This window comes from Tabrizicola flagellatus, from assembly GCF_046295235.1.
GTDB classification, from domain to species: Bacteria; Pseudomonadota; Alphaproteobacteria; order Rhodobacterales; family Rhodobacteraceae; genus Tabrizicola; species Tabrizicola flagellata_A.
Genome location: NZ_JBKBLV010000014.1, coordinates 55,743 through 99,644 on the forward strand (window position 1 = coordinate 55,743; position 43,902 = coordinate 99,644).

Here is a 43,902-nt window from a genome sequence, read left to right on the forward strand (position 1 = left end):
GTGGACGATCTGGATGCCCGCGTTCGAGACCAGCACGTCCACGCCGCCGAAGGCCGCGACGACCCTGCCCACGCCGGCGTTCACCTGACCCTCGTCGGTCACATCCATAGCGACCCCGATGGCGCGGCCCGGGCCCTTCGCCGTCAGCTCGGCCGCAACGGCATCGGCGGCCTCCTGTTTCAGGTCGGCGATGGCCACAAGGCCGCCCGCGCGGACGTAGCGTTCGGCGATGGCCCGCCCGATGCCGCTGGCGGCCCCGGTGACGATGCAGGACTTGCCCTTGAGATCCATGGTCATTCTCCTTGCTGGCGGCCGCAGGGCGACCGCATTTCCGTGCGCGGGTCCGAAACCTGCAGGCCAGGGGATCGCGCGATGGCCGCGGTCATCGTACGCTTCCCAGATAGTCGTGGACGACCGACCCCAGGCCCAGCGTCAGGTCGGTCAGGATATGGACGGCCGAGACGACCTCGCGCACCGGCAGGTCGGCCACCGGGGCAAGGGCGTGGTGGAAGAGCTCCAGCCGCGCCGGGCCCTCCCAGGCGCCCTTGATCGTCACGTCCTCGCAGGCATAGCGCACCAGTTCGCAGATGCGGGGGCTGCAATCGACATGGGGGATGATCTTCAGCAGGAAGGCCGGCGCTTCGACCGCGGCCTTCGCCTTTGCCGCATCGAAGGGGCGGTGCTTGTAGCCCATGGTCGCATTGGCGATGCGCAGCGAGCCCACGTCCAGCGTGCCGACCAGGGCGTCCTTCTCGACCCTGAGGCGCGGCTGGGCCAGCTTCTTCGGAAAGCCCCAGATCTCGCGCCCGCCGGCGATGGGGCTTTCGTCGTCGAGATACATCGCATGGACATAGCCGCCCGCCTGCCCACGGAAGCGGACCGGGATCACCTGGCCGCTTTCGGTGTAGTCGCCGAAGCCGGTGCTGTCGGGCATGCGGATGAACTCGAACTTCACCAACGGCTCGGCAATTTCCAGGGGCGCGGGGACGACGGCGCGCAGGGCCTCGGGGTCGGTGCGGTAGGTGATGACCAGGAACTCGCGGTTGACGAAGCGGTAGGGGCCGGGCGGGAAGGCCGGGCTGGTCAGGGGCATGGCGAAGGCGCGGGCGCGCACGTCATCCTCGGTCATGGATCGGCTCCTTCGCTTCGGGATCGGCGGCATCAAAGACGTGCATCCCGGCCTCGGCCGGATCGTGCGAGGACAGTTTCGGATGCGACAGGCTGCGCGCGACATCCGCGACGCCGGCCGCCCAGTGTGCCCGCATCGCCTCGCGCGAGAAGTCGTAATCCTTGGCGCCCGTCTCGTAGGGCTTGGCGCGGTAGATCAGATGGATGAGCGTCAGGGGCGCGCGCGCCGGCGGGGCCAGGAGGCGGGCGACGGCCGGATCGGCCCTCAGCGCGGGGGGCAGCGCGGCCTCCTCGGCATGCAGGGCCCGCGCAAGGGCGTGTTCGGCGCGCATCCGGTCGGTCACGGCGCGGGTGCGGCTGGAAAATCGGATGTCCTTCTCGCGCGCCTCGACCGTCCAGATCGTGCGTGGCACCGGACCGCGGGCCGGGAAGAGATCCATCTGCCAGACCACGAGCGGACGATCGTCGGCGCGCGTCTCGATCACGCGGGCAAGGGGTGTGTTCATCACCAGGCCCCCGTCCCAGTAATATTCGCCCTCGATCTCGACCGGGGGGAAGCCCGGGGGCAGGGCGCCCGAGGCCATGATATGCTCGGGCCCGATGCGGCGTTCGGCGCTGTCGAACCAGACGAAATTGCCGCTGGCCACGTTCACCGACCCCACGACCAGCCGCACCGGCCCGGCGTTCAGGAGGTCGAAGTCCACCAGCTCCTCAAGCGTGTGGCGCAGCGGCGCGGTGTCGTAGAAACCCGCATGGCCTGGCAGGCCGGAGGCATCGAGCGCGGCCGGCCAGGGGCGCGGCGCGAAGAAGCCCGGCGCGCCCGCGGTCAGCGCGATCCCCGCGCCCAGAAACCGCAGCCCCGGCCAAGACGCGGCGCCGCTCACCCGTTCCCAGAAAGCCGTCAGCCGCTCGGCGCGGCGGTCTGGCGGGTTGCCGGCGATCAACGCCGCGTTGATCGCTCCGATCGAGATGCCGGCCACCAGATCGGGCAGGATGCCGGCTTCGGCCAGACGGCAGACGGCGCCCGCCTGATAGGCGCCAAGCGCACCGCCCCCCTGCAGGACGAAGGCGGTGCGGTGCCGGATGGTCCGTTTCATTCCTTCGTCCCCCCCTCGGCAGGGACGCGCAGGTCGAGCACCGTCCATTGCCCCTCGATGACCGGGCCGCCCATGGCTTCGGCTCGCATCCGGTCCAGCCTCCGGCGTGACGGCCCGGCAAGCAGCAGGGCCAAGGCGGCGGCGGCCAGAATCGGCAGGGCGATCAGGGCGGTGAGCCCGATCATCAGGATGCTCATCGACGTTCCGATGACGATCAACCCGGAATTGCGCAGGCGAGGCAGCATGTCGGTCTTCCCTTCAATGACAACAACCTGCCCGGCCCGCATTGCCATGCGCTGCCGGGCAGATTGAATCGCTGTAATCTTTGAAGCGCGCCCGCGGATCCGGGGGCGCGGTGCGGGGCGCGGGATTGCGGATCAGCCTTCCTGCTGCTCGCCGCTTTCGCCGTCCTCGTCGCCGTTCTGGTCCTGGTCGCCGACCATGACCTTCCCGGTCGCGGCATCCACCATCACCTCGGCCAGCTTGCCCGAGGCATCGGCGACCTTTAGCTCGATCCCCAGCGCGCTGTCCTCCTGCGCATATTCGGCCGAGAGCACCTTGCCGCCCTGCGCCTCGGCGCCCGAGATGGCCTGCAGAAGGCCGGTCTTCGCCCCCTGGATCGCGGCGAGTTCGTCTGCCTCGGAGGCATCGTTGTCGCCGTCCGATCCGGGCTTCTCGCTGTCCGGGGTGCTGGCAAGGATCGCGCCGGTCATCGGGTCGATGCGGTGATCGATCTCGGTCGTGCCGTTCTGCGTGGTCACGTCAAAATACGCCCCGTCCTTCTTCACCTCGAACTCGGCGCCGGTCACGATGCCCTGGTTCGCAGCCTCGGCGGCGCGGATGGCGTCGGCCAGCGTCAGCTTGGCGCCCGCCAGCGCCTGAACCGCGGCGGCCTCCTTGCCGCCGGTTTCGGCCCGGGCCATGGTGCTGACGGCACCACCGAGGGCAAGGCTGCCGGCAAGCGTGGCCGCAACAATGCGCGAGAACGGGGATTTCGGTTTCATCTGCATGGATCACTCCTTTGGCTGTCGGCAGCGACCGCCGCTGCCATGAGGCCAATCTGGCGATCCGCTCTCGCGGTGACCTGTCTTGAGAATTGAAACTCTGTTATGCGGCAAGAAACCGAAGGTCCGGACTCGTTTGCCGCATGCCGCATCCACGTTTCGTCGTCTTTCTCCTCGTCTTCCTTTGCACGACGGTCGGAGCCACGTTGTTCCTTCCCATCGAAGAGGCGACGATCCTTGGTTTCGACCTTGCTGCGGCTGTGTTCATTGCATTGGCTGTGCCGCTCTGGACGAAGGATGTCCCCGAAGGCGCCCGGGCTCGCGCGGCGCGTGACGACGGCGGGCGGGTTCTGCTGATCCTGACGGCGGCGGCTGCACTGGCGGCGATCCTGCTCGCGCTCGGGCGGATGGTCGAGGGGCGCAGCCACCTGACCACCGGCGATTTCGCCATCGTCGCGGGCACGCTGGTGCTGGCCTGGCTGTTCTCGAACCTGGTCTATGCCTTCCACTACGCGCATCTCTACTACGACCAGATCGAGGCGGGAGATGCGGGCGGGATCATCTTTCCCGAGGGCGGGGAACCGGTCTTCGCGGATTTCGTCTATTTTGCCTTCGTGATCGGCATGACCTGCCAGACGGCCGACCTGGATATTGCATCGCGGCCGATCCGGCGCGTGGTCACGCTGCACGGCCTCTTCGCCTTCTTCTTCAATCTCGGCGTTCTGGCCCTGACGATAAATGTGCTCTCGGGCGTCCTGTGACGCCCGAGAGCCAAGCCTGTTGCAACTGAGCGCCGAGGGCGATCAGGCGGGCTGTTCGCCGCGCTGGCCCAGGGTCACGGCCAGTTCGGTCGGCTTGCCGGCGCGCAGGAAGTCCAGTTTCACCTCGGCACCGGGCCGGGCCGTGGCGATCAGCCGCGTCAGGTCACGCGGGCTTTCGACCGCCTGGCCATCGACCGCCGTCACCACGTCGCCGCGCTTCAGCCCGGCCTTGGCCGCCGGAGTGTCGGCATTGACATCCGCGATCAGTGCCCCCTTGGCCGCATCAAGACCCAGCGCCGCCGCGATGTCGTCGGTGACCGGCTGGATCGAGACGCCGAGCCAGCCGCGCTCGACCTTCCCGTCGCCGGCCAGATCGGCGATCACCTGCTTTGCCGTCTCGGAAGGCACGGCGAAGCCGATCCCGACCGACCCGCCCGAGGGCGAGAAGATCGCGGTGTTGATCCCCACCACGCGGCCCTCGGCATCGAACAGCGGCCCGCCCGAGTTGCCGCGGTTGATGGCGGCGTCGGTCTGGATGTAGTTGTCGAACGGCCCCGAGTTGATGTCGCGCCCCAGCGCCGAGACGATGCCGGCCGTCACCGTGTTGCCGAGGCCGAAGGGGTTGCCGATCGCCACTACGTCCTGGCCCACGCGCAAGGCGCCGCTGTCGCCCCATTCGACGAAGGGCAGGTCATGGCCGGCCTCGACGCGGATCAGCGCAAGATCGGTGGCCGGATCGGTGCCCACCACCTTGGCGTCAAGGCTGGTGCCGTCGGAAAGCTTGACCGTCACCTTGTCGGCGCCATCGACGACATGGTTGTTGGTCACGATATCGCCCGAGGCCGAGATGACGAAGCCCGTGCCCACGCCCTGCATCTGCGGGGCCTCGCCCTGCGGGCCGCCGGGCTGGCCGGGCATCGGCATGCCGAAGCGGCGGGCGAAGTCCTCGAAGCCGGGCGGCAGGTCGGCAGGGTTGAAGTCGGCCGCCTCGGCCTTCTTCGTCACCTCGATGTAGACGACGGCGGGCGAGACGCGCGCGACGAGGTCGGCATAGCCGCCGGGCTGCACGGAATAGGCGTAGGCGGGGGTGAGGGTCGGCGCAAGCGCGCCCACGGCGGTCGCCCCCATCAGCGCGCCCAGCACCAGAGCGGGCCAGCGGCGGGAATTCGGTCGGGTCTGCATGTCGGTTTCTCCTGGATCATTTCCCCGGGGTGTTACGAAGCCGGGGTCTCGATGCTGCCAAGATCGGCGGGCTTCCTTGCAGCCAGACCTCGCGCGGATTGCAAATGCGCAATCTTCCTCGCGGCATGGTCACGCCGGCTCACAAGACGGAGATTGCGAAATTGTAATCTGACAGACAGCGCCCTGTCGGCTGCCGCCCGCATATCCGCTGCATCGAAACCGACAGACCAAGGAGACGAAGGATGATCCGGAAACTGAAGATGTGGGGCGCGCGCGGACTGTTCCTGTTCGCGGTGGCAGCGGCTCTCGGCTTTGGCGTCATCGCTGCGGCCATGGCGGCGGTGATCGGCGGACTTCTGGTGCTGGGGGTGCGCCTTGCGGAGGGTCTCGACCAGACCGGGCGCGCCGAGCGGCCCTCCGCGCCAGACGCGACCACCGACCAGCCAGCGTGAGCCATGAAACGGACCGGCCCGCCGTCCGCCTCTTGCGCGGCGGGTTCCGGTCGCAAGCCGTTTCGGGTTAGACAGGAAAGGCGCGTCGGGGGTGGCGCGTATCGCGCATGGACCGCAACATGAAGCTTCTGGTGATCGAGGACGACCGCACCACGGCCGACTATATCGTGAACGGCCTTCGGCAGGAGGGCCATGTCGTCGATCACCTCGCCGACGGGCGCGAGGCGCTGCCACAGGCGATGTCGGGCGGCTATGACGTGATGGTGGTGGACCGGATGCTGCCGGGCCTCGACGGCCTGTCGCTGGTCAAGGCACTGCGCGCGGCGAAAGTCCCGACGCCGGCGATCTTCCTGACGGCCGTGGGCGGGGTGGACGACCGGATCGAGGGCTTGCAGGCGGGCGGCGACGACTATCTGGTGAAACCGTTCGCCTTCGGCGAGCTTTCCGCCCGCATCCAGGCGCTGGCCCGCCGCCCGCAGGCGGCGGTGCAGGAAACCGTGCTGACCGCGGGCGACCTGACCATGGACCTGATCCGCCGCAAGGTGATCCGCGCGGGCGTCGAGATCGACCTTCTGCCCCGCGAATTCGCGCTGCTCGAGCATCTTCTGCGCCGCAAGGGCCGGGTGCAGACCCGCACCATGCTGCTGGAAGCGGTCTGGGATATCAGCTTCGATCCCCAGACCAATGTCGTGGAAACCCACATCAGCCGCCTGAGGTCGAAGATCGACAAGCCCTTCGACCGCGAGCTGCTGAAGACCGTCCGCGGCGCGGGCTACCGGATCGAGGGCTGACGCCGTGGCCGCGCCCGCCGCGATCGTCGCCGGGGTCGGACGGCTGGCCCGCTCGACCCCTGTGCGGCTGGCGCTGGGACTGGTGGCGCTGTTCTCGCTGGTCAGCATGGCGACCCTCGGCGTCGCCTATGTGCAGATCCGCGGCAACCTGGTCGAACAGATCTCGGCGACTCTGGATCAGCATGTCGCAGGCTTCCGCGTGACCAATGATCCCGCTGCGCTGGCCGCGCTGGTCACCGCCGAGGCCGCGGCGGCCGATCCCGAGCAACGGATCTTCGTCTTCATCGCTCCGGATGGCACCAGCGTCGGCAACGCCCGGGCCGAGGTCCGGGGCGACAAGGTGGGCCTGGCGCCGCTGAAGAATGGCCGCAAGCTGGGCACGGACGGCTACGAACACCGGATCGCCCCGATGGCAGGCGGGTTGCTGATCGTTGCGGAAAGTCTCGAGCCGACGAAGGAACTGCGCGAGACCTTTCTTGACCTCGTGGCCTTCAACCTGATCCCGACGATCCTGTTGTCGCTTGCCGCCGGCGTCTGGCTCGCGGCCGCCTCGGCCCGCCGCGTCGGCCGGATCGAGACCGCCCTCGGCCGCATGGCGGAAGGAGACCTGAGCGCCCGGGTGGACGGGCCTGACCGCGGCGACGACCTCTCCCGCATCGGGACCGGCATAGACCGCATGGCCGAGGCGCAGGAGACGGCGACCACCGCCCTGCGCCAGGTCTCGGCCGACATCGCACATGACCTCAAGACCCCGGTCCAGCGGCTGGCCCTCATGCTGTCGGACCTGCGCGACCGTCTGCCCGAGGAGGGGCCCGAGGCCGACCTCGCCGCCCGCGCCGCCGAGGAGGCCGACCGCGCCGTGGCCGTTTTCCAGTCGCTGCTGCAGATCGCCCAGATCGAAGGCGGCAGCCCGAAGGCGCGGTTCGGGTCCGTCGATCTGGCGGCGGTGGTCCGCACCTTCATCGAGATCTACGAACCCGCCGCCGAAGATTCCGGCCATGTCCTGCACCTCGAGCCCTTGCCCGAGGGCCCGGCGACGGTGACGGGCGACCGCAACCTGCTGGGCCAGGCGGTGGCAAACCTGATCGAGAACGCCCTGCGCCACACGCCCCCCGGCACGCTCATCCGGGTTTCGCTGACCCGCGAGCCGGGCCGCGTCGTCCTGACAGTCGCCGATACCGGCCCCGGTATCCCCGAGGCCGAACGCGACAAGGTGCGCCGTCGCCTCTACAGGCTGGAACGGTCGCGCACCACGCCCGGCCATGGCCTCGGCCTGTCGCTGGTCGAGGCCATCGCCCAGGCCCACGGCGCCGAGCTTGGCCTTTCCGACAACGCGCCCGGCCTGCGGGTCCGGCTGACCTTCACCGAAACGGCTGCCCGCGCAGCCCAGACCAGGGGATCACCATGACACGTCTTCGCAAGGTGCTGCGCCTCGTCGCCCTGGTCCTGGCCACGGTTGTCGCGCTTGGCGGCTATCTGGGCTGGCGGCAATGGACCGGAAACTTCGCCACGGTCGTCGCGGGCGAGGTCTACCGGTCGAACCAGCCCACGCCCGACCGGCTTGCGAGCTATGCGCGCGACCACCGCATCCGGACGGTGCTGAACCTGCGCGGGGCCTCCCCCGGAACCGACTGGTACGAGGCCGAACGAAAGGCCGCCGCCGATCTGGGACTCACGCTGATCGACCTGCCGCTCTCGGCCGGTCACGAACTGACCCGCGATCAGGCCGAAACCCTGCTGGCCACGCTGCGCGAAGCGCCCAAACCGCTTCTGATTCACTGCCGCTCCGGCTCGGACCGGACCGGGCTTGCGGCGGTGGTCTATCAGGCGATGGTGGCCGGGATCGACGAAGAGACGGCCGAGCAGCAGTTGTCGATCCGCTATGGCCATTTCTCGGTTCCGGTCCTGTCCGCCGCCTGGCCGATGGATGCAAGCTGGGAACAGATGGAGCAATGGTGGGGCATCGACGATCGTGCCGCTACACTGCCGGCGCCAGAAAGCGCCACTTGATTTGTAACCATCGTTACAGTATGAACGAGCCATGAATAACGAAGCCTGGCTCATCCTCTCCTACAAGGTCCCGCCCGAACCGACCGCGCGGCGCGTTGCGCTGTGGCGCAAGCTGAAGGGACTGGGTGCCGTCTATCTGCAGAACGGCGTCTGCCTCTTGCCCGAGACCGACGACCACCTTCGCCGGCTGAAGATCGTCGAGAACGACGTGACCGCGGCGGGGGGCGAGGCGGTCCTCCTTCGCGGGCTTCCGCTCGAGACGGGACAGTCGGCCAAGGTAACCGCCCGCTTCAAGGCCGACCGCGACGAGGCCTATGCCGAGTTCATCGACAAGTGCGACGACTTCGAGCGCGAGGTCGCCAAGGAAATCGCCGCCAGCCACTACACCTATGCCGAGCTCGAGGAGAACGACGTCGATCTCAAGAAGCTCCAGGGCTGGCTCGAGAAGATCCGCAAGCTCGACTTCTACGGCGCCCCCCGCGCCGCCGAGGCCGCCGACCGGCTGAAGCAGTGCGAGGCGGTACTGGACGACTATGCCCGCCGCGTATTCGACGCGCATGACGAGAACAAGTGAGGCTACCATGTCAAACCTGCATCGGCCGAACCTGCCCCTGTCCCGACCGACGACCGGACTTGCGGTCGGAAGCGTGACGCTGATCGACCGCTTCCACGCCCGGGACGACCGCCAGCGCCAGCGCGCCGGGCTGGCCGGGCTTGACGACGCGGGTCTGGCCGACCTCGGTCTGAGCCGCGCCGAGGCGCTGGCCGAAGCACGCCGGCACGACTGATGCTGTCGTACTCGCACGCCTGGCCCGCCGTGGCCTCGGCCTTCCTCGCCTCGATCGTCGAGGTGGTGGAGGCCTTCACCATCGTTCTCGTTGTCGCCACCCTGCGCGGCTGGCGGCCGGCGGTGTTCGGCACCGGGGCGGCCCTCGCTACGCTGGCCGCCATCGTGGCGCTGCTCGGGCCGCTCCTGGACCGCGTGCCGCTGCATCTGCTGCAACTGGTCGTCGGGGTGATGCTCTTGCTGTTCGGGGCGGGCTGGCTGCGCAAGGCGGCGCTTCGCGCCGGCGGCGTGATCCCGCTGCACGACGAGGCGGCGATCTTTGCCCGCGAACAGGCCGAACTGTCGGGCGAACTCGCCCGCTCGGGCCGCACGCAGGACTGGATCGCCGGCATCGCCGCCTACAAGGCGGTTCTGCTCGAGGGGCTCGAGGTCGTGTTCATCGTGGTCGCGGTGGGCGCCGGGCGCGGCCTCCTCGGCCCCGCGGCGATGGGCGCGGCGTTGGCCTGCGCGCTGGTTCTGGTGGCCGGCGCCATCGCGCACCGGCCGCTGGCCCGCGTGCCCGAGAACACGCTGAAGTTCGGTGTGGGCGTGATGCTGACGGCCTTCGGGGTATTCTGGGCGGGAGAGGGGCTTGGCATCGAATGGCCGGGCGGCGATCTGATGCTGCTTGCGCTGGCGGCGCTGTTCCTTGCCACCGGTCTTGCCGGGGCGGCTCTGGCGCGCAACACGAAGGGGGCAATGGCATGAACATCCTGAAGGACGTGAGCCGCGAACTCTGGTCGATGTTTGTTGCCGATGCCCGGCTGACCCTGGCGCTGCTGGCGCTGGTCGCAGCAACGGGGACGGGGATCCGGTTGTCGCTTCTTCCCCCGTTTGCGGCCGGCATCGTCTTGACGTTCGGGACTGTGACCGTCCTCCTTCTGGCGATCCGTCGCTTTGCACGGTCGATCCCTCGACGATAAGTCCTTGCGCCTCTTCAGGTTCGAGGTCGCGATGCGCCGGTGCCGGCGCGACAAGGCGCGTATCGGCCTGTTCCGCAGGGATTTGGAGGGGATGGGTCTTTTATCCAACCTTCTTTTGAGGATGCCGCTCGGTTTGCAAGGAATATCTTATCGGCGAGACGGGTGATCGAGTGCGGTCTTTTGTCAGGCCTGTTCGTCCGGCCGACTGGCGCCGGAGGCCGGGATGGTGATGCGCGGAGCGGGGCCACCTCTCCAAGAGCGAGCTTGAGGCTCGGAGAAGGTTTCTGGATTGCCCGATCCGGATCATGTCGATCATATGCCCATGCTGATCATGCCTTCCTCACAATTCGGTGGCCCGGTTGTCCGCTCGTCGCCCGGTCAGGCGCCGATCAGCATCGGGCCGCGATAGCTTTCGCCGCGCGTCAGCATCGCCCAGATGCCGCGCGCCATCTTGTTCGCCAGCGCCGTGGCTTCGACCGGCACCGGCTTGCGATCCAGCATCCGCGCCAGCCATGACCCCCTCGGCGATCCTCGCCGCGATGCCCAGCGGATCACGGCGGTCGCCCCGATGACCGGCAGCCGCAGGATATCGTGCTGCCCCATCTTCGAAGTTTTCTCCAGCTTCTGCTTGCCGCCGCTGGAGTGCTTCCGCAGGGCCAACCCGAGCCGGGATGCAAAATCACGTCCGCGCCGGGACTGCTCCAACGGCGGAGCGAAGGTCTCGACCGCGAGTGCGGTGATCGGACCGACACTCGGCGTCGTCTGGAACTGGCGCGGCAGGTCTGCTTCCTGCGACATGGCCGCCATCCGCCCTTTCATTGCATTGATCCGCGCGTTGACCAGGGCAATCTGCTCAGGGAACATGCGGCAGATGTCCCGGGCCAGTTCGGGCACGCCGCTGCCGGGATCGTCGACGACCTTGGCCAGGTGCGGCAGGTATCACCGCCGAAGCCGCGCCGAGACGAAGATGCATTGCGTCAAGCTGCTGGCTTAGCGCCTGTCCACGCGCAACTTCGATCGTCTGGTCGCCGAGTTCCAGGTTCACGTCGCCGTCCCGAACGGATCCACCGCGCTCGGCACGCCCATCACAGAGGTCGCAGGACAGGTCTGTCCACGGAAGGGGAACGTCCGGCCGACAGACGATTTGTGCAACAGAGCCCCGGGAACTGGCCAAATTGCTGGCCTAGGCGCGAGCCGGGGCAAAGGCGCTCGGAAGGCAATAGTCAAACAAGTGTTTTCTCTTTTTTGGGCTTGATGTGGGGTCCGTGAAATCGAGTTTCGAAAAACGCAATGAAATCAATGGTAAATGGCGGAAGCGGTGGGATTCGAACCCACGGTGGGGTTCCCCCCACGCTGGTTTTCAAGACCAGAGCCTTAAACCACTCGGCCACACTTCCTTGCGCCCCGCGGCTGGTTCGGGTCGTGGCGCGGGCATATCCTGCCCAGCTCGATTCTGAAAGGCCGTCAGTCACGCGCTCCAGCGGCGAATTCCGCTGATCGTGAGCGCAGCAGATCGCCTCCGCCCTTCCCACCGCTTGCGCAAGGCAGTATGCTGGCCACAAATTGCAGGCAGACCCTGTGGAAAAGCGGCGACACAAGCCTCGGGCAAAAGCGCCCGGACACGGGGAGACTTCATCGGTAAAGCGCGGCGCGCAGACCGCGCGCACTTGAGGGCGGAAGATGGCAAGAGCGGGGCTTCGGTTCACGATCATCGGTCTGGCGGCAGCGGGTCTGCTTGCGGGCTGCGTCGAAGGCGGCGGAGATGCCGGCGGTGGTGGCGGTGCGACCTTCGCCGCGGCGCCGGGCGGCAAGAAGGCCGGGACCCGGGATGTCGAGGCGCCCGAGGTCTTTCAGGCGACCGAAAAGGCGCTGTGGGACGGGCGGCCCTCGCTTGGCGGAATATGGGTCGCGGCGCCCGATGTGACGAACCCGGAACGCGCGCTGATCGTCAACCAGGCAACCGGGCAGTCGGTAACCGGGGCGCTGTTCCGGCGCGAGCGGGAAAATCCCGGCCCCCGGCTTCAACTGTCGTCCGATGCGGCCGAAGCGCTGGGAATCCTGGCGGGTCAGCCGACCGAGATCCGGGTGATTGCGCTGCGCAAGGAAGAGGTCAAGGCCGCGGCCGCGCCGGCACCTGCCTCGGTCGCGCCACCGACCCAAGATGCAAAACCGGGCGACGCCAAGCCGGGCGAGGCCGCTGCCATCGCCTCCGCCGCGCTTGCGGCTGTCGATGCCGGTAAATCGGCTGGCGCGGCTCCGGCCGCAGCGAAGCCGGGCGCTGCGCCGCCTGCCGCGGGCGAGGTCGCGGCGGATGCCACGGTCGCCGGCGCTACCGCGGCCGGTGCCGCCTTGGCTGCGGTGGACGAGACGCCGAAGCGCAAGACCTGGAAAGAGCGCCGGGCCGAGGCCAAGGCAGCGCGCGAGGCCAAGAGACGCGCCGCGGCCGAGGCCAAGGCCGCAGCCTCCGCCGCCGAGGCCGATGCCGCGATGGCGTCTGGTGGCGAGACTGCGGCCGGCGCGGCCCCGACGGCCACCGCCGCGACGGCGGCCGTAGCCCCGATCGAAGCCGCCCCGCTCGATGCCCGCAAGCCCGAGGTCGTGGCCGGCAAGCCCGAAGCGGCCGGCAAGCGCAAGGTCGTCGGCGCAGCCCCGGCCCCCGCGGCCAAGCCTGCGGCCCCCGCCGATACGGCGGCCGCTCCCGCAGTGGCCAGCGGTCCGGTCCGGCCGATCCAGGTTGCCTCGTTCTCGAAGGAGGACAATGCCAGGCGCGCTGCCGATGCTCTGGCCAAGATCGGCCTGACCGCGACGCCGCAGAAATCCGAAAAAGGCGGCCAGGCGGTCTGGGGCGTGGTCGTCCAGGGCGACGAGGCCGCGCTGAAGAAGATCAAGGCCGCCGGTTTCGCCGACGCCTATTTCCTGAAGTGAGCAGGGACCGCCCGCCATGCTGAACCGTCTGCGCCTTGTCCTGACCCTGATTGCCCTTGCGCTTGCCGCCTTGCCGGCGCGCGCCTTCGAGACCGCGGCGACCGCCGCCTGGGTCTATGACATGACGACGGGCACGGTGCTGATGGACAAGAACGCCGACCAGCCCGTGCCCCCGGCCTCGATGTCCAAGCTGATGACCATTAACATGCTGTTCGAGGCGCTGAAGGACGGGCGCGTCACGATGGACACGCCCTTCGCGGTCTCGTCGCGCGCCAAGGCCATGGGCGGCTCCACCATGTTCCTCCAGGAAACCGACCGCCCGACCGTCAACGAGCTGATCCACGGCATGATCGTGAACTCGGGCAACGATGCCTGCGTCGTGGTCGCCGAAGGGCTTGCCGGCACCGAAGAGGCCTTTGCCCGGCAGATGACCGAACGCGGCCGCGCGCTCGGGATGACGGCATCGACCTTCGCCAATGCGAGCGGCTGGCCCGATCCGAACCACCGCATGTCGATGCGCGACCTTGGCATCCTGGCCCGGCGACTGATTCAGGACTTTCCCGAATACTATCCGATCTTCGCCGAGACCGAGTTCAACTACAAGAACCGCGCGCCCGCCAACGCCCGCAACCGGAACCCCCTGCTGGAACTTGGCGTCGGCGCCGACGGGCTGAAGACCGGGCACACGCAGGAGGCCGGATACGGTCTGGTCGGATCGGCAAAGCAGGGCGACCGGCGCATCATCTTCGTCATCACCGGCCTGCCCAGCGAGAAGGCGCGCGCCGAAGAGGCCGAACGTATTGTCGGCTGGGCCTTCCGGCAATTCTCGGAAAAGACCATCGCCAAGTCCGGTGTCCGGGTCGCCGAGGCCGAGGTTCACATGGGCGCGGCCCCGACTGTCGGCCTCGTTCCGGCCGAGGACATCCGCCTTCTGGTGCCGGCTCTGGTGCAGGAAAGCCTGACCGCCGAGGTCGTCTACAACGGCCCGTTGATCGCCCCGATCGCCAAAGGGACGCCGGTCGCGGAACTGATCGTCCATGCCCCGGATCTTCCCGACCGCAAGGTGCCGCTGGTGGCCGAGGCCGATGTCGGCAGGGCCGGGTTCCTCGGGCGGCTGACCACGGCGGCCAGCGCGCTCTACGCCCGCTATCTCGGGGCGCCGGCCAGCTGAATGGCGGGGCTCTTCCTTTCTCTGGAAGGCATCGACGGCTCGGGCAAGTCCACCCAGGGGCGGCTTCTGGCCGAGACCCTCCGCCAGCGCGGACACACGGTCACTCTGACGCGCGAACCCGGCGGCAGCCCTGGCGCCGAGGAGATCCGCCGTCTGGTCCTCGAAGGCGCCACCGACCGCTGGTCGCCGGAAACCGAGATCCTGCTCTTCACCGCCGCGCGGCGCGACCATCTGGAAAAGACGATCCGTCCCGCACTGGCGCGCGGCGAGATCGTCATCACCGACCGCTTCGCCGATTCCACCCGGATCTTCCAGGGCATCACCCGGGGCGACCTGGCCCGGGTGGTCGACCGCCTGCACGCGCTGATGATCGGGGTCGAGCCTGACCTCACGCTCCTGTTCGACATCGACCCCGCCCTGGGCCTCGCGCGGGCCCAGGCCCGCGCCGGCGCCGAATTGCGCTTCGAGGACATGGGGCTGGCCTTCCAGCAGAAGGCCCGCGCCGGGTTCCTGGCCCTGGCTGGCCGCCATGCACGATTCCGCGTCATAGATGCAAACGGTGCCCCCGAGACCGTCGCCGCCCGTGTCGAGGCGGCCGTGGCCCCGCATCTGCCTCGGCCCTGACCACCGGATCCTGCCGGAATCCCGTGGATCATGTGCACAAAACTTGTGCAACTGGTGATGCTGCGGGCGCTATCCTTCCGGTAATGCTTTTCCCCTCGCGCGGCCTCTGCTCTAGTCGGGGCAAGACGTTCAGGGGGACGTGGTGAGCCAGTTCAACGAGATGTACCAGGGCACCGAGGTCAGGGCACCCTATGCGCGGTTGCAGGACTGGGTAGCGACGATGCCCGAAGAACTCCGCAGCCTGAAGCAGGCCGAGGCCGAGGCCCTGTTCCGCCGTATCGGCATTACCTTCGCGGTCTATGGCGAGGGCGGCGACCCGGACCGTCTGATCCCCTTCGACATGTTCCCGCGCGTCTTTTCCGGCACCGAATGGGCGCGGCTGGAGCGCGGGATCAAGCAGCGGGCCCGGGCGCTGAACGCCTTTCTCGTCGATGTCTATGGTCGCGGCGAGATCATCCGCGCCGGCCGCATTCCCGCCCATCTCGTCTATCGCAACGAGGCCTACGAAAAGGCCGTCGTCGGCTTCGTGCCGCCCAAGGGCGTCTATTCCCACATCGTCGGCGTCGATATCGTCCGCACCGGCCCCGACCAATTCTACGTCCTCGAGGACAACTGCCGCACGCCCTCGGGGGTCAGCTACATGCTGGAAAGCCGCGAGATCATGATGCGGATGTTCCCCGACCTCTTCCGCGAGAACCGTATCGAGCCGGTGGATACCTATTCCGAAAAGCTGCGCCGCACCCTGGCCAGCGTCGCGCCGGCCAAGTGCAAGGGCGAGCCGACGGTGGTGATCCTCACCCCCGGCCATTTCAACAGTGCCTATTACGAACATTCGCTCCTGGCCGACCTGATGGGGGTGGAACTGGTCGAGGGGCAGGACCTGTTCGTGGAAGGCGAATACGTCTGGATGCGCACGACCGAAGGCCCGCAGCGGGTGGACGTGATCTATCGCCGCATCGACGACGCCTTCCTCGACCCGCTGTGCTTCCGCCCCGACTCGATGCTCGGGATTCCCGGCCTGATGGATGTCTACCGCTCTGGCGGCGTGTCGATCTGTTCGGCGCCCGGGGCAGGGGTGGCCGACGACAAGGCGGTTTACACCTATGTGCCCGACATGGTGCGCTTCTACCTCGGCGAAGAGCCGATCCTGCAGAACGTGCCGACCTGGCAATGCGGCCGGGAAGAGGATCTGAAACACGTCCTCGCCAACTTGCCCGACCTCGTGGTGAAGGAGGTTCACGGTTCGGGCGGCTATGGCATGCTCGTCGGACCCAGGGCGTCGAAGGACGAGATCGAACGCTTCCGGGCGAAACTGGTCGAGGATCCCGCGAACTACATCGCCCAGCCGACGCTGGCGCTGTCCACCGTGCCCACCTTCGTCGAAGAGGGCGTGGCCCCGCGCCATGTCGATCTGCGTCCCTATTGCCTCGTGGGCGAACGCATCGAACTGGTGCCCGGCGGCTTGACGCGGGTGGCGCTGAAGGAAGGGTCGCTCGTGGTGAACTCCAGCCAGGGCGGCGGGGTCAAGGATACCTGGGTGCTGGCGGAATGACCGGACAACGCGACCACAGCGCAAGATTCTTCGCCGAAGAATTTTGCGGCACCACTGACAAGGCCCAGGATCCTTCGACGAAAGATCCTGGGGAACAGGCCTGACATGCTGAGCCGGACCGCAGACAACCTCTACTGGATCGCCCGCTACATGGAACGCGCCGACACGGTCGCGCGGCTTCTGGAGGTGGGAAGCCGGATCAGCCTTCTGCCGTCGGCACAGGGCTACCGCAGCGAATGGGACAGCCTGTTGCAGGCCACCGGCATGGCCCATGCCTTCGCGGCCAAGTACGGCGATCCGGTCCAGCGCAACATCGAAAGCTTCCTGTTCTTCGACCGCGACAATCCCTCGTCCGTGGCCAGCTGCATCACCGCCGCGCGCGAGAACGGCCGCATCGTCCGCACCGCGCTGACGACCCAGGTCTGGGACGCGCTGAACACCGCCTTCCAGGAGCTGCGCCAGCTGGAACGGGCCGAACGCTCGACGCTGGAACTGTCGCGGCTGACCGACTGGACCATGCGCCACGCCGCCATGCTGCGCGGGGCGATCGACGCCACGCTCCTGCGCGACGACGGGTTCAACTTCCTCAACATCGGCTATTATCTCGAACGCGGCGACAACACCGCGCGGCTGATGGACGTCAAGTACTATGTCCTTCTCCCGCGCGTCGATTTCGTGGGGTCCGGCCTCGACAACTACCAGTGGTCCACGCTCTTGCGCGCCATGGGGGCGCAGCGCGCCTTCCACTGGGCCTACGGCGGCGAGGTGACCTCGGCGAAGATCGCCGACTTCCTGATCCGCAACCCGCAGTCGCCCCGCTCGCTGGCCACCTGCACCGCGGGGCTCGTCAACCACCTCGGCCGCATAGCCAAGGCCTATGGCCGCGAAACCCGGGCCCAGGACTGCGCCCGCGCCCTTCTGGCAGGGATCGAGGGCACGACCGTCGACATGATCTTCGAGGAGGGCCTGCACGAGTTCCTGACCCGCTACATCACCGAATCCGCCACGCTGGCCACGGCGATTCATGACAGCTACCTCAGCGGAGAGATGCGCTGATGCGCCTGACCGTCGATCACCTGACCAGCTATCGTTACGATGTCCCCGTGCGTTCGGTCGTTCAAAGCCACCGCCTGACCCCGTCCGCCTTCGCCGGACAGAAGGTCATCGACTGGGAGGTGACGGTGACCGGCGGTATCCGGGGGGCACGTCACCGCGACGGGGCAGGGGATGTCGTGCAGGGCTGGACCATCGCCGGGCCGGTCGACGGGGTTGCCGTCCAGGTCCGCGGAACGGTCGAGACCGAGGACATGGCCGGCGTCCTGCGCGGCCACCGCGAGAGCGTGGCCCCCGATTGCTACCTGCGCGAGACCGCGCCTACCCGGATCGACGTGGCCCTCGCCGCCCTTGCGGCCTCGGCCTCCGGGTCCGACTGCCTGGCGATTGCGCACGCGATGTCGCTGGCCGTATCCGACGCCATCGCCTATCGCCCCGGCGTCACCCATGCGCATACCACCGCCGCCGAGGCGCTGGCCCTCGGCGAAGGCGTCTGCCAGGACCATGCCCATGTGCTGATCGCCCTTGCCCGCGCCCGCGGGGTCCCGGCGCGCTATGTCTCGGGCTATCTCTTCGCCACCGAGGACGGCACCCCGCACGAGGCCGCCCATGCCTGGGCGGAGCTGCACATCCCTGGACTCGGCTGGGTGGGCTTCGACCCCGCCAACCGCTGCTGCCCTGACGACCGCTACATCCGGTTGGGTTCCGGCTTCGACGCGCAGGACGCGGCGCCGATCCGCGGTGTTGCCCGTGGGGCGGCGGTAGAGGAGATGGATGTGACGGTTGCGGTTCTCCAATCGGCCCAATAGGCTCGGCGCGGACGGGGAGAACGGACCAGAATGACCTATTGCGTGGGGCTGCTACTGAACGACGGCATGGTGCTTCTGTCCGACACGCGCACCAATGCCGGACTCGACAACATCTCGACCTACCGCAAGATGTTCACCTTCGAGGACCCGGGCGAGCGCGTCATCGTCATCATGACCGCCGGCAGCCTGTCGGTCACCCAGACCACGATCGCCCAGCTGCGCGAGGCGGTCGAGGATCCCGAGGCCACGCCCGAAACCTCGATCATGCTGGCGCCCACGCTGCTGAAGGTGGCCGAGATCGTCGGCGACCGGTTGGCGCGGGTGCGGGCCGAGGTGGACGAAAAGCTGTCGGCCATGCAGGGCGCCTCGGCCTCGATGATCGTCGCCGGCCAGCGCCGGGGCGGGGCGATGCGGCTGTTCCTCATCTATCCGGAAGGCAATTTCATCGAGGCGACCGAGGATACGCCCTTCCTTCAGATCGGCGAGCACAAGTACGGCAAGCCGATCCTCGACCGGGTGGTGCGCCCGACGACCAGCCTGTCCGACGCGACCAAGGCGGTGCTCCTGTCGATGGATTCGACCCTGCGCTCGAACCTCTCGGTCGGCATGCCGCTGGACCTGGCGGTGATCGAGCGCGATGCCTGCCGCGTCACCCATGCGCGGCGGATCGAGGCCGGGGACCCCGCCTTCCGCGCCATGTCCGAGGCCTGGTCGCATGCCCTGCGCGACGGTTTCGCCAGGATCACGATCTGAGGGCTAAAGCGCCTGTCCCGCGGCCCAGCCGCTCGACCAGGCCCACTGGAAGTTGTAGCCGCCCAGCCAGCCGGTGACATCCACCACCTCGCCGATGAAGAAGAGGCCCGGCACGCCCTTGGCCTCCATCGTGCGCCCGTCCAGCGCCCGGGTGTCCACCCCGCCCAGCGTCACCTCGGCGGTGCGATAGCCCTCCGATCCGACCGGCACCAGCCGCCAGCCGTTCACCTGCGCCGCGATCCGGTCGAGCGTGGCGCCCGGCAGTTCCGCCATCGGCCCGGAGATCCCCGCCGCCTCTTCCAGATGCCGGGCCAACCGTTCGGGCAGCCAGCGCCCCAGCACCGTGCGCAACGCGGTCTTGCCCTGCGCCGCCTTCGCCGCGCGCAAGGCCCCCGCCATGTCCTGCCCCGGCGCGAGGTCCACCAGGATCGGGTCGCCCTCGCGCCAGTAGGACGAGGCCTGCAGGATCGCCGGGCCCGACAGGCCGCGGTGGGTGAACAGCACCGCCTCGTCGAACCGCGCCCGTCCCGCCGCGACCCGCGCCGCGACCGACACCCCGGCCAGGGGCCGCATCCAGGCCAGCTCCTGCTCGGCGAAGGTCAGGGGCACCAGCGCGGGGCGCGTCTCGACCACCGGCAGGCCGAACTGTCCGGCGATCTGGTAGCCCAGGCCCGTCGCCCCAATCTTCGGGATCGACTTGCCGCCCGTGGCCACGACCAGCGCCCGCGCCCTCTGCGCCCCCCGCGGGGTTTCCAGCGCAAATCCCTTGTCGTCCTGCCGGATGGCGCCCGGCGCGCAGTCAAGCCACAGCGTGACGCCCGCACGCTCCATGTCGCGCAGCAGCATGGCGACGACCTGGGTCGCCGGCCCGTCGCAGAACAGCTGCCCCAGGGTCTTTTCGTGCCAGGCGATGCCCGCCGCGTTGATCCGGGCGATGAAATCCCACTGTGTGAACCGCTTCAGCGCCGACAAGGCAAAGCGAGGGTTCTGCGACAGGAACCGTTCGGGCGCGATGCCGAGGTTGGTGAAGTTGCAGCGCCCGCCGCCCGAGATGCGGATCTTCTCGCCCGCGGCCCGTGCGTGGTCGATGACCAGCACCTTGCGTCCGCGCCGCCCGGCCTCGATCGCCGCCATCATGCCGGCCGCCCCGGCGCCCAGGATGATCGCGTCCCATGCCATGCCCCGTCCTAGCCGCGCGCCGCGTCGCGGGCAAGCCGTGAGGGCGGGCGGAAAAATTCGATGCGGGGCCTTGCACGCCCCAAGACCCTTCGCTAAACACCGCCGCACGGTTGGGGCGTCGCCAAGTGGTAAGGCAGCGGTTTTTGGTACCGCCATACCTAGGTTCGAATCCTAGCGCCCCAGCCAGCCTTTCCCCCTCGCGCAACGTCTCCTACTCGAGCACTGCGTGCACTCGTCGGAACGCACCCTTCGGTCAGGCATGCATGACCTGCGACCAGCGTCACATGGCGTCGATCCAGACCTGGATCCGGCACGGCGGAACCGTGTGGCGCCCGGAAGCCCGGTTTCAAACCCGCAACGGATGGGCCTTGGCCAGCCGGTCGAAGGCCATCAGGCTGTCCACCAGCGCCGGCATCTGGTCCAGCGGAATCATGTTCGGGCCGTCCGAGGGCGCGCGGTCGGGCGCCTCGTGCGTCTCGATGAAGACGCCGGCGATGCCCAGCGACACGGCGGCGCGCGCCATGACCGGGGCGAATTCGCGCTGCCCGCCCGAGGACGTGCCCTGGCCGCCCGGTTGCTGCACCGAATGGGTGGCGTCCATTACGACCGGCCAGCCGGTCCGCGCCATGATCGGCAGGGACCGCATGTCGGCCACCAGCGTGTTGTAGCCGAAGCTCACCCCGCGCTCGGTCAACAGGATGCGCGCGTTGCCGGTCGATGCGACCTTCGCGGCCACGTTCGCCATGTCCCAGGGCGCCAGGAACTGGCCCTTCTTGATGTTGACCACGGCCCCGGTTTCGCCGGCGGCCAGCAGGAGGTCGGTCTGGCGGCAGAGGAAGGCGGGGATCTGGATCACGTCCACCACGACCGCCGCCTCGCGCGCCTGGCCCGCGTCGTGGACATCGGTCAGGACCGGCATCCCCATGTCGCGTACCGCGGCCAGGATCTTCAGCCCCGCCTCCATGCCCAGCCCGCGCTTGCCCGACAGCGAGGTGCGGTTCGCCTTGTCGTAGCTGGCCTTGAACACATACTGCGCGCCCGCGGCCCGGCAGGCCTCGGCCATCCGGCCCGCGATCATCTGCGCATGGTCCAGGCTTTCCAGCTGGCAGGGCCCCGCGATCACCAGAAGCGGGCGGTCGTTGCCGACGGTCAGCCCGCCGATCGTCACATCCTTCATGCGCTGTCCCTACGACGAGACCTGTTCCCGCAGGATCGCGGCGGTCATCGAGACCATGAGGTAAATCCCCAGAAGGATCAACATGGTGACCAGCGTGTTCTCGAAGGCGCGCGGATAGGCGGGTTCGTCCGGCGGGATCGGGCTGACCGACAGCGACAGATAGCGCACCTGGCGGTTGGCCTCGATCCGCGCGGTCTCCATCGACTGCAGCGCCTGGGCCAGCAGCATCTGCCGGGTCTGCATGTCGGCCTGCGCCACGAGCAGTTCGCCCTGAACCTCGGCCAGGCTGGTCGCGCCGCCGGTGTTCTCGGTCAGCCTGGCGCGCAGCGCGGCGACCTCGCTTTCCAGCGTGGCGATCCGGCGCTTGACCGGTTCCATCCGCGCCTGGTTCGGATTGGGGTTGGCTTCCATCTGTGCCAGCGACAGACGCTCCTGCGTGAGCTGGCTTTCCAGCCCGCTGATCTGACCGACGATCAGCCCGACCTCGGAGTCGGTGGAGAGGATCTTGAACTTCTCCTGCAACTCGATCAGCCGCTTCTGCGAGGCGACCAGGGCCTCCTGCGCCGCATCATAGCCGGCCTGGGCGTCGCGCATCTGGTCCTCGCGCAACCGTTGCGTCAGGTGATCGACCTGACCTTCGGCGTAACTGACAAGCTGGCGCGACCAATCGGCCGCGATCTGCGGATCGGCCGCCATCACGTCCATCCGGATCACGCCCTCGGTCGTGTCGAACGAGATCTTCAGGAACTTGCGATAGACCTTGTAGGCCGCCTCCAGCGAGGCATCCGGTGCCAGTCGCTGCAAGGGGTCGAAACGCGCGTCCTGGAAATGCGCGCGGAAGCCGAGATCCGCATCCAGCCTGGTCATCGCCTCGCGCGATTGCAGATAACCCTGCACGGCGATGGAATCCTGCGAGGTCGCGAAGGCGGTGCCTGAAAACAGCCCGCCCAACGAGCCCCCGGACGAAGTCGGACCGGCCTGCTGGATCACGAACTCGGTGCGCACCGAATAGATCGGCGTTGCGATCGCATAGAAATACCAGCCGGCAACGAGGGTCGGCAGCAGCACGAAGGCGAACAGCCGCGCCCCGAGCAGCGCCAGCCGGCGGCGGCGGCGGCGGGCAATGTCCTGCTGCATCCGCAGGATCTCGGCGGCCTGGTTGATCTCGGCGCGCTGCTCGGTGGAGGGAACCGAGATCGGCTTGACCTTCTTGGGCAGCTGCACCTGGTCGCCCGGAAGCCGGGTCAGCGCCCGGCTGTCCGGGCCGGGCGGGCGGGCGCCGCCGCCGGCCGCTTCGCCGTTGGAACTGACGACGCGCAAGAGCGAGGCCCGCGAGAAGGGATCGATCCCGGCCTCGCGCAGCTGGCGGACCGCGTCGAACTCCGAGGTCGGCTTCATGCCGTGCTTCTCGGCGATCGCCAGCGCGCGCCGCAACTGGCGGCCGGTCAGCCCCTCGGCCGCGATTGCCGCCAGGGCGGCCTCGATCTCTTCCGGTGTCTCGGCGCGCGGGACAGACTGCTGCGTCCCGGCGGCCAGCGGCTCCGCGGGGCCGGGCGCGGCGCCGGCTTCCTGCGATGCGGGCGCCGGACGATCGGCGTCGCGCCGGAAGTCCAGGTTGCCAAATCCGTCGTCATGGTTGTCGAACACGCCTGCGTCGCCGGTGCCCGCATCGGATGGCACGGGCCGCTCGACCCTGCGGATGTGATAGCGCGAGGCCTTAGGATTGGTAGTCATAGAGCCGTTTCGCTTCTTCAAGGGTCTCGAACTGGTACAGCTTGCCGTCCTTCAGCACCGCCGCGGAACGGCAGAACCGTTCCAGCGTCTTGGCCGAGTGCGACACGATCACCACCGTGGAGTTCTTCAGCCTTTCCTGAAGGAGGTTGCCAGCCTTGCGGTTGAACTCGACATCCGAAGTTGCGGGCATGCCCTCGTCGATCAGGTAGATGTCGAACTCGATCGCCAACAGCAGCGAAAAGGAAAAGCGCGAGCGCATGCCCGAGGAATAGGTGGACAGCGGCATCTCGAAATATTCGCCCAGCCCGCAGACCCAGCGGCAGAAGCTTTCGACGTAATCGGGGTCGAGGCCGTAGAGCCGCGCGATGTAGCGACAGTTTTCCTTGGCCGAGTGCTTGCCGTTCACTCCGCCCATGAAGCCCAGCGGAAAGGACACGCGCGAGGTCTTGCGGATCGAGCCTTCGTCGGGTTTTTCCAGGCCCGCCATCATGTTGATGATCGTGGTCTTGCCGGTGCCGTTCGCGGCCAGGATGCCAAGCGAGTTGCCGAGTTCGACCCGGAACGAGGCGCGGTCAAGGATCACCTTGCGCTGCGTTCCCGTCCAGAAGGATTTCGACACGTTTTGGAACTCGATCATCACGGCCTCGGCGCCCGTGGGTCGGACGTCTGCGCTCTTGCCTACGGCCATATCGTTAACATCGCGTTTGTGGCCTTAAAAGGGCCGCGGGCGGGCCAGAGGCGCTTGCCTGCGGGGAATGGCGCCCGGTTCACGCATCCGTGCGCCGATCCGGCCGCCTGCCTGCCGGCAGCAGGAGGGCCAGCGCGCCGGCCAGAAGGCTGATGGCCAGCCCGAGCCGTGCCGCCTCCTGCATCGCTCCCCCCGGCAGCGCGCTGTCCAGGGCCAGGACCGGAACGGTGAAGCCAGGCGCAAGAACCACGACCACGCGCAGGATGTCGCGCAGGCTGATGCCGGGCGGCAGCTTCAGGCCCAGCACCGCGATCGTTCCGAGGCCGAGGACCAGCATGCCCAGGGGTTTTCCGATCCACAGGGCGGCCAGCGTCGTGACGGTGGTCGGCGCGAAGGCCGCAAGATCGACGCCGCCGCGCGTCAGGCCGAACAGGAAAAGGGTCGCGGTCAGCGGCCAGGACAGGGCATGGGCCAGCCGGTTCAGCGGGTCGTGCAGCAGTTCCTCGGCCTCGGCGAAGGGGCCGAAGCTGCGGTCGGCATGGGCGATCGCCGGGATCACCGGCAAGAGGCCCAGCACCGGCGGCAGGCCGGCGGCGGCCATGCCGATCCAGGACAGGACCCCGGCCAGGACATAGGGCCAAAGGCGGCTGCGGGCCTGGCGGAGCCGTTCGGGCGCCTCCGCCGGCAGCGCGCGCCCGTAGACCCCCCAGACCGCCAGCGCGGCAAGGGCCGGCAGGGCCAGCCACACCAGCCTCAGCGAGACGAGGGGCTGCGACAGGCCGAGGACCAGCAGCGCCAGGATGTCGGTCGCGACAGCCAGAAGCAGCAGCAGGTGCAGCGCCGGGTGCCCCTGGCCGAAGACGGCGCGCCCGATCAGGTAGCACAGCACCACATCCGACCCCAGCGGCACCTGCCAGCCGGTGGCAAAGCCCGCCTCCTCGGCGGTCTCGATCAGGCTTGCACTCAGGATCCAGACCAGGGCCGCGCCGGCCAGGCCACCCAGCACCATGCCCGCAGGCAGGGCCGCCTGCCGGCCGCGCAGCGACCCGTGCTCGGCCACCAGCGCCTCCCACAGCTCCTTGCCCACGATGAACAGGAACAGGGCCATCAGCCCGTCCGAGACCAGCGTCATCGGCGTCAGGCTGATCGGCAGCGGGGCCATCCAGCGCGGCAGGTCCAGATCGAGAAGCCGCCATTCGATCGCGTCGTAATAGCTTGCCGGCGCCAGGTTGACCCAGAGCGTCGCAAGGATGACGCCGGCCAGTAGCGCAAGCGCGAAACGGGGCAGGACGGAGGAGACACGATACATCAGACAGGGTCCGGCTGGAGGGTCGGACCATTTGACCCGGAATGGTCCTGCCCGCAATGGCCCGGGTGACGGATGGGCGGGGATTGCCGGGCAGGGCGGCCTTCCGGTGGGGCAGGGTACCAGTAGTCTTGCATCTCGGGCGCCGGACCCACAGGTTGCCCCCATGACCCTTTCTGCCGAGATCCTGGCTTGTCGCCGCTGTGCCGACCGCTTTGCCGCGGCGGCGACCGCCCATGCGCCGCGCCCGGTGGTCTGGTTCCGCCCCGGCGCGCGGATCCTGATCGCCGGTCAGGCGCCCGGCGCGCGGGTGCATGCCAGCGGACGGCCCTTCACCGACCCCTCGGGCGACCGCTTGCGGCAGTGGCTGGCGCTGACCGAGGACGAGTTCTACGACCGGTCCCGCATCGCCATCGTCCCGATGGCCTTCTGCTTTCCCGGCTACGACGGCAAGGGGGCGGACCTGCCGCCGCCGCCGCTCTGTGCCGCCACCTGGCGGCAGCGGGTCATGGATGCGCTTGGGCCCCCGCGCCTGACGCTTCTGGTCGGTGGTGCCGCGATCCGCTGGCATCTCGGCCCGCGCGCGGTGACGGCCGCCGTGGCGGATTGGCGCGGGCCGGCCGCGCAGGGCGTCTTTCCCTTGCCGCATCCTTCCTGGCGGAATACGGGGTGGCTGAAGCGCAATCCCTGGTTCGAGGCCGACATCCTGCCGGCCCTGCGCGCCCGGGTGCGGGAGGTGATGGATGACTGAGCTTGTGACGCTGCTGGATGCCGCCCATGCCGCCGTCTCGGCCGAGCCCGAGAACGAGGCCTTGCGCCTGCGCTTCTTCGAGCGGCTGGCCGATGGCGAGCTGGTCGTGCTGCTGGCGAAAGAGGCCGAGGGCGAGACGCTGGAGCCGCAGGTCTTCGACCTCGAGGACGGGCCGGTCGTGCTGGTCTTTGACCGGGAAGAGCGGCTCGCGGCCTTCACCGGTGGCATCGCGCCTTACGCGGCGCTGCCGGGACGGGTGATCGCGGGGCTTCTGAAGGGGCAGGGGATCGGCATGGGGGTGAACCTTGGCGTCGCGCCCTCGTCGATGCTTCTGCCTTCCGAGGCGATGGACTGGCTGGCCGAGACGCTGCAAGATGCTCCCGAGGAGGTCGAGGCGCTGCCCGAAGAATTCCACGCCCCCGCGGTTCCCGAGGCGGTGATCGCGGCGCTGGATGCCAAGCTGGCGCGGGCCGGAGGGCTTGCGGTCGCGGCGCTGCTGGCCGGCGTGACCTACCGCGATGGCCGGCGCGGGCATCTTCTTGCGCTGATCGATGCGGCTCCCGGGGCAGAGGGGGCGCTGGCGCGGGCGATGAACGAGGCGCTGGTCTTTTCGGGCGTCGAGGCGGGCGAGCTGGACGTGGTGTTCCTCGCTGCCGCCTCGTCCGCGGCGACGGCGATGGCGAAGGTCGGCCTGCGCTTCGACCTGCCGGAGCCGCAGGTGCAGGACCTGTCACCTGCGGCCCCGGGGATGGATCCGTCGCGCCCGCCGAAGCTGCGCTAGCCGGATCGCGCGCCTGCGGCGCAAGACCGAATCTCGCCTCTGGCCGTTCCGGCCAACCGGCTCGCGATGCCTTCGGCGAGAGTATTTCGGAAAGGGGCAAGTCCATACGGATTGGGGTAATAAGATACCTTTAATTTAAGTGCCTGTTATCATGCAGAAAAAAGTCATGTATGGTGCTTGACGCTGCAATCCGGTTCGGCGATAAGCCCGCATCCGAGATCCCGGGGGCAGTGGTGCCCCCTTCTTCATTGGAAATAACGATGAAAACCTTCACCGCTACCCCGGCGGACATCGAGAAGAAGTGGATCCTGATCGACGCCGAGGGCGTCGTTCTGGGCCGCCTTGCCACGATCGTCGCCAACATCCTGCGCGGCAAGAACAAGCCGACCTTCACCCCCCACATGGACATGGGTGACAACGTCATCGTCATCAACGCCGACAAGGTGCAGATGACCGGCAACAAGCGCAACGACAAGGTCTATTACTGGCACACCGGCCATCCGGGCGGCATCAAGCAGCGGACCGCGCGCCAGGTGCTGGAAGGCGCCCATCCCGAGCGCGTGGTGATCAAGGCGGTCGAACGCATGATCACCCGCAACCGTCTGGGCCGTCAGCAGATGACCAACCTGCGCGTCTATGCGGGCAGCCAGCACCCGCACGAGGCGCAGCAGCCGACCGTTCTGGACGTCAAGTCCATGAACCCGAAGAACACCCGGAGCGCGTGATCATGGCCGACATCAAATCCCTCGATGACCTGAAATCGGCCGTGGGTTCCGCGCCCGCCGCCGTCGAGGCCGCCCCCCGCCAGCCCGTGCGTGACAAGCTCGGCCGGTCCTACGCCACCGGCAAGCGCAAGGACGCGGTCGCCCGCGTCTGGGTCAAGCCCGGTTCGGGCAAGGTCGTGGTCAACGGCAAGGAGATGGCCGTCTACTTCGCCCGTCCCGTGCTGCAGATGATCCTGAAGCAGCCATTCACCGTGGCGAACGTGGAAGGCCAGTTCGACGTCTATGCGACCGTCGCCGGTGGCGGGCTTTCGGGCCAGGCCGGTGCGGTCAAGCACGGCATCTCGAAGGCGCTGCAGCTTTACGAACCCAGCCTGCGCGGCGCGCTGAAGGCTGCGGGCTTCCTGACCCGCGACAGCCGCGTCGTTGAACGGAAGAAGTACGGCAAGCCGAAGGCCCGCCGCTCCTTCCAGTTCTCGAAGCGCTGATCGCTCGACTTTCCGGTTCGAAAGGCCTGCCCCGGTGGCGGGCCTTTTGCTTTGCGCTCAGGCCTTTGCGGCCAGAAGTTCGGCGGTGCGCTTGGTGTTGTGGTAGATGCCGAGGAAGAGATACAGCATCCCGCCCATCATGATGACGTATAGACCACCCATGACCAGGATCGTCAGACCTTGCAGGAAGCCACCCTTTGGGCTTCCCATGGCCATGACGGCGAAAATCAGGACGGCAATCATCATCAGCACGACGATGACGGCAATGAGCTTCTCCAGAGCCAGGATGAAAAAGTCACGCATGAACGCGGTTCCCTTGTCGTTATGGTTGAGCCCTTCTTGGACGCGTGCAACCTGAAGCAAGGCGGGACTTCACGCAAGCGTGAGCGCTCCGACATGAAAAAAGGGCCGGGAAGACCCGGCCCAGTTCAGGGGTAAGAGCGTCGGGACGCTCGGGGAACTGGCACTCAGGGCTGCCAGAAGGGTTTCGCGATTTCGCGGCGGACTTCCTGCGCGTCAAGACCGATGTCGCGCAAGAGATGCGCGTCGAGGTGGGACAGGCGCTGGCGGTCGCGGCGGCGGGCGGTCGCGGCGGAAAATGCGGTCAGGAAGCGCGCGAAAAGGCCCCGCGGGGCGCGCAGCGGAAGGGTCTGGATCCGGGTCTGGGGCATTGCTGCCTCCTCCGATTTGTATTGATACAAAAGCCTCAATGAGGTAGAAACAATCTATGCCTGCCCCGCAATGAGTCGCCAGAGGATTATTGTGACTGATACAAATTGGGCGCCTGATCTGAGTCAATTTCCCGGTCCGAAGTATCTGGCCCTGTCCCGCGCCCTGCGGGATGCGATCCGCAGCGGCGTCTTGCCGGCCAATTCGCAGCTGCCGACGGTGCGCGATCTGGCCTGGCGGCTGCACCTGACGCCGGGAACCGTGGCGCGGGCCTACCAGCTTGCGACGCAGGAGGGGCTGCTGGCGGCCACGGTCGGGCGCGGCACCTTTGTTGCGGCACAATCGCCGCGGCTGGGGCCGACCCAGCCGCTCTACACCGAGCGGATCACCGGAGGGGCGACCGGGCTGGTCGATCTCCGCCCGCCCCAGGTGCCCGAGGTCGGCCAGGCCGAGGCGTTCCGGCGGGCGCTCCTCGACATGGCGGGGACGACGGGGCAGGGCTGGCTCGACTATACCAGCCAGATGGGCGAGGCCGCCCTGCGCGCCGAGGTCGTCGGCTGGATGGGCGACCGCATCCTCGGCCCCGTCGGGCCCGAGGACGTGGCGCTTACCCATGGCGGGCAGAACGCGATTTCCCTGATCTTCGACTGCTGCCTGCGCGGCGAGCGGCCCGTGGTGCTGATCGAGGAACTGGCCTATCCGGGCTTCCGCTATGCCGCCCGCGCCTCGCGCGCCGAGGTCGTCCCGGTCGAGATCGACGAAGAGGGCATCGTCCCGGCGGCGCTCGAGGCGGCCTGTCGCCGCCATGGTGCCCAGGTCCTGTGCCTGACGACCGAGGCGCAGAACCCCACCACCGGCCGCATGCCCGTGAAACGCCGGCAGGAAATCGCCGAGATCGCGCGGCGTTACGACCTCCAGATCCTCGAGGACGACTGCTATTCGGTCGCCGTTTCGGATGTCCCGTCCTTGCGGGCCCTGGCGCCCGAACGGGTCTGGCTGGTGGGTTCGGTGTCCAAGACCGTCTCGGCCGCCCTGCGCTTCGGCTATGTGATCTGCCCCGCGGGCATGGGCGAGGCCGGGCGGCTGACCGCGCAGCACGGGTTCTTCGCCCTGTCGCGCCCGGTGGCCGACCTGATGCTGCACCTCTTCCGCTCGGGCGACGCGCAGCGCATCCGCGAGGCGGTCCAGGCCGAGTTCGCCGCCCGCCAGCAAATCCTCGTCAACCACCTCGGCGCCTTCGACCTCGGCTGGCAGCCGGGCGTGCCCTTCGTCTGGCTGCGCCTGCCGCAGGGCTGGCGCGCCTCGACCTTCCTGCGCACCGCCGAGGCGCGCGGTGTGCTGGTCCGCTCGGCCGACGAATATGCCCTCGTCCACGGCCGCGCCCCGAATGCGGTGCGCGTCGCCATCGCCGCCGCCCTCCCGCGCGAGGCGTTCGAGACCGCGATGCAGACCCTTGCCGATCTCCTCGCCCGTCCGCCCTCGGACCTCCTGGTCTGAAAATCCCGACCTGTTGCATAAGGGACTCGCTCACGCGGATTTGCCCGGAAGCCCGATTGACCGGCCGGCCGTCCTTGCCGCACCCTTCGCGCACGAGCAGATAAGAAGCGAGCCCGAACAATGGGACTTCAACATACCTTCCACGCGCCGCATGGCGGCGCGGATTTCCTTGGTTTGCGCAAGAACCGGCACGGCAGCACCGAGATCGTCTATGACGACGGTGTCGCCCGGCGCATGATCTGGCGCGTGGCCTCCGACGACCCCTCCGAAGCGCGCATCAGCGAAGCCCTCCGCGTCGCGGTCGGCTCGATCCGGGTGGTGCCGACGCTTTACGACGAGCTGAAGAAACGGGCGATCGCGATCGAACGTGTCGCCTCCTGAGGCGCGGCCGGGTCCCCCGCGACCCGGCCGATCCCGCCCCTTGAGACGGGTTGATTTCGGCGCCGGATGATGGCCCTCTTGCCTAGACGCGGTCATCCGGTCTAGGTTTGATCAAATCACAAGGCCGCCGAAGCGCGGCCGGACAGGGGGAAGCATGGCCGCAACGCCGCGTTCCGAGGCCCGGGCGGGCCTCAAGCTGATCAGTCCGACGGCGATCTACGTGATTCTCCTCCTGGCCCTGCCGCTGGCCACGGTGCTGATCTATTCGGTGATGACCGGCGGGCGCGGCAACGTCTCCTTGCCCCTGACCATCGACAACTATGCCGAGCTCTGGTCCAAGCCGGTCTATGGCTACATCCTGCTGAAGTCGCTTCTCGTCGCGCTCACCGTCACCTTCATCACGGTGGTGCTGGCCTATCCGGTGGCCTATTTCGTCAGCTTCCACGTCAAGCCAGACCGCAAGAGCCTCTGGCTGTTCCTGATCACCATCCCGTTCTGGACCAGCTACATCATCCGCGTCAGCCTCTGGTTCGTGATCCTCGGCTATGACGGGCTTCTCGACAAGACGCTGATGTCGCTGGGCATCATGGACAGCCAGCTCAACTTCTCCAGCTACGGCATCCCGGCGATCATCTTCGTCCTAGCCCATGCTTATGCGCCCTTCGCGGTGCTGCCGATCTTCGTCAGCCTGGAAAAGGTGGACCGCTCGCTCCTCGAGGCGGGGCAGGACCTCGGCGAAAGCCGCTGGGTCACCTTCCTGCGCGTCACGCTGCCCCTGTCGATGCCCGGGGTGATCGCCGCGGCGCTGATCGTCTTCATCCCCACCGTGGGCGACTATGTCACCCCGAAACTCGTCGGCGACGGGCGCGAACCGATGATCGCCAACTTCATCGAGACGGCACTCCTGAAACTGCGCAACTACCCGCAGGGTTCGGCCTTCGCCGTGGCCTCGATGCTGATGGTCGGCATCGTCAGCGTGGTCTTCGTGCTCCTGAACCGCCGCTTCATCGGAGGCTCGAAATGAAGGCTCCCTGGCTGCGCGGCTTCACCTTCATTTACCTGCTGTTCCTCTACAGCCCGATCCTCCTCTTGCCGATCTTCGCCTTCAACGCCTCGAAGGTGGTATCCTTCCCGCTCTCGGGCTTCACCACCGACTGGTTCGTCGAGATGTGGAACGACCAGAACCTGCGGATCGCGGCCAAGAACAGCCTCATCATCGCGCTGTCGGTGGCGACGCTCTCGACCATCCTCGGCATCTTCGCCGCCCGTGCCTCGGTGCGCTACCGCTTCCCCGGCAAGGCGCCGATCATGGGCCTGATCATGTTGCCGCTTGTCCTGCCCGAGATGATCGTGGCCATGTCGCTTCTGGTCGTGCTTCTGTCCATGGGCGTGCCCCTGTCGCTGCTGACCGTCATCATGGGCCAGGTGCTGATCTGCACGCCCTTCGCCGTGGCGATCCTGACCTCGGCCTTCCAGTCGCTCGACCGCTCGCTGGAAGAGGCGGCGATGGACCTGGGCGAGACCCAGTGGTCCACCTTCCGCCTCATCATCCTGCCGCTGGTGATGCCGGGGATCCTGGCCAGTTTCCTCATCTGCTTCACCATCTCGTTCGACGAATTCATCATCGCGAACTTCCTCGGCTCGGGTCAGCCGATCCTGTCGGTCTACATCTTCGGCCAGTTCCGCTTCCCCTCCAAGGTGCCCTCGATGCTGGCGCTCGGGACGGTGCTGGTCTGCATGTCCATCATCCTGCTCGGCTTTGCCGAGTACATGCGCCGCCGCGGCATCGCCAAGGCGGGCGGCCAAGCTTCCGGAGGCATCCTGTGACCTTTTCCGACGACCGCCCGACGATGATTGAGTTCAAGGACGTCCACAAATACTACGGCGACTACCACGCGCTGCGGGGCATCAACGGCACGATCAAGGCCGGAGAGTTCTTCTCGCTGCTCGGTCCCTCGGGCTGCGGCAAGACCACGCTCCTGCGCACCATCGCCGGGTTCGAGGACATCTCCTCGGGCGTCATCATGATCGACGGCAAGGACATGGCCGGGGTGGCCGCCAACGTGCGCCCGACAAACATGGTGTTCCAGTCCTACGCCATCTTCCCGCACATGTCGGTGGCCGAGAACGTGGGCTTCGGCCTGCGCAAGGATCCGCGGTCGAAGGAAGAGAAGGCAAAGGCCGTGGCCGAGGCGCTCGAGATGGTGGGCCTCAAGGGCTATGGCAACCGCGCCGCGCATGCGCTGTCGGGCGGCCAGCGGCAACGGGTGGCGCTGGCCCGCGCGCTGATCCTGAAGCCCAAGGTGCTGCTCCTGGACGAACCCCTGTCCGCGCTCGACAAGAAGATGCGCGAACACATGCAGGTCGAACTGATCAAACTGCAACGCCAGGTCGGCATCACCTTCATCCTGGTGACACATGACCAGGAAGAGGCGCTGGTCATGTCCGACCGCATCGCCGTGATGTTCGAAGGCGAGATCGCCCAGCTGGCCGATCCCGAGACGCTGTATCGCCGGCCGAACTCCAAGAAGGTGGCGGATTTCATCGGCACGATGAACTTCATCCCCGCAACCGTGCTGTCGGAAAGCAACGGGTCGGTCGAGGTCGAGGCCAAGGGGCTGGGCCGGGCGACGCTCGATGCCTCGATGGCGCCACCGGCGAAGGGGGAAAGCCCGGTGGTCGGCCTTCGGCCCGAGACGCTGACGCTGCTCTACGACGACCAGAAGGCGACCGAGCGCGAGACGGACGGGGTGATCGACGAGGTGATCTACTTCGGCGACATGACCTATTACGATGTCTATCTCGGCGGCACGGATATCGAGGTGCGGCTCTCGATGCGCAACGTGCCCGGCCGCCCGGTGCTCGAGGTCGGCGACAAGGTCCGCGTCGCCTGGAGCCCCTCTGCCCTGGTCCTGTTCCGCTAGCAGAAACTCCTCGTTCGACTTCGTCTCCTCGTCGTGTGACGCCGCAGCGAGGAGCGACGAAGTCGAACGACGAGCGGTGCCGCAGGCCCTGCCGACCGGGGTTAAGAAACCGCTAACGTCCGCCAGCAACATTTTGATCTGAAGCGATAATCGGCGATTGTCCACCGTGGACACATCGGCTCAGCGATCGGGCGACAAGAGCCCCAGGCCCCGCAGGTAGATCCCGATCCCGGTCTCCAGGAGGTCTTCGGGAGGCCAGGGCTGAGGGCCGCCGTTCCCGCGCAGGAACAGCTCCACCACCCCGTGGCTGACTGCCCAGACATGGGCCGAGACCATGCTCGCCGGCGGCCTGCGGGCCTCGGGCAGGCCCCGGACCAGCCCCTCCGCCGCCCGGTCCATCGTCGCCCGCGCCTTGGCCGCGACCTGGGCAAGGTCCGGATGCTGCCCCGGCTGCAACCCGCTCTCGAACATCGCCTGGTAGTGGCCGGGATATTTCCGCGCGAAGGCCAGGTAAGCCCGCCCCGTCGCCTCGAAGGCGGCAAGGGGCGTGGGCCGCCCGCCGTCGTAGGCGTATTCCAGGAGCGCCGCGAAGATGTCGAACCCCTGCCGCGCGACCTCGGCCAGCAGGTCGTCCCGCCCCGCGAAGTGCCGATAGACCGCCGCCGGCGTCACGTCCGCCGCCTTCGCGGCCTCGGACAGCGTGAACCCCTGCGGCCCCTTCTCGGCGATCAGCGCCAGCGCCGCCTCGACCAGCGCCTGCCGCAGGTTGCCGTGGTGATACCCGCGCTTCATTCCCGAAGCTTCGGCCCGCCACAGATCTTCCCGTCGATCTGGCCGATCGCGCCGACATCCTTGCCCGGATAGTCCACCGAGGCGAGGATCGTCTGGATCGCCGCGATTCGCGCGCGCTTCTTGTCGTCGGATAGGATCACCGTCCAGGGCGCATGCTTGAAATGGGACCGCTCCATCGTCTCGTCGATGGCCTTGCAATAATCGTCCCACTTCGCCAGCCCGTCCACATCGATCTGGGACAGCTTCCACTGCTTCAGAAGATCCCCCTCGCGGTCGAGGAACCGCTTCAGCTGCTCGGCCCGCCCGACCTCCAGCCAGATCTTGCGCAGGATGATGCCCTCCTCGACGATCATCTGCTCGAACTCGGGCAGCTGGCGGAAGAACTTCTCGCGCTGTTCGGGGGTGCAGAAGCCGAAGACATGCTCGATCATGGCCCGGTTGTACCAGCTGCGGTCAAAGAGCGCGATCTCGCCCCGGGCAGGGAACCAGTCCACATAGCGCTGGAAATACCATTGCTGGCTTTCGCGTTCCGTGGGCTTGGACAGCGCCACGACATAGGCCTGGCGGGGATTGAGATTCTCGGTCGTGACCTTGATCGTGCCGCCCTTGCCGGCCGCGTCGCGGCCCTCAAAGACCACGATCAGCCGTTGCCCGGAAGCCCTGATCCCGGCCTGCATCTTCGCCAGCTCGATCTGCAGCGCCGCCATGTGGCGGTCGTAGTCCTTGCCCTTCATCTCCTCCCGGTAGGGGTAGGAGGACGTCAGGATATCGTCCTTGTCCGCCGCTTCGATCGCCTTGCGCACCTCTTTCGGCGCGCCTTCGCGGAAATAGCGGCTGATGGCGCCGTCAAAGGGAAGCTGGGTCATGGGTAGGTCCTCCTGCGCGGCAGAGTAGAGGGATTGCCGGGCAGAAGGAAGCAGGCACGATCAACCGGGAGGGGCGACCATGCCGATCCCGTGCCGGGCCATCGCGGCGCCGATTGCGGGAAAGTCGGGCGCCTCGCCCGGGGCAAGGGGGGTGTCGCGGCCGATGTCGCGGAAGAAGGCGATCATGCTGTCGTCCAGCATCACCAGAAAGCGGACCGGCGCATCGCTTTCGTTGGCATAGTTGTGCGGTTCCATGCTGCTGATCGCCGCACTTTCGCCGGGGTTCAGGCGGATCGTCGTCACGCCCTGGGGGCCAAAGCTGCGGACGGTCAGGGTGCCCTCGACCACGGCAAACAGTTCGGGCGAAGCATGGGTGTGCGGCGGGGTGCCGGAACCGGGAGGCGCCTCGACCTCGATCAGGTGGTTCGCGGTGCCGGGCAGCTGGCCCAGAAAGCGCAGGTGGTCGGTGACGACCCAATGGGTCTCAATCCGCTCGCGCGGGGTAATCGTGATCGTCATGGTCATGTCCTTCAGGTGGTGATCAGTCCGCGTCACTGGCGGGGCTGGCGGCAGCGGACAGAAGCCGTTCCAGCGCCCAGGCTGCGGTCTGGCCGGCTTCCGCGCCGGTCAGACCGCCATAGTCCTTCAGCACCTCCCAGGCGGCGGCGCTGTAGAGAAGATGGGCCAGAGCCTCGATCCGCGCCTTTTCGGCCGGGGACAGGTTGGCCGTCACCGGCGCCAGGCTGGCCGAGAAGGCCGCGCGACGACGGGGAAGCTGCGACAGGCGCATGTCGCGGCCCGCCCGGCTGTGCAGGCCGGCCCGGACCGCGCCTTCCAGGCTGTCCATCCGGGCAAAGCCTTCGCGGATCGCCTGGGCCAGCGCCGCCGGGTCGCCGGGCGCGATGGTGACGCCCAGCCGGTCATTCAGCCACTGGAAGGCTTCGGCCAGCAGCGCCTCGCGGGTTTCGAAGTGGCGAAAGACGGTGCGGCGTTCCACCCCGGCTGCCCTGGCGATGGCGTCCATCGAGGCGTCTTCCTCGGCCTGCATGAGGTCGATGGTCGCCGCCAGGATCCGCTCGCGCGTCGCCTTGGCCTGCTCTTCGCGCAGCGCGGATCTGTAGGGTCGGGGGGAACCGGACATCGTCGCCTCTCATTTGATGACATCATATGTGACATCAAACTAGCAGCCTGTCAATTAGCGTAACTTATAGTGTCACCAATTTTCGCTGGCGCGGTCGATGGCCTCGATCACCCTGTCGGGGTGGGAATGGTGCGGCATGTGCCCGGCACCCTCGATCACCGCCAGGCGCGCGTTGGGCAAGAGGTCCGAGACCGGGCCGGAATGGATGGAGAGCGGCACGATGGTGTCGGCGGTGCCGTGCACCAGTTCCACCGGCAGGGTCAGCGCGGGATAGCGGGGCTCCATCGTCACCAGCTCGGCGCGCAGCGCGTTGACCTGTGCGGTGTTGGCGGCCAGCGTCTCGCGCCGCAGGGTCAGCGCCGCGCCCAGCCAGGCGTCATAGCCGGGCGGCACCGGGTCCGGGGCAAAGACTGCGGCGGTCGCCTGCCGCACATAGCTGTCCGGTACCCAGGCCGAGGCCAGCGGCACCGCCAGCGCCCGGCCGATCGCCGTCGAGGTCACCCGGTACCAGGGGTCGAGCTTGCCCGGCCAGGGCATCGAGGGGCTTGCGACCAGCACCAGCGCCCGCGGCCCGCCCTCGAGCGCCCAGGCCAGGGCGACAGAGCCGCCGTAGCTTTGGCCCAGAACCACCGGATCGACGATCCCCAGCTGCGCGAGGCCCGCCTTGATGTGTCGCGCCTGCGCGCGCAGGCTGGTCTCGGGCAGGTGGTCGGAATGGCCCAGGCCGGGCCGGTCCACCACGGTGACCCGGTAGCGGTCGGTCAGCCGGTCGCGCAGGGCGAAGGTCAGGTCGCGCAAGGACCCCGAGGCGCCGTGGATCAGCACCAGATCGGGGCCGCTGCCGGCCGTCTCGTAGTGCAGCCGCAGGCCATCCACGGTCACGAACTGTCCGCTGGGCGGAAAGGCGGCCTCGGCGGCGGCCTCGCGCGCCGCGGCCCGCCAGTGGGTGACACCGGCGAGGCCCAGGGCAGCGATGAGGAAACTAGCGGCCAATCGCTTCGATATCATATGGCGTGGACTGGTAGATCTCGTTGATCCAGTTGCCATATAGAAGATGTGCGTGGCTCCGCCAACGGTTCAGCGGCGGGCGCGACGGGTCGTCATCGGGATAGTAGTTGACCGGCACGTTGATCGGCGTGCCATTGGCCACGTCGCGGTCGTATTCCTGTTTCAGCGTATCGCTGTCGTATTCGAAGTGGTTGAAGATGTAGAGCGCCCGGTGCGCCGCATCCTCGACCAGGCAGGGGCCGACCTCGTCGCTGCCAAGCAGGGTCTTCAGGCCGGGGGCGGCGTCGATCTCGGCCTGCTTCATCTCGGTCCAGCGGCTGACGGGGATGACGAAATCGTCCGAGAACCCGCGCAGGTAGGGGGAAGTCGGCGCAAGATTCTGGTGGCGGAAGCAGCCGAAGGCCTTTGCCGGCAGCATGTGCTTCTGCACGCCGTGGAAATGGTAGATCATCGCCATGCCGCCCCAGCAGACGCCGAAGGTGGACTGCACGTTGGTCTGGGTCCAGTCGAAGACCTCGCACAGTTCATCCCAGTAGGTGACTTCCTCGAAGGGCAGATGCTCGATCGGCGCGCCGGTGATGATGAGGCCGTCGAACTTTTCGCCCTTCACCGCCTGGAAGGGGCGGTAGAAGGTTGCCATGTGCTCGGCCGCGGTGTTCCGCGTCTCGTGGCTGGTCATGCGGATCAGGTGCAGGTCGATCTGCAGGGGCGTGGCGCCGATCAGCCGGGCGAACTGGTTCTCGGTCTGGATCTTCTTCGGCATCAGGTTCAGGAGGCCGATCTTCAGGGGCCGGATATCCTGATGCGCCGCGCGGTCGGGGGTCATGACCATGACGCCCTCGGACCTCAGCACGTCGAAGGCGGGCAGGGTTTCGGGCAGGGTGATCGGCATGGTCTGGTTCCGGTGAAGAAGGCAGGAAGCTAGAGGCGCTCGGCGGCGAGTTCAAGGGCCCGCCCGGTCGATCGCCAAGGCCATGAGCCGGTCGAAATCTGCGGCGCTTTGCACTTCGCCCACCTCTTCGGCCGTCACCGTCACCCCCCAGCGCGCCATGGCGGCATAGCGCGGCTGGCGGTGGGCGAGGGCCCGGGCATAGGTCCAGCGCACGAAATGGTCGGGATCGCAGCTTTCCTCGGAAACAGAATGGGTTGCGCGGTATTCTTCCCACGCCGCATGAAGGAAGTGCGGCTGGTAGTACATCGGCTTCGGCGCGCGGTCGAACCGGCGGACCAATTCTGCGGTATGCGCGTCCGACCCCTTGATCCAGACCATCAGCAGCGTCTCGGCCAGCTGGCGCATCACCGGGTCGTCGGGGTTGTCCGGCTCCACCACCTCGCAGATCGAGCCGGAGGTGTCGCAGACGAAATGCGGATAGCCGTAGATGTCCTCGGCGCGCTCCATGAACCGGGCGGTGTCCAGCGTCGCTGCGATCTCGGCCTGGCGGTGCTGATCCTGCCGCTTCATGTATTCGGCGAAGGGCAGGCCGCCCCGGGCCGGATCGCCGGGCTTGCCGAGGTAGGTGGACAGGGGCGCGAGGTTGTCGAATGTGATGTTCGAGGCGATATAGACGCTGTCGGTCATCAGAAGCTCGCGCAGGAGCGGCACCTTCATCGCTTCGCGCTTGAAGTTGTCGGCGATGTATTCGCCCATGTAGCGGGTGCCGATCCGGTAATCGACCGAGTAGTGGAACCAGTCGCCGTGGTCGCGCAAGAGGTTGGAAAGCCGGGTCTTTCCCAGCCCCGACATGCCGAACAAGAGGATCCGCTTGCGCGGAGCCGCCAGATAGTCCTGTCCCGAACGGTAGATCATCGCGTCACCCCCGGCGCCGGTCTTAGCGCCCGTGCGGCGGCTTCACAATGCAAAACCCCGCCCGGAAGGGGCGGGGTTCGCGCATGGCTTGGGCTGGCTCAGAAGGACCAGCCGACCTTGATCCCGACGCCGACGACCGAGTTCCCGGTCATCGAGGCGCGGGCGGTGTCCGGCGTGCCGGTCTCGGGGCGCGCATCGCCCAGTTTCGTATAGTTGATCCCGGCGGTGATCTTCATGTTGTCCATGGTATAGACCGCGCCGATCGTGGCGCCGATACGCCCGTTGGTGGGCGCGAGCGGCGAGACCAGGTCGTCGGTGCCCTTGCCCTCGTAGTTGATCGAGAAGGACCCGGCCCAGTTCTCGTTGAACCGGCGCGCCACGCCAAGGGTATAGGTCACGGTATCCTCAAGCTCCACCAGGCCGTTGCCGGGGAAGTTCACCGGGTCGATCAGGAAGTTCGACCAATCTGCCCAACGAATCTGGCCAAAGACCAGCGTGTCCTTGGCGACACCCGTCTGGAAGTCGAGGTTGACGGTCTGCGGCGTCTCGACCTCGGTCACGGTCCCGGTGGCCGGCGGGATGATGGTCTGGGTGGTGCCCATCTCGTGCTTGATCGCCGAATTGTAGGTCAGCGCGATGCGCAGGGCGATCTCGGGCTTCTCGTAGGCGACGCCGATCAGGTAGCCCGGTGCCCAGTCGCCGGCGAGTTGCACGTCATAGCCCGACAGCGGACCATAGGCCAAACCCTGAAGCCGGATGTTGCCCTTGGCGTGCTGCATGCGCAGGCCGCCATGGACCGAGAATGCCTCGTTGAACTTGTAGCGCAGGATGCCCGTGACGGCATAGGTCTCTGCCTGGGCCGTGGTTCCGCCCAGCAGCGGCGAGGTCAGGGCATACTGGATGTCGGCGCCGAAGGGCTGATCGACATTCAGCGCCATCGAAAGCTGGTCGTTGATGTCGTACTTGTAGCTGAAGCCGAGCTGCGTGTAGGTGCCGGCCACGTCCCCGGTCGGCGCCGTGGCCACGTCCCGGCCTTCGATGGTAGGCGAGGCCAGGCCGAAGGACAGTTCCAGGTAGCGGCCCTTCTCGAACAGCGCGCCAAGGCCCTGGCCCGAACGGTCGATCCCCCCGGCCGTCGCGCCCGATGCTGCCCCAAGGACGGCGACAGACGCCATGAGAATTCGTTTCATTGTGCTCTTCCCTCGAACTGATGTCCCGCACCGGGACTCTCCCCGGGGAAAACGCTATGCGCCCGCGGAGAACGGGTCAATCAATGACGCCACGTCACGGTTTTGTGACCATCTGCCCCTGTGGCGCGGGGGCCCCACTCGCCCCGTTTCGTTTCAGCGTCAGCCAGATTCCCGCGAAGATCAGCCCGGCGCCAAGGAACAGCGTCGGCTCGATCGGCTCGGCATAGAACAAGGCGCCGACCGCCGCGATGATCGGCAGGCGCGCGAAATCCACCGGGACGACCACGCTTGCCGGCGCAAGGCTGAGCGCAGTCGTCAGGCAGAGATGTGCGCTGATCCCTGCCACCGCGATCAGCCCCAGCCAGGGCAGCGTCGCCGCGGTCGGAAGCGCCACCGGCCCCATCAGCACCATCGCCACTGTGCCCAGCACCGCCTGCATCAGCGTCAGCCAGAACAGGATCGAGATGATTGCCTCGCCTCGGGTCAGCGCCTTGGTCATCATCGTGGTCGCCGCGAAGAACACGGCCGCCGCCGCCGCCGCTAGCACCCCGGGTTCCAGGGTACCGAACCCGGGACGCGCGACGATCAGCACGCCGGCGAACCCAAGCGCCGCGGCGGCAAGCTTTCGCCGGGTCAGGCGCTCTCCCAGAAAGAGCGGCGACAAGAGGATCACCCAGATCGGCGAGGTGAACTCCAGCGCGAAGACCTGGGCCAGCGGGATCAGGGTGATCGCCCAGAACCACAGCGACTGGCCGGTGAAGTGAAAGAGGTTGCGCAGCACATGGCTGCCCAGCCGGTCGGTGCGGATCCTGCCTGTCTGGCCAAGCATCAGGCCGACTGCGACGACGATCACCCAGCCGATCATCGACCGGAAGGCCAGGATCTCGAACGTATCATGTGCGCCCTTGATCTGCCGTGTGGCGATGGCCATGGCGGTGAAGGCGGCGATGGCACCGGTCATCCAGGCGGCAGCGGCAAGCGGGCGGTAGGTGCTGGTCATCGCGGCACAGTCGCCGCGGCTTCGGCAATTGTCCAGCCCGAGCCGGAGGAACCGGGGCAGCTGTGCAGCGAGGCACAGATGCAGGCAATGGAGGGCGGTTGTCCGTCCTGTGGGCGCGCCCTATTTGCAAGCGCATGCCACAGGAGAATTCGACGATGAGCCTCGATGCGATCCATGCCCGCCAGCCCGACCACCCGGTCGCGGCGCAGTTTACCGACCGCTGGTCGCCGCGGTCCTTTACCGGCCGGGCGCTGTCCGAGGCCGAGGTGATGTCGCTCCTCGAAGCCGCCCGCTGGGCGCCCTCGGCCTCGAACCACCAGCCCTGGCGCTTCGTCTGGGCCAGAGCCGGAGAGCCCGCCTTCGCGGCGATCCACCAGGCATTGACCGGGAACAACCTGGTGTGGGCCGGGCGCGCGGGCGCGCTGATCGTGGTGGCCTCGAAGGACGCCGTCACCAACCGCGAGGGAGCGGAGGTGGCGAACCGAACCGCCGGCTTCGACACCGGGGCGGCCTGGATGAGCCTCGCCTTGCAGGCCCATGCGATGGGACTTGTCGCCCATGCCATGGGCGGGTTCGACAGGGACAGGCTGGCCCAGGCGGTCGGCTTGCCTGCGGGCCACACGCTGCAATGTGTTGTGGCGGTGGGCGAACAGGGCGCGGCCGAGGCTCTGCCTGAAGACCTGCAAGCCCGCGAAAAGCCGAGTTCACGCAGGCCCGTGGCAGAAATCAGCCGCCATGGGCGGTTCTAGCGCCTGCTCCTCGTGCGACTTCGTCTTCTCGTCGCGGGACCGCCCGGCCGACGAGGGACGAAGTCATCGAGGAGGCATCATTCCAGTTCGATCGTTCCCGGCGGCTTCGAGGTGCAGTCGTAGAAGACCCGGTTGATCCCCTTGACCTCGTTGATGATCCGCGTAGCGGTCTCGCCAAGAAAGTCGTGGGTGAACGGATAGTAATCGGCAGTCATGCCATCGACGCTGGTCACCGCCCGCAGGGCCAGCGCGTAGTCGTAGGTCCGGCCGTCGCCCATCACGCCCACGGTCCGCATCGGCAGGATCGCGGCGAAGGCCTGCCAGATCTCGTCGTAAAGCCCATGCTTGCGGATCTGATCGATATAGACCGCATCGGCCCGGCGCAGGATGTCCAGCTTCTCGCGGGTGATCTCGCCCGGGCAGCGGATGGCAAGGCCGGGGCCGGGGAAGGGGTGACGGCCGATGAACGTCTGCGGCAGGCCAAGCTCGCGGCCAAGCGCGCGGACCTCGTCCTTGAAAAGCTCGCGCAGGGGTTCGACCAGTTTCAGCCCCATCTTCTCCGGCAACCCGCCGACGTTGTGGTGCGACTTGATCGTGACCGAAGGCCCACCCGAGAAGCTGACCGATTCGATCACATCGGGGTAGAGCGTGCCCTGCGCCAGGAACTCCGCGCCGCCCACCGCCTTCGCGTGCTTCTGGAACACGTCGATGAACAGCTTGCCGATGGTCTTGCGCTTGACCTCGGGGTCGGAAACCCCCTCCAGCGCGCCGAGGAACAGCTCGCTCTCGTCGGCATGGATCAAGGGCATGTTGTAGTGGTCGCGGAACATGCTGACGACCTGCTCCGCCTCACCCAGCCGCAGAAGCCCATGATCGACGAAGACGCAGGTCAACTGGTCGCCGATCGCTTCGTGGATCAGGACCGCCGCCACGGACGAATCCACGCCCCCGGACAACCCGCAGATGACCTTGGCGCCGCCGACCTGTTCCCGGATCCTGCGGATCGCCTCCTCGCGGTAGGCGCCCATGGTCCAGTCGCCCTTGAAGCCCGCCAGCCTGACGAAGTTCTCGTAGAGCTTCGCGCCCTTGGGGGTGTGGTGCACCTCGGGGTGGAACTGGACGGCGTAGAAATGCCGCTCGGGGTCGGCGGTGATGGCGAAGGGCGCGTTGGGCGAGGTGCCGAGGACCTGGAAGCCGGGCGCGAGTTTCGAGACATGGTCGCCGTGGCTCATCCAGACCTGCTCGCGCGCCTGGGAGCCGTCCTCGGGCGGGAACCAGCCGGCGAGGATCGGATGCGTCAGGTCGGTGGGTGTCACGAAGGCGCGGCCAAACTCGGCGGTGCCGTGGCCGCCTTCGACCTGGCCACCAAGGCAATGCATCATCACCTGCTGGCCATAGCAGATCCCAAGGATCGGCACGCCAAGGTCGAACACGCCCTTCGGGGGCATCGGCGCGTTCTCCCAGTAGACCGAAGCCGGGCCGCCGGAGAAGATCACCGCCTTCGGCGCGAAGGCCTTCAGGAAGGCGTCGTCGATCCGGTTGTAGGGGTGGATTTCGCAATAGACGTTCAACTCGCGCAGGCGCCGCGCGATCAGTTGCGTCACCTGGCTGCCGAAGTCGATGATGAGAAGGCGATCGTGTGTCTGGCTCATGCGCCCGCGTAGCCTTTGGGCCGCGGAATCGCAAGGGCAGGGCAGGCCGGCCGAAACTTTTCGCCGAAAAATTCCGTCCTCCGCCACGTCGCAGACGGGCAATGAGGATGTCGCTTTTGGAAAGGATTGGCCGGTTTCGGGGAGAGGTGGCGGCGCGATTGGCGGCATAAGGGCGGCAAACATCCCCCGGAGGTGGACCATGAACGAAGTTGCAGGGCGCCGGTCGCGCAGTGGAGGCGGCGCGAGCCGCCGGGCGGAACGCACCGCGATCAGCTTCGAGACCGCGCGCTTCATCCAGCGCAACATCCCGAACTTCGAGATCCTGAACGAGGAAGCGCT

The 43,902-nt window shown here is 67.6% G+C and carries 50 protein-coding genes, 2 tRNA genes and 1 pseudogene (1 of these 53 cut by a window edge); 28 read left to right on the forward strand and 25 right to left on the reverse strand.

Going from position 1 to position 43,902, the window contains the following annotated elements; genetic code table 11:
* The 5 genes from ACK4IU_RS08135 to ACK4IU_RS08155 all read right to left on the reverse strand — a co-directional run.
* Positions 1-297, reverse strand: the 5' portion of a protein-coding gene (locus tag ACK4IU_RS08135; RefSeq protein WP_409733555.1) for a 3-hydroxybutyrate dehydrogenase. Its footprint begins 492 nt before the window's first position; 297 of the gene's 789 nt are visible here — the first part of the coding sequence; its start codon is at positions 295-297; its stop codon lies beyond the left edge, outside the window.
* A gap of 85 nt (positions 298-382) precedes the next feature.
* Positions 383-1,129 (reverse strand): acetoacetate decarboxylase, encoded by a 747-nt coding sequence (locus tag ACK4IU_RS08140; RefSeq protein ID WP_409733558.1) that lies wholly within the window; start codon positions 1,127-1,129, stop codon positions 383-385.
* Entirely contained in the window at positions 1,116-2,225 is a 1,110-nt protein-coding gene (locus ACK4IU_RS08145; protein ID WP_409733561.1) for a patatin-like phospholipase family protein, read from the reverse strand. Before ACK4IU_RS08145 ends, ACK4IU_RS08140 begins: the two co-directional genes overlap by 14 nt.
* Positions 2,222-2,470 carry a hypothetical protein gene (locus ACK4IU_RS08150; RefSeq protein ID WP_409733564.1) on the reverse strand — a complete coding sequence of 83 codons (249 nt, stop codon included), beginning with the start codon at positions 2,468-2,470 and terminating at the stop codon, positions 2,222-2,224. The genes ACK4IU_RS08145 and ACK4IU_RS08150 overlap by 4 nt, the downstream gene beginning before the upstream one ends.
* A 132-nt stretch (positions 2,471-2,602) precedes the next feature.
* Entirely contained in the window at positions 2,603-3,235 is a 633-nt protein-coding gene (locus ACK4IU_RS08155; protein ID WP_409733567.1) for a PepSY domain-containing protein, read from the reverse strand.
* Between the two features lie 137 nt (positions 3,236-3,372).
* Here ACK4IU_RS08155 and ACK4IU_RS08160 point away from each other — a divergent pair, with 137 nt between their 5' ends.
* Complete coding sequence (locus tag ACK4IU_RS08160; protein ID WP_409733570.1) at positions 3,373-3,990, forward strand: DUF1345 domain-containing protein; 618 nt, start codon at positions 3,373-3,375, stop codon at positions 3,988-3,990.
* Between the two features lie 42 nt (positions 3,991-4,032).
* On the opposite strand, the gene ACK4IU_RS08165 is transcribed toward ACK4IU_RS08160, so the two are convergent.
* Positions 4,033-5,172 carry a Do family serine endopeptidase gene (locus tag ACK4IU_RS08165; protein ID WP_409733572.1) on the reverse strand — a complete coding sequence of 380 codons (1,140 nt, stop codon included), beginning with the start codon at positions 5,170-5,172 and terminating at the stop codon, positions 4,033-4,035.
* A gap of 242 nt (positions 5,173-5,414) precedes the next feature.
* Between ACK4IU_RS08165 and ACK4IU_RS08170 the strand changes: the two genes are divergently transcribed.
* From ACK4IU_RS08170 to ACK4IU_RS08205, 8 genes are all read left to right on the forward strand, one after another.
* Entirely contained in the window at positions 5,415-5,624 is a 210-nt protein-coding gene (locus tag ACK4IU_RS08170; RefSeq protein WP_409733575.1) for a hypothetical protein, read from the forward strand.
* 119 nt (positions 5,625-5,743) lie between these two features.
* Positions 5,744-6,415, forward strand: coding sequence for a winged helix-turn-helix domain-containing protein (locus ACK4IU_RS08175; RefSeq protein ID WP_409733692.1), 672 nt, complete (start codon positions 5,744-5,746; stop codon positions 6,413-6,415).
* Positions 6,416-6,419: 4 nt separating this feature from the next.
* A complete protein-coding gene (locus tag ACK4IU_RS08180) occupies positions 6,420-7,823 on the forward strand; it encodes an ATP-binding protein (protein ID WP_409733578.1) in 1,404 nt (467 codons plus the stop codon).
* Entirely contained in the window at positions 7,820-8,425 is a 606-nt protein-coding gene (locus ACK4IU_RS08185; RefSeq protein WP_409733581.1) for a dual specificity protein phosphatase family protein, read from the forward strand. Before ACK4IU_RS08180 ends, ACK4IU_RS08185 begins: the two co-directional genes overlap by 4 nt.
* Before the next feature lie 31 nt (positions 8,426-8,456).
* Positions 8,457-8,999 (forward strand): Chromate resistance protein ChrB, encoded by a 543-nt coding sequence (locus ACK4IU_RS08190; RefSeq protein ID WP_409733584.1) that lies wholly within the window; start codon positions 8,457-8,459, stop codon positions 8,997-8,999.
* Between the two features lie 7 nt (positions 9,000-9,006).
* Positions 9,007-9,213 carry a DUF1127 domain-containing protein gene (locus tag ACK4IU_RS08195; protein ID WP_409733587.1) on the forward strand — a complete coding sequence of 69 codons (207 nt, stop codon included), beginning with the start codon at positions 9,007-9,009 and terminating at the stop codon, positions 9,211-9,213.
* On the forward strand, positions 9,213-9,959 hold the full coding sequence (locus tag ACK4IU_RS08200) for a COG4280 domain-containing protein (RefSeq protein WP_409733590.1): 747 nt from the start codon (positions 9,213-9,215) through the stop codon (positions 9,957-9,959). Before ACK4IU_RS08195 ends, ACK4IU_RS08200 begins: the two co-directional genes overlap by 1 nt.
* A complete protein-coding gene (locus ACK4IU_RS08205) occupies positions 9,956-10,174 on the forward strand; it encodes a hypothetical protein (protein ID WP_409733593.1) in 219 nt (72 codons plus the stop codon). Before ACK4IU_RS08200 ends, ACK4IU_RS08205 begins: the two co-directional genes overlap by 4 nt.
* Positions 10,175-10,552: 378 nt before the next feature.
* Here ACK4IU_RS08205 and ACK4IU_RS08210 read toward each other — a convergent pair whose 3' ends face one another.
* Positions 10,553-11,068 carry a transposase gene (locus ACK4IU_RS08210; RefSeq protein WP_409733596.1) on the reverse strand — a complete coding sequence of 172 codons (516 nt, stop codon included), beginning with the start codon at positions 11,066-11,068 and terminating at the stop codon, positions 10,553-10,555.
* Between the two features lie 43 nt (positions 11,069-11,111).
* Here ACK4IU_RS08210 and ACK4IU_RS08215 point away from each other — a divergent pair.
* Positions 11,112-11,276: pseudogene (locus tag ACK4IU_RS08215) on the forward strand (IS5/IS1182 family transposase); the annotation flags it as partial.
* Between the two features lie 205 nt (positions 11,277-11,481).
* Here ACK4IU_RS08215 and ACK4IU_RS08220 read toward each other — a convergent pair.
* Positions 11,482-11,571, reverse strand: a tRNA-Ser gene (locus ACK4IU_RS08220).
* Between the two features lie 283 nt (positions 11,572-11,854).
* Between ACK4IU_RS08220 and ACK4IU_RS08225 the strand changes: the two genes are divergently transcribed.
* The 7 genes from ACK4IU_RS08225 (at position 11,855) to ACK4IU_RS08255 (ending at position 19,061) form a co-directional block, all read left to right on the forward strand.
* Entirely contained in the window at positions 11,855-13,099 is a 1,245-nt protein-coding gene (locus tag ACK4IU_RS08225) for an SPOR domain-containing protein (RefSeq protein WP_409733599.1), read from the forward strand.
* Positions 13,100-13,118: 19 nt separating this feature from the next.
* Positions 13,119-14,270 (forward strand): D-alanyl-D-alanine carboxypeptidase family protein, encoded by a 1,152-nt coding sequence (locus ACK4IU_RS08230; protein WP_409733695.1) that lies wholly within the window; start codon positions 13,119-13,121, stop codon positions 14,268-14,270.
* Complete coding sequence (gene tmk / locus ACK4IU_RS08235) at positions 14,271-14,894, forward strand: dTMP kinase (protein ID WP_409733602.1); 624 nt, start codon at positions 14,271-14,273, stop codon at positions 14,892-14,894.
* Positions 14,895-15,054: 160 nt separating this feature from the next.
* Positions 15,055-16,446, forward strand: a complete 1,392-nt coding sequence (locus tag ACK4IU_RS08240) for a circularly permuted type 2 ATP-grasp protein (protein WP_409733698.1) — start codon at positions 15,055-15,057, stop codon at positions 16,444-16,446.
* Between the two features lie 105 nt (positions 16,447-16,551).
* Entirely contained in the window at positions 16,552-17,502 is a 951-nt protein-coding gene (locus ACK4IU_RS08245) for an alpha-E domain-containing protein (protein ID WP_149587094.1), read from the forward strand.
* Positions 17,502-18,308, forward strand: coding sequence for a transglutaminase domain-containing protein (locus tag ACK4IU_RS08250; protein WP_409733605.1), 807 nt, complete (start codon positions 17,502-17,504; stop codon positions 18,306-18,308). The genes ACK4IU_RS08245 and ACK4IU_RS08250 overlap by 1 nt, the downstream gene beginning before the upstream one ends.
* A 30-nt stretch (positions 18,309-18,338) precedes the next feature.
* On the forward strand, positions 18,339-19,061 hold the full coding sequence (locus ACK4IU_RS08255) for a peptidase (protein ID WP_409733608.1): 723 nt from the start codon (positions 18,339-18,341) through the stop codon (positions 19,059-19,061).
* Positions 19,062-19,064: 3 nt separating this feature from the next.
* Here ACK4IU_RS08255 and ACK4IU_RS08260 read toward each other — a convergent pair whose 3' ends face one another.
* Positions 19,065-20,240 (reverse strand): NAD(P)/FAD-dependent oxidoreductase, encoded by a 1,176-nt coding sequence (locus tag ACK4IU_RS08260; RefSeq protein ID WP_409733611.1) that lies wholly within the window; start codon positions 20,238-20,240, stop codon positions 19,065-19,067.
* A 111-nt stretch (positions 20,241-20,351) separates the two neighbouring features.
* On the opposite strand from ACK4IU_RS08260, the gene ACK4IU_RS08265 reads away from it, so the two are divergent.
* Positions 20,352-20,426: transfer RNA gene (locus ACK4IU_RS08265), tRNA-Gln, on the forward strand.
* Positions 20,427-20,586: 160 nt separating this feature from the next.
* On the opposite strand, the gene kdsA is transcribed toward ACK4IU_RS08265, so the two are convergent.
* The 4 genes from kdsA to ACK4IU_RS08285 form a co-directional block, all read right to left on the reverse strand.
* On the reverse strand, positions 20,587-21,417 hold the full coding sequence (gene kdsA / locus ACK4IU_RS08270; RefSeq protein WP_409733614.1) for a 3-deoxy-8-phosphooctulonate synthase: 831 nt from the start codon (positions 21,415-21,417) through the stop codon (positions 20,587-20,589).
* Between the two features lie 9 nt (positions 21,418-21,426).
* Positions 21,427-23,151: a capsule biosynthesis protein gene (locus ACK4IU_RS08275; protein ID WP_409733617.1), complete on the reverse strand. Its 1,725-nt coding sequence runs from the start codon at positions 23,149-23,151 to the stop codon at positions 21,427-21,429.
* Positions 23,135-23,788, reverse strand: coding sequence for an ABC transporter ATP-binding protein (locus ACK4IU_RS08280; protein WP_409733620.1), 654 nt, complete (start codon positions 23,786-23,788; stop codon positions 23,135-23,137). Before ACK4IU_RS08280 ends, ACK4IU_RS08275 begins: the two co-directional genes overlap by 17 nt.
* Before the next feature lie 130 nt (positions 23,789-23,918).
* Entirely contained in the window at positions 23,919-25,148 is a 1,230-nt protein-coding gene (locus ACK4IU_RS08285; RefSeq protein WP_409733622.1) for a Na+/H+ antiporter NhaA, read from the reverse strand.
* 163 nt (positions 25,149-25,311) lie between these two features.
* Here ACK4IU_RS08285 and ACK4IU_RS08290 point away from each other — a divergent pair, with 163 nt between their 5' ends.
* From ACK4IU_RS08290 to rpsI, 4 genes are all read left to right on the forward strand, one after another.
* A complete protein-coding gene (locus ACK4IU_RS08290; RefSeq protein ID WP_409733625.1) occupies positions 25,312-25,896 on the forward strand; it encodes a uracil-DNA glycosylase family protein in 585 nt (194 codons plus the stop codon).
* Between the two features lie 4 nt (positions 25,897-25,900).
* Positions 25,901-26,677: an SseB family protein gene (locus ACK4IU_RS08295; RefSeq protein WP_409733701.1), complete on the forward strand. Its 777-nt coding sequence runs from the start codon at positions 25,901-25,903 to the stop codon at positions 26,675-26,677.
* Positions 26,678-26,937: 260 nt separating this feature from the next.
* Positions 26,938-27,402 carry a 50S ribosomal protein L13 gene (gene rplM / locus ACK4IU_RS08300; protein WP_409733628.1) on the forward strand — a complete coding sequence of 155 codons (465 nt, stop codon included), beginning with the start codon at positions 26,938-26,940 and terminating at the stop codon, positions 27,400-27,402.
* 2 nt (positions 27,403-27,404) lie between these two features.
* A complete protein-coding gene (gene rpsI, locus ACK4IU_RS08305) occupies positions 27,405-27,887 on the forward strand; it encodes a 30S ribosomal protein S9 (RefSeq protein WP_409733631.1) in 483 nt (160 codons plus the stop codon).
* A 57-nt stretch (positions 27,888-27,944) separates the two neighbouring features.
* Here rpsI and ACK4IU_RS08310 read toward each other — a convergent pair whose 3' ends face one another.
* Together ACK4IU_RS08310 and ACK4IU_RS08315 are read right to left on the reverse strand one after the other, a co-directional pair.
* A complete protein-coding gene (locus tag ACK4IU_RS08310; RefSeq protein WP_409733634.1) occupies positions 27,945-28,190 on the reverse strand; it encodes a hypothetical protein in 246 nt (81 codons plus the stop codon).
* 164 nt (positions 28,191-28,354) lie between these two features.
* On the reverse strand, positions 28,355-28,558 hold the full coding sequence (locus tag ACK4IU_RS08315; RefSeq protein WP_409733637.1) for a DUF1127 domain-containing protein: 204 nt from the start codon (positions 28,556-28,558) through the stop codon (positions 28,355-28,357).
* Positions 28,559-28,649: 91 nt separating this feature from the next.
* Here ACK4IU_RS08315 and ACK4IU_RS08320 point away from each other — a divergent pair, with 91 nt between their 5' ends.
* The 5 genes from ACK4IU_RS08320 to ACK4IU_RS08340 all read left to right on the forward strand — a co-directional run bounded on the left by ACK4IU_RS08320 (position 28,650) and on the right by ACK4IU_RS08340 (position 33,358).
* Positions 28,650-30,053: a PLP-dependent aminotransferase family protein gene (locus ACK4IU_RS08320; RefSeq protein WP_409733640.1), complete on the forward strand. Its 1,404-nt coding sequence runs from the start codon at positions 28,650-28,652 to the stop codon at positions 30,051-30,053.
* A gap of 120 nt (positions 30,054-30,173) precedes the next feature.
* Positions 30,174-30,434, forward strand: a complete 261-nt coding sequence (locus tag ACK4IU_RS08325) for a hypothetical protein (protein WP_409733643.1) — start codon at positions 30,174-30,176, stop codon at positions 30,432-30,434.
* 154 nt (positions 30,435-30,588) lie between these two features.
* A complete protein-coding gene (locus ACK4IU_RS08330) occupies positions 30,589-31,458 on the forward strand; it encodes an ABC transporter permease (protein ID WP_409733646.1) in 870 nt (289 codons plus the stop codon).
* Positions 31,455-32,261: an ABC transporter permease gene (locus ACK4IU_RS08335; protein WP_409733649.1), complete on the forward strand. Its 807-nt coding sequence runs from the start codon at positions 31,455-31,457 to the stop codon at positions 32,259-32,261. Before ACK4IU_RS08330 ends, ACK4IU_RS08335 begins: the two co-directional genes overlap by 4 nt.
* 23 nt (positions 32,262-32,284) lie before the next feature.
* Positions 32,285-33,358, forward strand: a complete 1,074-nt coding sequence (locus ACK4IU_RS08340; RefSeq protein ID WP_409733704.1) for an ABC transporter ATP-binding protein — start codon at positions 32,285-32,287, stop codon at positions 33,356-33,358.
* A gap of 180 nt (positions 33,359-33,538) precedes the next feature.
* Here ACK4IU_RS08340 and ACK4IU_RS08345 read toward each other — a convergent pair whose 3' ends face one another.
* The 9 genes from ACK4IU_RS08345 to ACK4IU_RS08385 all read right to left on the reverse strand — a co-directional run bounded on the left by ACK4IU_RS08345 (position 33,539) and on the right by ACK4IU_RS08385 (position 41,162).
* Complete coding sequence (locus ACK4IU_RS08345; RefSeq protein ID WP_149587077.1) at positions 33,539-34,150, reverse strand: TetR/AcrR family transcriptional regulator; 612 nt, start codon at positions 34,148-34,150, stop codon at positions 33,539-33,541.
* Positions 34,147-35,016, reverse strand: coding sequence for a polyphosphate kinase 2 (gene ppk2 / locus ACK4IU_RS08350; protein ID WP_409733653.1), 870 nt, complete (start codon positions 35,014-35,016; stop codon positions 34,147-34,149). Before ppk2 ends, ACK4IU_RS08345 begins: the two co-directional genes overlap by 4 nt.
* Positions 35,017-35,076: 60 nt before the next feature.
* The gene (locus tag ACK4IU_RS08355) at positions 35,077-35,535 is read right to left on the reverse strand and encodes a cupin domain-containing protein (RefSeq protein ID WP_409733656.1); all 459 of its coding nucleotides are present in this window, start codon (positions 35,533-35,535) and stop codon (positions 35,077-35,079) included.
* 22 nt (positions 35,536-35,557) lie between these two features.
* The gene (locus tag ACK4IU_RS08360) at positions 35,558-36,157 is read right to left on the reverse strand and encodes a TetR/AcrR family transcriptional regulator (protein ID WP_409733659.1); all 600 of its coding nucleotides are present in this window, start codon (positions 36,155-36,157) and stop codon (positions 35,558-35,560) included.
* 72 nt (positions 36,158-36,229) lie between these two features.
* On the reverse strand, positions 36,230-37,150 hold the full coding sequence (locus tag ACK4IU_RS08365; protein WP_409733662.1) for an alpha/beta fold hydrolase: 921 nt from the start codon (positions 37,148-37,150) through the stop codon (positions 36,230-36,232).
* Complete coding sequence (metA, locus tag ACK4IU_RS08370; protein WP_409733665.1) at positions 37,140-38,057, reverse strand: homoserine O-succinyltransferase; 918 nt, start codon at positions 38,055-38,057, stop codon at positions 37,140-37,142. Before metA ends, ACK4IU_RS08365 begins: the two co-directional genes overlap by 11 nt.
* 51 nt (positions 38,058-38,108) lie before the next feature.
* The gene (locus tag ACK4IU_RS08375; protein ID WP_409733668.1) at positions 38,109-38,972 is read right to left on the reverse strand and encodes an ATPase; all 864 of its coding nucleotides are present in this window, start codon (positions 38,970-38,972) and stop codon (positions 38,109-38,111) included.
* Positions 38,973-39,070: 98 nt separating this feature from the next.
* Complete coding sequence (locus ACK4IU_RS08380; RefSeq protein ID WP_409733671.1) at positions 39,071-40,162, reverse strand: OmpP1/FadL family transporter; 1,092 nt, start codon at positions 40,160-40,162, stop codon at positions 39,071-39,073.
* A 94-nt stretch (positions 40,163-40,256) separates the two neighbouring features.
* Positions 40,257-41,162, reverse strand: a complete 906-nt coding sequence (locus tag ACK4IU_RS08385) for a DMT family transporter (protein WP_409733674.1) — start codon at positions 41,160-41,162, stop codon at positions 40,257-40,259.
* Positions 41,163-41,317: 155 nt separating this feature from the next.
* On the opposite strand from ACK4IU_RS08385, the gene ACK4IU_RS08390 reads away from it, so the two are divergent.
* Positions 41,318-41,911, forward strand: coding sequence for a nitroreductase family protein (locus tag ACK4IU_RS08390; protein ID WP_409733677.1), 594 nt, complete (start codon positions 41,318-41,320; stop codon positions 41,909-41,911).
* A gap of 77 nt (positions 41,912-41,988) precedes the next feature.
* Here ACK4IU_RS08390 and guaA read toward each other — a convergent pair whose 3' ends face one another.
* Positions 41,989-43,563, reverse strand: coding sequence for a glutamine-hydrolyzing GMP synthase (guaA, locus tag ACK4IU_RS08395; RefSeq protein WP_409733680.1), 1,575 nt, complete (start codon positions 43,561-43,563; stop codon positions 41,989-41,991).
* Between the last annotated feature and the right edge of the window lie 339 nt (positions 43,564-43,902).

Bases quoted from the DNA above. Each gene is read 5' to 3' on its own strand.
- ACK4IU_RS08140 (WP_409733558.1), bottom strand. From the start codon at position 1,129: ATGACCGAGGATGACGTGCGCGCCCGCGCCTTCGCCATGCCCCTGACC.
- ACK4IU_RS08145 (WP_409733561.1), bottom strand. From the start codon at position 2,225: ATGAAACGGACCATCCGGCACCGCACCGCCTTCGTCCTGCAGGGGGGC.
- ACK4IU_RS08150 (WP_409733564.1), bottom strand. From the start codon at position 2,470: ATGCTGCCTCGCCTGCGCAATTCCGGGTTGATCGTCATCGGAACGTCG.
- ACK4IU_RS08155 (WP_409733567.1), bottom strand. From the start codon at position 3,235: ATGCAGATGAAACCGAAATCCCCGTTCTCGCGCATTGTTGCGGCCACG.
- ACK4IU_RS08160 (WP_409733570.1), top strand. From the start codon at position 3,373: ATGCCGCATCCACGTTTCGTCGTCTTTCTCCTCGTCTTCCTTTGCACG.
- ACK4IU_RS08165 (WP_409733572.1), bottom strand. From the start codon at position 5,172: ATGCAGACCCGACCGAATTCCCGCCGCTGGCCCGCTCTGGTGCTGGGC.
- ACK4IU_RS08170 (WP_409733575.1), top strand. From the start codon at position 5,415: ATGATCCGGAAACTGAAGATGTGGGGCGCGCGCGGACTGTTCCTGTTC.
- ACK4IU_RS08175 (WP_409733692.1), top strand. From the start codon at position 5,744: ATGAAGCTTCTGGTGATCGAGGACGACCGCACCACGGCCGACTATATC.
- ACK4IU_RS08185 (WP_409733581.1), top strand. From the start codon at position 7,820: ATGACACGTCTTCGCAAGGTGCTGCGCCTCGTCGCCCTGGTCCTGGCC.
- ACK4IU_RS08190 (WP_409733584.1), top strand. From the start codon at position 8,457: ATGAATAACGAAGCCTGGCTCATCCTCTCCTACAAGGTCCCGCCCGAA.
- ACK4IU_RS08195 (WP_409733587.1), top strand. From the start codon at position 9,007: ATGTCAAACCTGCATCGGCCGAACCTGCCCCTGTCCCGACCGACGACC.
- ACK4IU_RS08200 (WP_409733590.1), top strand. From the start codon at position 9,213: ATGCTGTCGTACTCGCACGCCTGGCCCGCCGTGGCCTCGGCCTTCCTC.
- ACK4IU_RS08205 (WP_409733593.1), top strand. From the start codon at position 9,956: ATGAACATCCTGAAGGACGTGAGCCGCGAACTCTGGTCGATGTTTGTT.
- ACK4IU_RS08225 (WP_409733599.1), top strand. From the start codon at position 11,855: ATGGCAAGAGCGGGGCTTCGGTTCACGATCATCGGTCTGGCGGCAGCG.
- tmk (WP_409733602.1), top strand. From the start codon at position 14,271: ATGGCGGGGCTCTTCCTTTCTCTGGAAGGCATCGACGGCTCGGGCAAG.
- ACK4IU_RS08240 (WP_409733698.1), top strand. From the start codon at position 15,055: ATGTACCAGGGCACCGAGGTCAGGGCACCCTATGCGCGGTTGCAGGAC.
- ACK4IU_RS08245 (WP_149587094.1), top strand. From the start codon at position 16,552: ATGCTGAGCCGGACCGCAGACAACCTCTACTGGATCGCCCGCTACATG.
- ACK4IU_RS08250 (WP_409733605.1), top strand. From the start codon at position 17,502: ATGCGCCTGACCGTCGATCACCTGACCAGCTATCGTTACGATGTCCCC.
- ACK4IU_RS08255 (WP_409733608.1), top strand. From the start codon at position 18,339: ATGACCTATTGCGTGGGGCTGCTACTGAACGACGGCATGGTGCTTCTG.
- ACK4IU_RS08260 (WP_409733611.1), bottom strand. From the start codon at position 20,240: ATGGCATGGGACGCGATCATCCTGGGCGCCGGGGCGGCCGGCATGATG.
- kdsA (WP_409733614.1), bottom strand. From the start codon at position 21,417: ATGAAGGATGTGACGATCGGCGGGCTGACCGTCGGCAACGACCGCCCG.
- ACK4IU_RS08275 (WP_409733617.1), bottom strand. From the start codon at position 23,151: ATGACTACCAATCCTAAGGCCTCGCGCTATCACATCCGCAGGGTCGAG.
- ACK4IU_RS08280 (WP_409733620.1), bottom strand. From the start codon at position 23,788: ATGATCGAGTTCCAAAACGTGTCGAAATCCTTCTGGACGGGAACGCAG.
- ACK4IU_RS08285 (WP_409733622.1), bottom strand. From the start codon at position 25,148: ATGTATCGTGTCTCCTCCGTCCTGCCCCGTTTCGCGCTTGCGCTACTG.
- ACK4IU_RS08290 (WP_409733625.1), top strand. From the start codon at position 25,312: ATGACCCTTTCTGCCGAGATCCTGGCTTGTCGCCGCTGTGCCGACCGC.
- rplM (WP_409733628.1), top strand. From the start codon at position 26,938: ATGAAAACCTTCACCGCTACCCCGGCGGACATCGAGAAGAAGTGGATC.
- rpsI (WP_409733631.1), top strand. From the start codon at position 27,405: ATGGCCGACATCAAATCCCTCGATGACCTGAAATCGGCCGTGGGTTCC.
- ACK4IU_RS08310 (WP_409733634.1), bottom strand. From the start codon at position 28,190: ATGCGTGACTTTTTCATCCTGGCTCTGGAGAAGCTCATTGCCGTCATC.
- ACK4IU_RS08315 (WP_409733637.1), bottom strand. From the start codon at position 28,558: ATGCCCCAGACCCGGATCCAGACCCTTCCGCTGCGCGCCCCGCGGGGC.
- ACK4IU_RS08325 (WP_409733643.1), top strand. From the start codon at position 30,174: ATGGGACTTCAACATACCTTCCACGCGCCGCATGGCGGCGCGGATTTC.
- ACK4IU_RS08330 (WP_409733646.1), top strand. From the start codon at position 30,589: ATGGCCGCAACGCCGCGTTCCGAGGCCCGGGCGGGCCTCAAGCTGATC.
- ACK4IU_RS08335 (WP_409733649.1), top strand. From the start codon at position 31,455: ATGAAGGCTCCCTGGCTGCGCGGCTTCACCTTCATTTACCTGCTGTTC.
- ACK4IU_RS08340 (WP_409733704.1), top strand. From the start codon at position 32,285: ATGATTGAGTTCAAGGACGTCCACAAATACTACGGCGACTACCACGCG.
- ACK4IU_RS08345 (WP_149587077.1), bottom strand. From the start codon at position 34,150: ATGAAGCGCGGGTATCACCACGGCAACCTGCGGCAGGCGCTGGTCGAG.
- ppk2 (WP_409733653.1), bottom strand. From the start codon at position 35,016: ATGACCCAGCTTCCCTTTGACGGCGCCATCAGCCGCTATTTCCGCGAA.
- ACK4IU_RS08355 (WP_409733656.1), bottom strand. From the start codon at position 35,535: ATGACGATCACGATTACCCCGCGCGAGCGGATTGAGACCCATTGGGTC.
- ACK4IU_RS08360 (WP_409733659.1), bottom strand. From the start codon at position 36,157: ATGTCCGGTTCCCCCCGACCCTACAGATCCGCGCTGCGCGAAGAGCAG.
- metA (WP_409733665.1), bottom strand. From the start codon at position 38,057: ATGCCGATCACCCTGCCCGAAACCCTGCCCGCCTTCGACGTGCTGAGG.
- ACK4IU_RS08375 (WP_409733668.1), bottom strand. From the start codon at position 38,972: ATGATCTACCGTTCGGGACAGGACTATCTGGCGGCTCCGCGCAAGCGG.
- ACK4IU_RS08380 (WP_409733671.1), bottom strand. From the start codon at position 40,162: ATGAAACGAATTCTCATGGCGTCTGTCGCCGTCCTTGGGGCAGCATCG.
- ACK4IU_RS08385 (WP_409733674.1), bottom strand. From the start codon at position 41,162: ATGACCAGCACCTACCGCCCGCTTGCCGCTGCCGCCTGGATGACCGGT.
- ACK4IU_RS08390 (WP_409733677.1), top strand. From the start codon at position 41,318: ATGAGCCTCGATGCGATCCATGCCCGCCAGCCCGACCACCCGGTCGCG.
- guaA (WP_409733680.1), bottom strand. From the start codon at position 43,563: ATGAGCCAGACACACGATCGCCTTCTCATCATCGACTTCGGCAGCCAG.